The organism is Pacificimonas sp. ICDLI1SI03 (assembly GCF_054740865.1).
This window is the reverse complement of the sequence record NZ_JBSQAU010000002.1, coordinates 113,204-168,007: the sequence shown is the minus strand read 5'-3', so window position 1 is coordinate 168,007 and position 54,804 is coordinate 113,204. Positions and strand designations below refer to the sequence as shown.

At 61.7% G+C, this 54,804-nt stretch carries 61 protein-coding genes, 2 tRNA genes and 1 pseudogene (2 of these 64 only partly in view); 32 read left to right on the top strand and 32 right to left on the bottom strand.

Annotated elements, in window-relative coordinates; all coding sequences use genetic code 11:
• Together ACSMXM_RS12825 and ACSMXM_RS12820 are read left to right on the top strand one after the other, a co-directional pair.
• Positions 1-581: the 3' portion of a class I SAM-dependent methyltransferase gene (locus tag ACSMXM_RS12825; protein WP_460316697.1), read on the top strand. Its footprint begins 409 nt before the window's first position; only the last 581 of its 990 coding nucleotides appear in the window; its start codon lies off the left edge, out of view; it ends in the stop codon at positions 579-581.
• Positions 578-1,099, top strand: a complete 522-nt coding sequence (locus ACSMXM_RS12820) for a GNAT family N-acetyltransferase (protein ID WP_460316696.1) — start codon at positions 578-580, stop codon at positions 1,097-1,099. Before ACSMXM_RS12825 ends, ACSMXM_RS12820 begins: the two co-directional genes overlap by 4 nt.
• Here ACSMXM_RS12820 and dcd read toward each other — a convergent pair.
• From dcd to ACSMXM_RS12785, 7 genes are all read right to left on the bottom strand, one after another.
• Positions 1,085-1,639, bottom strand: a complete 555-nt coding sequence (gene dcd, locus ACSMXM_RS12815; protein ID WP_460316695.1) for a dCTP deaminase — start codon at positions 1,637-1,639, stop codon at positions 1,085-1,087. The genes ACSMXM_RS12820 and dcd overlap by 15 nt on opposite strands.
• Before the next feature lie 5 nt (positions 1,640-1,644).
• Complete coding sequence (locus tag ACSMXM_RS12810) at positions 1,645-2,127, bottom strand: UPF0262 family protein (RefSeq protein ID WP_460316694.1); 483 nt, start codon at positions 2,125-2,127, stop codon at positions 1,645-1,647.
• Positions 2,128-2,214: 87 nt separating this feature from the next.
• Positions 2,215-5,649, bottom strand: a complete 3,435-nt coding sequence (locus ACSMXM_RS12805; protein WP_460316693.1) for a M10 family metallopeptidase C-terminal domain-containing protein — start codon at positions 5,647-5,649, stop codon at positions 2,215-2,217.
• Between the two features lie 403 nt (positions 5,650-6,052).
• The gene (locus ACSMXM_RS12800; protein WP_460316691.1) at positions 6,053-7,348 is read right to left on the bottom strand and encodes a hypothetical protein; all 1,296 of its coding nucleotides are present in this window, start codon (positions 7,346-7,348) and stop codon (positions 6,053-6,055) included.
• Between the two features lie 12 nt (positions 7,349-7,360).
• Positions 7,361-8,083, bottom strand: a complete 723-nt coding sequence (locus ACSMXM_RS12795; protein ID WP_460316689.1) for a hypothetical protein — start codon at positions 8,081-8,083, stop codon at positions 7,361-7,363.
• Positions 8,084-8,201: 118 nt separating this feature from the next.
• Positions 8,202-9,353: a helix-turn-helix transcriptional regulator gene (locus tag ACSMXM_RS12790; RefSeq protein WP_460316687.1), complete on the bottom strand. Its 1,152-nt coding sequence runs from the start codon at positions 9,351-9,353 to the stop codon at positions 8,202-8,204.
• A gap of 186 nt (positions 9,354-9,539) precedes the next feature.
• A tRNA-Arg gene (locus ACSMXM_RS12785) sits at positions 9,540-9,616 on the bottom strand.
• A gap of 132 nt (positions 9,617-9,748) precedes the next feature.
• Between ACSMXM_RS12785 and ACSMXM_RS12780 the strand changes: the two genes are divergently transcribed.
• Complete coding sequence (locus tag ACSMXM_RS12780) at positions 9,749-10,405, top strand: hypothetical protein (protein WP_460316685.1); 657 nt, start codon at positions 9,749-9,751, stop codon at positions 10,403-10,405.
• Here ACSMXM_RS12780 and dapE read toward each other — a convergent pair.
• From dapE to ACSMXM_RS12765, 3 genes are read right to left on the bottom strand one after another with little or no spacing between them, the layout of a single operon-like run.
• Positions 10,402-11,547, bottom strand: coding sequence for a succinyl-diaminopimelate desuccinylase (gene dapE, locus ACSMXM_RS12775; RefSeq protein WP_460317601.1), 1,146 nt, complete (start codon positions 11,545-11,547; stop codon positions 10,402-10,404). The genes ACSMXM_RS12780 and dapE overlap by 4 nt on opposite strands.
• A gap of 5 nt (positions 11,548-11,552) precedes the next feature.
• Positions 11,553-12,371 (bottom strand): 2,3,4,5-tetrahydropyridine-2,6-dicarboxylate N-succinyltransferase, encoded by an 819-nt coding sequence (gene dapD / locus ACSMXM_RS12770; RefSeq protein ID WP_460316683.1) that lies wholly within the window; start codon positions 12,369-12,371, stop codon positions 11,553-11,555.
• Positions 12,372-13,034, bottom strand: a complete 663-nt coding sequence (locus ACSMXM_RS12765; RefSeq protein ID WP_460316681.1) for a pyrimidine 5'-nucleotidase — start codon at positions 13,032-13,034, stop codon at positions 12,372-12,374.
• A 114-nt stretch (positions 13,035-13,148) separates the two neighbouring features.
• Here ACSMXM_RS12765 and ACSMXM_RS12760 point away from each other — a divergent pair, with 114 nt between their 5' ends.
• Positions 13,149-15,440, top strand: a complete 2,292-nt coding sequence (locus ACSMXM_RS12760; protein WP_460316679.1) for a S8 family peptidase — start codon at positions 13,149-13,151, stop codon at positions 15,438-15,440.
• A gap of 23 nt (positions 15,441-15,463) precedes the next feature.
• Here the strand turns inward: ACSMXM_RS12760 and ACSMXM_RS12755 are convergent, their stop codons facing one another.
• The 5 genes from ACSMXM_RS12755 to hemE form a co-directional block, all read right to left on the bottom strand.
• Positions 15,464-16,186, bottom strand: a complete 723-nt coding sequence (locus ACSMXM_RS12755) for a YjbE family putative metal transport protein (protein ID WP_460316678.1) — start codon at positions 16,184-16,186, stop codon at positions 15,464-15,466.
• 12 nt (positions 16,187-16,198) lie between these two features.
• Entirely contained in the window at positions 16,199-17,455 is a 1,257-nt protein-coding gene (gene rho / locus ACSMXM_RS12750) for a transcription termination factor Rho (protein ID WP_460317600.1), read from the bottom strand.
• Between the two features lie 215 nt (positions 17,456-17,670).
• Positions 17,671-19,137 (bottom strand): sodium/proline symporter PutP, encoded by a 1,467-nt coding sequence (gene putP / locus ACSMXM_RS12745; protein ID WP_460317599.1) that lies wholly within the window; start codon positions 19,135-19,137, stop codon positions 17,671-17,673.
• A gap of 63 nt (positions 19,138-19,200) precedes the next feature.
• Positions 19,201-19,635 (bottom strand): CopD family protein, encoded by a 435-nt coding sequence (locus ACSMXM_RS12740; protein ID WP_460316677.1) that lies wholly within the window; start codon positions 19,633-19,635, stop codon positions 19,201-19,203.
• Positions 19,632-20,675 (bottom strand): uroporphyrinogen decarboxylase, encoded by a 1,044-nt coding sequence (gene hemE / locus ACSMXM_RS12735; protein ID WP_460316676.1) that lies wholly within the window; start codon positions 20,673-20,675, stop codon positions 19,632-19,634. The genes ACSMXM_RS12740 and hemE overlap by 4 nt, the downstream gene beginning before the upstream one ends.
• A 307-nt stretch (positions 20,676-20,982) precedes the next feature.
• Here hemE and ACSMXM_RS12730 point away from each other — a divergent pair, with 307 nt between their 5' ends.
• The 11 genes and pseudogenes from ACSMXM_RS12730 (at position 20,983) to ACSMXM_RS12680 (ending at position 27,697) form a co-directional block, all read left to right on the top strand.
• Positions 20,983-21,807 (top strand): pyruvate, water dikinase regulatory protein, encoded by an 825-nt coding sequence (locus tag ACSMXM_RS12730; RefSeq protein WP_460316675.1) that lies wholly within the window; start codon positions 20,983-20,985, stop codon positions 21,805-21,807.
• Positions 21,804-22,400 carry a Maf family protein gene (locus ACSMXM_RS12725; protein WP_460316674.1) on the top strand — a complete coding sequence of 199 codons (597 nt, stop codon included), beginning with the start codon at positions 21,804-21,806 and terminating at the stop codon, positions 22,398-22,400. The genes ACSMXM_RS12730 and ACSMXM_RS12725 overlap by 4 nt, the downstream gene beginning before the upstream one ends.
• Positions 22,397-23,218: a shikimate dehydrogenase gene (aroE, locus tag ACSMXM_RS12720; RefSeq protein ID WP_460316672.1), complete on the top strand. Its 822-nt coding sequence runs from the start codon at positions 22,397-22,399 to the stop codon at positions 23,216-23,218. The genes ACSMXM_RS12725 and aroE overlap by 4 nt, the downstream gene beginning before the upstream one ends.
• Positions 23,215-23,811, top strand: a pseudogene (coaE, locus tag ACSMXM_RS12715) (dephospho-CoA kinase); the annotation flags it as partial. The gene aroE and the pseudogene coaE, both read left to right, overlap by 4 nt.
• 11 nt (positions 23,812-23,822) lie before the next feature.
• The gene (dnaQ, locus tag ACSMXM_RS12710; RefSeq protein ID WP_460317598.1) at positions 23,823-24,521 is read left to right on the top strand and encodes a DNA polymerase III subunit epsilon; all 699 of its coding nucleotides are present in this window, start codon (positions 23,823-23,825) and stop codon (positions 24,519-24,521) included.
• A 10-nt stretch (positions 24,522-24,531) separates the two neighbouring features.
• Positions 24,532-25,101: a ribosome hibernation-promoting factor, HPF/YfiA family gene (hpf, locus tag ACSMXM_RS12705; protein ID WP_460316671.1), complete on the top strand. Its 570-nt coding sequence runs from the start codon at positions 24,532-24,534 to the stop codon at positions 25,099-25,101.
• Positions 25,098-25,574 (top strand): PTS sugar transporter subunit IIA, encoded by a 477-nt coding sequence (locus ACSMXM_RS12700; RefSeq protein WP_460316669.1) that lies wholly within the window; start codon positions 25,098-25,100, stop codon positions 25,572-25,574. The genes hpf and ACSMXM_RS12700 overlap by 4 nt, the downstream gene beginning before the upstream one ends.
• On the top strand, positions 25,571-26,017 hold the full coding sequence (locus ACSMXM_RS12695; RefSeq protein ID WP_460316667.1) for a PaaI family thioesterase: 447 nt from the start codon (positions 25,571-25,573) through the stop codon (positions 26,015-26,017). Before ACSMXM_RS12700 ends, ACSMXM_RS12695 begins: the two co-directional genes overlap by 4 nt.
• On the top strand, positions 25,999-26,352 hold the full coding sequence (locus ACSMXM_RS12690; protein ID WP_460316665.1) for a DUF1491 family protein: 354 nt from the start codon (positions 25,999-26,001) through the stop codon (positions 26,350-26,352). Before ACSMXM_RS12695 ends, ACSMXM_RS12690 begins: the two co-directional genes overlap by 19 nt.
• Before the next feature lie 151 nt (positions 26,353-26,503).
• Positions 26,504-27,133 (top strand): cell wall hydrolase, encoded by a 630-nt coding sequence (locus tag ACSMXM_RS12685; RefSeq protein WP_460316664.1) that lies wholly within the window; start codon positions 26,504-26,506, stop codon positions 27,131-27,133.
• An 87-nt stretch (positions 27,134-27,220) separates the two neighbouring features.
• On the top strand, positions 27,221-27,697 hold the full coding sequence (locus tag ACSMXM_RS12680; RefSeq protein WP_460316663.1) for an MmcB family DNA repair protein: 477 nt from the start codon (positions 27,221-27,223) through the stop codon (positions 27,695-27,697).
• Positions 27,698-27,733: 36 nt separating this feature from the next.
• Here ACSMXM_RS12680 and ACSMXM_RS12675 read toward each other — a convergent pair whose 3' ends face one another.
• Positions 27,734-28,768, bottom strand: a complete 1,035-nt coding sequence (locus tag ACSMXM_RS12675) for an I78 family peptidase inhibitor (protein WP_460316661.1) — start codon at positions 28,766-28,768, stop codon at positions 27,734-27,736.
• A gap of 1 nt (position 28,769) precedes the next feature.
• Here ACSMXM_RS12675 and ACSMXM_RS12670 point away from each other — a divergent pair, with 1 nt between their 5' ends.
• The 3 genes from ACSMXM_RS12670 (at position 28,770) to ACSMXM_RS12660 (ending at position 31,489) form a co-directional block, all read left to right on the top strand.
• Positions 28,770-29,978 (top strand): App1 family protein, encoded by a 1,209-nt coding sequence (locus ACSMXM_RS12670; RefSeq protein WP_460316659.1) that lies wholly within the window; start codon positions 28,770-28,772, stop codon positions 29,976-29,978.
• A 138-nt stretch (positions 29,979-30,116) separates the two neighbouring features.
• Positions 30,117-30,290 carry a DUF1328 domain-containing protein gene (locus ACSMXM_RS12665; protein WP_460316657.1) on the top strand — a complete coding sequence of 58 codons (174 nt, stop codon included), beginning with the start codon at positions 30,117-30,119 and terminating at the stop codon, positions 30,288-30,290.
• Positions 30,291-30,370: 80 nt separating this feature from the next.
• Positions 30,371-31,489: an AI-2E family transporter gene (locus ACSMXM_RS12660; protein ID WP_460316656.1), complete on the top strand. Its 1,119-nt coding sequence runs from the start codon at positions 30,371-30,373 to the stop codon at positions 31,487-31,489.
• 87 nt (positions 31,490-31,576) lie between these two features.
• Here ACSMXM_RS12660 and ACSMXM_RS12655 read toward each other — a convergent pair whose 3' ends face one another.
• From ACSMXM_RS12655 to ACSMXM_RS12625, 7 genes are all read right to left on the bottom strand, one after another.
• Positions 31,577-31,969, bottom strand: a complete 393-nt coding sequence (locus ACSMXM_RS12655; RefSeq protein WP_460316655.1) for a DUF4168 domain-containing protein — start codon at positions 31,967-31,969, stop codon at positions 31,577-31,579.
• Positions 31,970-32,169: 200 nt separating this feature from the next.
• Positions 32,170-32,245: transfer RNA gene (locus tag ACSMXM_RS12650), tRNA-Phe, on the bottom strand.
• 86 nt (positions 32,246-32,331) lie between these two features.
• The gene (locus ACSMXM_RS12645) at positions 32,332-32,520 is read right to left on the bottom strand and encodes a DNA gyrase inhibitor YacG (RefSeq protein WP_460316654.1); all 189 of its coding nucleotides are present in this window, start codon (positions 32,518-32,520) and stop codon (positions 32,332-32,334) included.
• Positions 32,504-33,469 carry a ribonuclease gene (locus ACSMXM_RS12640; RefSeq protein ID WP_460316653.1) on the bottom strand — a complete coding sequence of 322 codons (966 nt, stop codon included), beginning with the start codon at positions 33,467-33,469 and terminating at the stop codon, positions 32,504-32,506. The genes ACSMXM_RS12645 and ACSMXM_RS12640 overlap by 17 nt, the downstream gene beginning before the upstream one ends.
• The gene (locus ACSMXM_RS12635; RefSeq protein WP_460317597.1) at positions 33,462-34,028 is read right to left on the bottom strand and encodes a Maf family protein; all 567 of its coding nucleotides are present in this window, start codon (positions 34,026-34,028) and stop codon (positions 33,462-33,464) included. Before ACSMXM_RS12635 ends, ACSMXM_RS12640 begins: the two co-directional genes overlap by 8 nt.
• Before the next feature lie 31 nt (positions 34,029-34,059).
• Complete coding sequence (gene infA, locus ACSMXM_RS12630; protein WP_460316652.1) at positions 34,060-34,278, bottom strand: translation initiation factor IF-1; 219 nt, start codon at positions 34,276-34,278, stop codon at positions 34,060-34,062.
• A gap of 119 nt (positions 34,279-34,397) precedes the next feature.
• A complete protein-coding gene (locus ACSMXM_RS12625) occupies positions 34,398-34,709 on the bottom strand; it encodes a hypothetical protein (protein WP_460316651.1) in 312 nt (103 codons plus the stop codon).
• An 86-nt stretch (positions 34,710-34,795) separates the two neighbouring features.
• On the opposite strand from ACSMXM_RS12625, the gene hisG reads away from it, so the two are divergent.
• Positions 34,796-35,467, top strand: coding sequence for an ATP phosphoribosyltransferase (gene hisG / locus ACSMXM_RS12620; RefSeq protein WP_460316650.1), 672 nt, complete (start codon positions 34,796-34,798; stop codon positions 35,465-35,467).
• A complete protein-coding gene (hisD, locus tag ACSMXM_RS12615; RefSeq protein ID WP_460316648.1) occupies positions 35,460-36,746 on the top strand; it encodes a histidinol dehydrogenase in 1,287 nt (428 codons plus the stop codon). The genes hisG and hisD overlap by 8 nt, the downstream gene beginning before the upstream one ends.
• Positions 36,747-36,778: 32 nt before the next feature.
• On the opposite strand, the gene ACSMXM_RS12610 is transcribed toward hisD, so the two are convergent.
• Complete coding sequence (locus ACSMXM_RS12610) at positions 36,779-37,321, bottom strand: GNAT family N-acetyltransferase (RefSeq protein WP_460316646.1); 543 nt, start codon at positions 37,319-37,321, stop codon at positions 36,779-36,781.
• Positions 37,322-37,402: 81 nt separating this feature from the next.
• On the opposite strand from ACSMXM_RS12610, the gene ACSMXM_RS12605 reads away from it, so the two are divergent.
• Genes ACSMXM_RS12605 through ACSMXM_RS12580 form a run of 6 tightly spaced genes read left to right on the top strand, consistent with a single transcriptional unit; the run spans position 37,403 to position 43,136 of the window.
• A complete protein-coding gene (locus ACSMXM_RS12605) occupies positions 37,403-37,651 on the top strand; it encodes a DUF6489 family protein (RefSeq protein WP_460316644.1) in 249 nt (82 codons plus the stop codon).
• 9 nt (positions 37,652-37,660) lie between these two features.
• Entirely contained in the window at positions 37,661-38,953 is a 1,293-nt protein-coding gene (gene mnmE / locus ACSMXM_RS12600; protein ID WP_460316643.1) for a tRNA uridine-5-carboxymethylaminomethyl(34) synthesis GTPase MnmE, read from the top strand.
• 40 nt (positions 38,954-38,993) lie between these two features.
• On the top strand, positions 38,994-40,841 hold the full coding sequence (mnmG, locus tag ACSMXM_RS12595) for a tRNA uridine-5-carboxymethylaminomethyl(34) synthesis enzyme MnmG (RefSeq protein ID WP_460316642.1): 1,848 nt from the start codon (positions 38,994-38,996) through the stop codon (positions 40,839-40,841).
• Positions 40,838-41,449, top strand: coding sequence for a 16S rRNA (guanine(527)-N(7))-methyltransferase RsmG (rsmG, locus tag ACSMXM_RS12590; protein ID WP_460316640.1), 612 nt, complete (start codon positions 40,838-40,840; stop codon positions 41,447-41,449). Before mnmG ends, rsmG begins: the two co-directional genes overlap by 4 nt.
• On the top strand, positions 41,446-42,225 hold the full coding sequence (locus ACSMXM_RS12585; RefSeq protein ID WP_460316638.1) for a ParA family protein: 780 nt from the start codon (positions 41,446-41,448) through the stop codon (positions 42,223-42,225). The genes rsmG and ACSMXM_RS12585 overlap by 4 nt, the downstream gene beginning before the upstream one ends.
• Positions 42,222-43,136 carry a ParB/RepB/Spo0J family partition protein gene (locus tag ACSMXM_RS12580; RefSeq protein WP_460316636.1) on the top strand — a complete coding sequence of 305 codons (915 nt, stop codon included), beginning with the start codon at positions 42,222-42,224 and terminating at the stop codon, positions 43,134-43,136. The genes ACSMXM_RS12585 and ACSMXM_RS12580 overlap by 4 nt, the downstream gene beginning before the upstream one ends.
• Here the strand turns inward: ACSMXM_RS12580 and mscL are convergent.
• The 4 genes from mscL to ACSMXM_RS12560 are packed head-to-tail and all read right to left on the bottom strand — an operon-like array spanning position 43,133 to position 45,674.
• Positions 43,133-43,600 carry a large conductance mechanosensitive channel protein MscL gene (mscL, locus tag ACSMXM_RS12575; RefSeq protein WP_460316634.1) on the bottom strand — a complete coding sequence of 156 codons (468 nt, stop codon included), beginning with the start codon at positions 43,598-43,600 and terminating at the stop codon, positions 43,133-43,135. The genes ACSMXM_RS12580 and mscL overlap by 4 nt on opposite strands.
• A 30-nt stretch (positions 43,601-43,630) precedes the next feature.
• Positions 43,631-44,299 (bottom strand): TPM domain-containing protein, encoded by a 669-nt coding sequence (locus ACSMXM_RS12570; protein WP_460316632.1) that lies wholly within the window; start codon positions 44,297-44,299, stop codon positions 43,631-43,633.
• Positions 44,300-45,085, bottom strand: a complete 786-nt coding sequence (locus tag ACSMXM_RS12565) for a TPM domain-containing protein (RefSeq protein ID WP_460316630.1) — start codon at positions 45,083-45,085, stop codon at positions 44,300-44,302.
• Positions 45,086-45,095: 10 nt separating this feature from the next.
• Positions 45,096-45,674, bottom strand: coding sequence for a LemA family protein (locus tag ACSMXM_RS12560; protein WP_460316628.1), 579 nt, complete (start codon positions 45,672-45,674; stop codon positions 45,096-45,098).
• A gap of 179 nt (positions 45,675-45,853) precedes the next feature.
• Here ACSMXM_RS12560 and yghX point away from each other — a divergent pair, with 179 nt between their 5' ends.
• The 4 genes from yghX (at position 45,854) to ACSMXM_RS12540 (ending at position 50,623) form a co-directional block, all read left to right on the top strand.
• Complete coding sequence (yghX, locus tag ACSMXM_RS12555; protein ID WP_460316626.1) at positions 45,854-46,741, top strand: YghX family hydrolase; 888 nt, start codon at positions 45,854-45,856, stop codon at positions 46,739-46,741.
• A gap of 173 nt (positions 46,742-46,914) precedes the next feature.
• Positions 46,915-47,427, top strand: a complete 513-nt coding sequence (locus tag ACSMXM_RS12550) for a 2Fe-2S iron-sulfur cluster-binding protein (RefSeq protein WP_460316624.1) — start codon at positions 46,915-46,917, stop codon at positions 47,425-47,427.
• A complete protein-coding gene (locus ACSMXM_RS12545) occupies positions 47,424-48,413 on the top strand; it encodes an FAD binding domain-containing protein (RefSeq protein WP_460316622.1) in 990 nt (329 codons plus the stop codon). Before ACSMXM_RS12550 ends, ACSMXM_RS12545 begins: the two co-directional genes overlap by 4 nt.
• Complete coding sequence (locus tag ACSMXM_RS12540) at positions 48,410-50,623, top strand: xanthine dehydrogenase family protein molybdopterin-binding subunit (protein ID WP_460316620.1); 2,214 nt, start codon at positions 48,410-48,412, stop codon at positions 50,621-50,623. The genes ACSMXM_RS12545 and ACSMXM_RS12540 overlap by 4 nt, the downstream gene beginning before the upstream one ends.
• Positions 50,624-50,645: 22 nt before the next feature.
• On the opposite strand, the gene folE is transcribed toward ACSMXM_RS12540, so the two are convergent.
• Genes folE through ACSMXM_RS12525 form a run of 3 tightly spaced genes read right to left on the bottom strand, consistent with a single transcriptional unit; the run spans position 50,646 to position 52,222 of the window.
• Positions 50,646-51,269: a GTP cyclohydrolase I FolE gene (folE, locus tag ACSMXM_RS12535; RefSeq protein WP_460316619.1), complete on the bottom strand. Its 624-nt coding sequence runs from the start codon at positions 51,267-51,269 to the stop codon at positions 50,646-50,648.
• A 51-nt stretch (positions 51,270-51,320) separates the two neighbouring features.
• The gene (locus ACSMXM_RS12530) at positions 51,321-51,836 is read right to left on the bottom strand and encodes an NUDIX hydrolase (RefSeq protein WP_460316617.1); all 516 of its coding nucleotides are present in this window, start codon (positions 51,834-51,836) and stop codon (positions 51,321-51,323) included.
• A complete protein-coding gene (locus ACSMXM_RS12525) occupies positions 51,824-52,222 on the bottom strand; it encodes a DUF4870 family protein (protein ID WP_460316616.1) in 399 nt (132 codons plus the stop codon). Before ACSMXM_RS12525 ends, ACSMXM_RS12530 begins: the two co-directional genes overlap by 13 nt.
• Before the next feature lie 144 nt (positions 52,223-52,366).
• Here ACSMXM_RS12525 and ACSMXM_RS12520 point away from each other — a divergent pair, with 144 nt between their 5' ends.
• On the top strand, positions 52,367-53,638 hold the full coding sequence (locus ACSMXM_RS12520) for an MFS transporter (protein WP_460316615.1): 1,272 nt from the start codon (positions 52,367-52,369) through the stop codon (positions 53,636-53,638).
• A 45-nt stretch (positions 53,639-53,683) separates the two neighbouring features.
• On the opposite strand, the gene argB is transcribed toward ACSMXM_RS12520, so the two are convergent.
• Positions 53,684-54,586, bottom strand: coding sequence for an acetylglutamate kinase (argB, locus tag ACSMXM_RS12515; protein WP_460316613.1), 903 nt, complete (start codon positions 54,584-54,586; stop codon positions 53,684-53,686).
• 192 nt (positions 54,587-54,778) lie between these two features.
• On the opposite strand from argB, the gene ACSMXM_RS12510 reads away from it, so the two are divergent.
• Positions 54,779-54,804, top strand: the beginning of a protein-coding gene (locus ACSMXM_RS12510; RefSeq protein ID WP_460316612.1) for a cation diffusion facilitator family transporter. It continues 940 nt past the right edge of the window; only the first 26 of its 966 coding nucleotides appear in the window; the start codon lies at positions 54,779-54,781; the stop codon falls past the right edge of the window.

The following is a 54,804-nucleotide window of genomic DNA, read 5'->3' as shown; positions in this document are numbered from 1 at the left end:
CACCGCTGATCGTCATCGCCAATGAATTTTTCGATGCCCTTCCCGTGCGCCAGCAGGTGCACGTCTCCGGCGGCTGGAAAGAACGGCAAATCGTCGATGAGGACGGGCTTCGCTTCGCGCCCACCGGCACCAGCATCCGCGAAACATGTCCTGCAGCGACCGCCATCATGGCCCGGCTGGGGCAGCGCATCGGTGGGGACGGCGGCGGCGCCCTGATCATCGATTATGGCTATACGGGCGGGGAGCATGGCAACACGCTGCAGGCGGTCAGCCGCCACCGCCATGCCGACCCGCTCGCCGATCCTGGTGAAGCGGACCTGACGGCGCATGTGGATTTCGCCGCGCTTGCCGAGGCGGCAAATGGCGTGAAGGTGGGTGGTCCGGTTTCGCAGGCGGCGTTTCTGTCCGCATTGGGCATCGGCCTGCGCGCCGAATCTCTCGCGCGCCGTAACCCACAGGCGCAGGAGGCCCTGAGCGCCGCGGTCCATCGCCTGACCGCGCCGACGGAAATGGGCGCGCTGTTCAAGGCGATGGTGCTGACCCATCCGGCGTGGCCGCACCCCGCAGGCGTTCCGGCATGACGTCAGTTTCCTATCGTACGCCAAGCGCCGCCGACCTGACCGCGCTATGCCGATTGGGAAGGGCGACCTTCATCGAAACGTTCGGCGATCTTTACCCACCGGAAGATCTGGAGGACTTCCTGCACCACACATTCGGTCCGCCGGGAATGCCGAATGAATTTGCCAACCCTGCCTACCGATTCCGCATCGCAGAAAGCGAAGGGCAGATGATCGGCTATTGCAAGCTGGGCCCTGCATCATTGCCAGCGCCCGACGACGGGCGGCAAAAGATCGAGCTGCGGCAACTTTACGTGCTAAGGCCCTGGCAAGGCGCCGGCGTCGCAGCGAGCCTGATGAACTGGGCGATGGATGTCGCGAAAACCAGCGAGGCTGACGATTTCTATCTGAGCGTGTTCAGCGAGAACAAACGCGCCCAGCGCTTCTACAGCCGCTATGGCTTTCAGGAGGTCGGCCGGTTCCACTATATGGTGGGAAAGACGGCCGATGACGAACGCCTGTGGCGGCTACAGCTTCGGTAGCGTGACGCCGCGCTGCCCCTGATATTTGCCGGCGCGGTCGGCATAGCTGACCTCGCATGGCTCGTTCCCCTTCAGGAACAGGAACTGGCAGGCGCCCTCATGGGCGTAGACCTTGGCAGGCAGGGGCGTCGTATTTGAAAATTCGAGGGTGACGTGCCCCTCCCACCCCGGCTCAAGCGGGGTCACGTTGACGATGATCCCGCAGCGGGCATAGGTCGATTTGCCCAGACAAATCACCAGCACGTCGCGCGGAACGCGAAAATATTCGACCGTGCGCGCCAGTGCGAAGCTGTTTGGCGGGATGATGCAGCAATCCGTCTTTCTGTCCACGAAACTGTTCGAGGCGAAATTCTTAGGATCCACCACCGCATTGTCGACATTGGTGAAAATCTTGAATTCGTCCGAGACCCGCGCGTCATAGCCATAGGAGGAAAGCCCGTAGGAGATCGTGCCGTCCCGGCGCTGTCCATCCTCGAACGGTTCGATCATCGCATGGCCCTGTGCCTGCGTGCGAATCCACTTGTCGGACATGACGGACATTGTGCTTATCCTCTGATGTGCAGCACGCAGATGAGCGTGAAGAGCCGGCGGGCGGTGTCGAAATCCATTGCGATCTTGCCGTCCAGCCGCTCCTGCAGCAGCTCGGCGGCGTCGTTGTGGATACCCCGGCGCGCCATGTCGATGGTCTCGATCTCGTGCGGCGTCGATTGGCGGATCGCCTGATAATAGCTCTCGCAGATGGCAAAATAGTCGCGCACCGTGCGGCGGAACGGGCTGAGCGCGACGACGATAGTATCGAGCGCGCTGTCATCCTCCTGCTTTACATCGATGGCCAGGCGGCCATCCTCTACGCGAAGGAGGATGCGATACGGACCGCGATAGCCGTTGGCCGGCTCTGTCAGAACCTCGAAGCTGTTACCCTCCAGCAGGTCGAAAATGGCAACCCGGCGTTCCTGTTCGATGTCGGCACTGCGCCACAGGATCGTGCGCTCATCCAGCTGGACATCGATGATGCGGGCCTCGTTCATGAACGCCCGCTCCTAGTTTGAAGGCGGCCAAGAAGAAAGGGTCCGTCCCCGCCGGGACGAACCCTTCGCCTGTCCTTCATCATGCAATCAAAGAATGAATGCCTGGATATCGGCCAGACCCTCGAACGGCGCCGGCAGGTCGGCACCGGCAGCGAACGCAGCCGCCGCATTTGCCAGATCCCCGTCGCCGAACGATGCATCATCGTCCAGGAACAGATGATCCTGTGCATGGTCTGAATGGTCGTCATCTACATGATCGTCGCCGTGATCATGGTCGTGATTATGACCATTGGCGTGCTCAAGTGCCGCCTCGCCCTCTTCGTAGAGGGAGATGTTGCGGAACTCGCTATTGGCGTTGGCGCCCGCGTCATCATCGTTGATGAAGACGAGATAGTCGATCGACCCGCTGACGAACTCGCCCAGCGGGATCGTGAACGTCTGCCATTCGCCCGAACCATCATAGGCAAAGTCCGTGTTGGTGATCGAATTGCCGCCTTGCGTTCCATATAATTGGAACTGGTAATCCAGGGCGGACTGATTGTTGTCGTCAAAGCCGATACCGTGTGATTCCGCCTTTGAATCGCTGCGGAATTCGAACGTGATCATCGTTTCGTCGGTGACCGAATAATCCAGCTCCAGCTTTTTCCAGCTATTGCCCGTCATCGCGATGGTGGTGTCATCGTAGGAGAACGACTTGTTCACCCGATCCTGAGACGAGGAATAGGACGTCAGCGTCGAATCGGTAAAGTCGATGGACGTCTGGTACTGGTCGTCGGACCCGGGATCGGGTGCCACGCCGTCGCCCTCATAGATGCGAACATTGCGGAACTGGCTGTTCGCGTTCGACCGTGCATCGTCATCATTGATGAAGACGAGGTAGTCGACATTCCCGCTGAGATAGTCGCCAAGCGAAATCGTGAAGCTCTGCCAGTCACCCGACCCGTCATAGGCGAATTCAGTATTGGTGATCGAATTGCCGCCCTGCGTTCCGTACAACTGGAACTGGAAATCGAGAGCACTTTGATTACCATCATCAAAGCCGATACCGTGCGATTCGGCCTTTGAATCGCTGCGGAATTCAAACGTGATTATGGTTTCGTCAGTGACAGAATAATCGAGTTCCAGCTTTTTCCAGCTATTGCCGGTCATCGCGATGGTCGTTTCGTCGTAGGAGAAGGCCTTGTTCACGCGGTCCTGGGAGGAAGAGTATGAGCTGACTGCCGAATCGGTAAAGTCGATGACGTCCTGAGGGTCCGGTGTTGGATCCTGATCGGACGTGCCCTCTTCGCCTTCATAGAAACGAATGTTGCGGAACTGGCTATTGGCATTTGCCCTGGCATCGTCGTCATTGATGAAGACGAGGTTTTCGACCGAGTCACCCACGAAATCCCCAAGAGGAATGGTGAAGGTCTGCCAATTGCCCGATCCATTATACTTATAATCGGTGTTTGTTATGGCGTTGCCGCTTTGCGTTCCATAGAGCTGGAACTGGAAATCGAGCGCCCGCTGATCACTGTCATCGAAACCGATGCCATGCGATTCGCCCTTTGACGTGCTGCGGAATTCAAACGTGACCATCGTCTGATCGGTTATGGTGTGTTCCAGCGCCAGCTTCTTCCAGCTATTGCCGGTCATGGAGACGGTCGATTCGCTATAGGAAAAGGACTTGTTCACCCGATCCTGGGACGAGGAGTAAGAACTGAGCCCCGAGTCCGTGAAATCGATCGCCGTTTCTACGCCCGGTTCCGGTTTCGGATTGGGCTCTGGATCCGGATCGGGCGTCGGCGCAGTGCCATCGCCCTCGTATATGCGAACATTGCGGTACTGGCTGTTCGCCTTCGCCGAGGCATCGTCGTCATTGATGAAAACGAGATTATCTATCGAGCCATTTACATAGTCGCCGAGGGAGATTGTGAACGTCTGCCAATCACCCGAGCCCTTATACTGGTAATCGGTGTTGGTGATGGAATTGCCGTCCTGCGTTCCATACAGCTGGAACTGAAAATCGAGAGCGGACTGATCGCCATCGTCAAAGCCGATTCCATGCGATTCCGCCTTTGAAGTGCTGCGAAACTCAAAGGTGAGCATCGTATCCTTGGTAACGGAATAATCGATCGACAGCTTCTTCCAATTATTGCCGGTCATCGTCAGCGTCGTCTGATCAAAGCTGTACGCCTTGTTCACGACATCCTGAGACCGCGAATAGGAGTTGATGTCGGACGCCTTGAAATCGACCTTCAGATTATCGGTCGGTTCCGGCGTTGGCGGGGTGGGCTTGTCGGGCGCGGTGGTGCCGCCACCCGCCCGCTTCAGAACGTCGGCGTAAAGCAGCGTCGCATCCTTGAACGCAAAGCTTTCGACGTCGGCATAAACCGTGTCGACGCCCTCGCCGGTGATACGCACACCGCCGCTGACCGTTGCAAATGTTACGTCGCCGACCCTCACCCCGAAATGCAGAATGTCATAACCGTCGCCGCCGCGAACGATGTCATTGCCGGCACCGGACCAGAATTCATCGTTGCCGGCGCCGCCTTCCAGCGTGTCATTGCCGCCAAGGCCGTACAGCTTGTCATTGCCTGCACCGCCCTTCAGCACGTTGTTGAGCGCATTGCCCGACAGAACGTCATTGCCGCTGCCGCCGATGGCGTTCTCGATCTTCGCTCCGATGGCAATGGCGAGGTTCTTCGTCATGCCACTGCCGATGTCGGAATAGGCACCCTCTGCCAGGTCTAGGCGCTGGCCCCCAGAAAATCCGGACAGGTCGATCGTGTCCGTGCCAGCGCCGTCCCAGATCGTCATGACCGGTCGCGAGTTCACAGTGAAGTCGTAAATGTCGCTGCCGGCGTTGGAATTGAACCCGTAGGTCGTATTGCCGGAACGCGTGGAATAATCAGCGCCGTAAATCTGCTGGATCGCATACACGTCATACAGCATCGGCGTCTGCGCATCGACGGTGCCGCCGGAATACCAGTCCGCGCCCGTCGCAGAGGCGTTGAAATAGGACATGATGGTATATTGGCGGCTGTCCTCCGTGAAGGCCCAGCCGGTGGACGTGTTGCCGTAGGTGACCGCACTGCCGCTGCCATTATAATTGCCAGCGTGATCCAGGCCCAGCGTGTGCCCAATTTCGTGCATCACCGCCAGAAAGGCATATTCCTGGGGGTCGGGATCGGCGAGCGCGGAATTATTGGCATTGAACCAGGCCGACCCTGCCATGCGGTCACCGGCCGTGCCCTCCCGACCGACATAACCAGGCAGATAGGCATGTGCATAGCTGATGTTGGTCGAGGTCTGGCTAAGCTTGATGTCGGAGCTGTTGCCATTTGCCTCAACCAGGCTGGGAGCGATCAAATCGTCCCACAGGCCGATGGCTTCGCGCGCCGCCAGCTTCTGGTTGGAATTGAACGTCTGCCAGCCGCTTTGCTGGCCATAGCCGCTTGCGAAAGCAGAGCTGGTCGGGAACCCGAAAGTGATCTTCGTCGCCGTCGACCCATCGGCATTACGCCATTTGGCGCCCGACATTAATTGACTTATAAGCCCCGAATTTAGTGCCATTTTTCACCCACGCTCTTACAGAATTTTCAGATTGAGCAAGGCCGGAATCTGCTAGCCGGTCGCGCCCCCATAAATGGCGCCGGTTAAACAATGCTAAATTCCGAGCCCCCGCCCAGAACGGGTAACTAGGCAGGTTCCGGGGAAACGAAATCGGCTTTCGGTGAATGGAGCAGGGTCCACGGCGAGTGGAACCGAAAAGGCGGATTTTCACACAAAACGCGGCAATTACAGCCGCGAAACAATGATATATTTTATGACGTGGTGCCGAATCACCGCCGAAATGGCGCGATCCGGTCGTAGAATGGGCTGTGGCGGAACCCCGTGCGCATTTTGGTGGAAAATAGGGGTTCATCGGCCCCTCAGCCGACGATCACAGCCTCTGACAGGGCCTCAGCGCCGTGCGCAGGGCAATGTCGGCGCCCGTCAGCAGGGCCTCTCCCTCCAGCCGGTTATCGACGCGCAGATAGGCAGATCCTGAGTGTGCCAGCATTGTTCCTATCAGGGTGGAGCCATCAAGACTGCCCTGCCAGAAGGTGCCCTCTCTATTGGCGCGGACGAGGGGGACGTGAACCAGCCTGCCGGCGAAGTTCCATGTCATCTTCATCGACGGCTGCTGAAAAGGCTTGTTCAGCAGCATCGCCATCATGGGCCGGGGGCCTTCGCAAAACAGGCTGAGCGATTTGATGTTGGGCGATGCGGCAGCCTCTACATAGGCGATGGGCGGCCGGTTCTGAACCGGCACGATCTCCCACGGTGTCCCCGGTGCAGCCAGGGCGTCTTCGGGCGGACTGCTGGCCAAAAGCAGTCGAATCTCTGGCGGGGGCGGGATACGGTCGCTTTTGCTGGAATAGACCGTCAGCTTTCCGCGTTCCCACAGGCCAACCTGAACGGCGCGCCTGTCTGCGTCCAACAAGATATAGGCCTGCTCCATGCCGCCCTGATGCGGCGCATCGCCCGACAAATAATAGATCGATCCCTGCCTGCGCAGGGGGCTGACGGCAGAGATATTGCGGAGCAGTGCCTCCATCTTCGTGCCGAGCAGCGCGCTGATTTCGGACCCGACCTCTCCTGAGCCTATGTGCATGTCATATTCGCCGACATGATCCGGTAGAGACGCCCAGTTCACCGGCACGTTCCTGGTAGCCTGCGTTTCCGCGGCGGGCACAGGCGGGGCGGGCGTCACAGGTGCGGGGGCGCTTCCCTCGCACAGCATGAAGGGAGAGGCCTCGTTCAACGCGGCATAAAGGGGATCCAGTCTTTGCCCCGGCGCCAGATTCGAATCGACGCGTATCAACCCCGGCGTTTCCTCGTCATTGACGATCATCACCAGGGGCCCGAAATTGCTGTCGCTGGCGGGGAAGGGAAAGAATACCGCGCTGATGCCATCATAGCTGGGGCCCATGAATGTCAGCGCGCGTTCGAACGGCTTGCCGCTGACGGTGCTTTCGCCGACCCGGAAGGTAAAGCCGTCCTCATCGATCTTGATGCGCGGCTCTCGGGTGCAGTCGCCACCGGGAGCATAGGAGCCGTAGATCGATTCGAGCCCCTGGCCCTTCAGACTGGTCAGCGGCAGGGCCGACACAGGTCGCTCCAACAGCAGCGCTGCAAGCAGCACGATCATGGCCGAAAGTGCGCCCTGACCCTGCGCCGGTCGTAAGTAGAGCATGGTCCGGCGCCCTCAGGATTTCGTCGCGGCGAGGAAGCGCCTGGCGCCGCCTGCGGCCAGAACGAGTGCGGCCAGCAGCGACAGATAAAATCCAAAATTGATGCTGATCAGGTCCGACATGTCACCCATCATGCCACCCCCCATGGAATCGACGATGCTGAGAACGGCGAAGATTGCCCACAGTGTCGCCAGGAGAGGCAGCAGCAATGCCAGCCAGGCGCGGCGGTCCGGCCATAATAATGGCAGCGCGCACCCCAGATACGCCAGAATCAACATCATCTTGATGCTGCCACCCCCATCCCCGCCCAATTCAGACAGAAGCGAGGTAACGCCGAACAGCGACTTCCCCATGCCATTGCCCATGAAGGACACCGATACCGCATTGAACGCCAGCGAACCGATCACGAATAACGCGTAGGCGCCCAGAAGCACTTTTCCATAGCGGGCGACGATCGCCTCCCCTCCGCTGCCTTGCAGCGCGGAAAGATCGACATTCCCCAATGCGGAACCGAGGCGGCTGCCCAGCTCGGCGGTCTTTTCCTTTCGCAGGATGTCGTCGGAAACGAGGGAGACGCCGGTCACCGTTCCGTCATCGACGGCAATATCGACGGTATTTCCGGGTGTCGGAACGCATTCTGCCTGCCAGGAGCCGATAGTGAACGCGTATTGCTGGCCGCCGGCCATGATGATGCCCTGGCCGTCCGCGCCGCTATAATGAATGATCTTTCCCCGCATGGTCGCTCCTCCGCAATGGACAAGGCATTCCCGCACGGATCATGCGGAACGCCGCCGATGGAAACACGGTTAACTAAGCGAAACGGATCGACGCATGCCTCTCCCAAACAGGAGAGATTCAGGAAATTTGACTGGCGGCGACGCTGCGGCTGACGACCAGAACCGCTTCCGCCTGACGCGACGTGCCGGTTTTCAGCAGAATCTGCTTCAGATGGGTTCGCACCGTGCCAAGGCCGATGTGCAGGCTGCGCGCAATATCCACGGGTGCGCCACCCGCGACCAGATGCGCGGCGACCACCGCCTCCATCCGGGTGAAATTGAACAACATGCGCAGTGCGTCGATGCGATAGGGCGGAAATTCCGGATCGCGCATCAGGACCAGCGCCAATGGACGCTTCCAGAACAGAGCGGGCGTTCGCGGCCGCAAAGGCGTGGCGGACAGGGTCCATGAAGAACGATCCGGCCGGTCTATGCGGATCAGCCCCTCGGCCCCCTGCGGATCGCCTGCGGCGGTGGCGAGGGCAGCCTGCAGGACCGCGCTGAGCCGCGACTGTAGCGGCGCATCGCGCGCCGCCATCCGGCCATTGCGGCAAACCAATTCAGTGCTGCGGGCCAGCATAGCCTCGGCAACGCCGTTCGCGTGCACCACTTGTGCGCCTGCCGCGACGATCATCACGCCCATGTCGACGGCATCCAGGCTTTCAAGGGCGATGCTTTCCGCGTGCGACAGGTGTGTCATGTGGCGCCCCAATTGCAGGGCGCGTTGCAGGTGCGGCAGCAACAGGCCCACCCTGCGCCGATCCTCCCGATCGAAAGGCGAGGCGCCTTGCGGCCGGTGGATGCCGAGAACGCCGATGGCCGTCCCGCCCGCCGGGAAGGCCGCGCCGATCATGTGATGAATATCGAGATGACGCAGCCATTCCCCGTAGAATTCGGTCGTGCGGCGTTCCTCGTCCGAAACCAGCTCTGCATCCGTGACAATGCGCGAAAGACCATGCGAGATGGATCGCTGCACCCAAAGATCGCGACTATGCCAGTGCGTGGCCCAATCCTGCAGATCATCGGCAACGACCATGTTTTCGGTGATTTCCAGAAGCGCGACCGCGCCGCCGGGTTCGTGCACCTTCAAAACGGCGCTGGTCGCCCCGACCGCCTCTGCAATCCTGCCCGACAATCCCTGCCATAAACCGGCATCCAGAGCGGCGTCGTAAAACAGGCCGATAAGATCGGCGAAGTCATTCAGGCTGTCGAAGCGTGATAGGCCGCCCAACTTCCCCGCCCCTCATCAGAGACCGCTTGTGGTTAATACATGATGATGAATGATGACGAGAGTCAAGAACGGGGGCAGGGCCCCAAGAACATAGCCGACGGGTTCAGACGGGATTTCACAGGCAGCGCCAATGAGATGCGGTTGCCTCATGCCGAACCGGCGTCTCATATTCGTCTGTGGGATGTTTGGCGCGCCCGGAAGGATTCGAACCTCCGACCCCCTGATTCGTAGTCAGGTACTCTATCCAGCTGAGCTACGGGCGCGCATCTAGGTGAAGCCGCGTCCCTTACGGGCAGGTGCGAATGCGATCAAGCCCGCAGAAGCCATGCGGTGAAAGCCATGCACAATGCGGCCGGGCTTGCCCGCAGCATCGCGGAACGGCAAATGACGTCGGCATGGGCGTCGCACATTATCTCTGTCCTCTATTGGCCCTGCTGGGGTCGGCCTGCATGGCGCCCGGCAATGGCGGCGCATGGCCCAGCCTGGCGCATCGCCCGGGCGAACGAATCGCGCCCGGACCGTGCAATCTCCGCGCGGATGCGGCTGTGCCGGCCCCGGAGGTGACGGAACCGCTGTACACCCCCCCGGTAATGGCGGCCGACATGCCGATTTCGGATGCGGAACTGGCAGAGCTGGATAGTGAACTGGGCCGAATCATAGCCGATTGGGATCGGCAGGCCGCGTCGGCGGAAGCGGCAGTGGAGAGCGCGCAAAGCGCGTCCCCCTCCTCAACGCTATGGGGCGCTGCCCAAATCGAGCTGTCGCGCCTTGAGGCGGTCTATGGCCGCAGCGCGCCGCTCGACGTACGGCTGGCGCGGGCCGAGCAACCGCTGGTCACGGACGCGGGGCCGCTCGGCGAAGCTATCGAAAGATACGAGGCGTTCCGGCGCCGTCATTTGTCGACATATGACGGGCTGCGCCAACGGCTGACGGGTGCACCACCTGCCAGCGAAGAGGGGCGCGCAGAGGCCGCCAACCGGGCAGGCGCAAAAGGGCAGCACGAGGTGACGCGTGTCGCAGCGCGGCCCACCGACTGCAAAATCGCAGCTTAGCGGGCGGACGCTTCCGGCGAAAAATAGCCGGAGAGGATACGGCGATAGATCGCCGACAGACGGTCGATGTCCGCCACGGCGACATGTTCCCCAACCTTGTGCATGGACGCGCCGACCAGACCGAATTCGACCACGGGGCACAGGCGGCGAATGAACCGGGCGTCCGACGTGCCGCCGCTGGTGGAAAGCGTCGGTTGCACGCCGGTCTCGGCCTCGATGGAATCGGCGATCAGCGTGGAGAACTCGCCCGGCGGCGTCAAAAAGGATTCGCCTGAAATGATCGCCTCGACTTCGGCGCGCTCAGTCACGCCCCTGGCCGTCTCCTCGATCCAGAGCGCGAGATCGCGCCCCGAATGGCTATCGTTGAAACGGATGTTCAGGCGCGCCTCCGCATAGGCGGGGATGATATTGTGCGCCGGGTTCGGGGCCAGGATCTCGGTCACTTCCAAATTGGACGGCTGGAACCAGTCATTGCCCTCATCCAGCGTCGCCGTCTGCAGGCGGGAGAGTATCTCCACCAGATGCGTGATCGGATTTTCGGCCATGTGCGGATAGGCGACATGCCCCTGCGCACCATTTACACGAACCCATGCATTTACCGAGCCGCGGCGTCCGATCTTCACCATGTCGCCCAGAGCCGCGCGGCTCGTTGGCTCTCCGACCAGGCAATGATCGGGAACATGCCCCTCTGCCTCCATCCACTGCAGCAGCCGCTTCGTGCCATAGGTCGCCGGCCCCTCTTCATCGCCCGTGATGATCAGGCTGATGGAGCCGGTCTGCGGCTGCACATCGGCGGCGGCGGCGGCGAATGCGGCGATAGCGGATTTCATGTCGGACGCGCCGCGCCCAACCAGCATGCCGTCCTTCACCTCTGCCGCGAAGGGATCGCAATCCCATTGCGAGAGATCGCCTGTCGGCACGACGTCGGTATGGCCGGCAAAGGCAAAATGCGGACCGGAATCGCCGCGCCGGGCGAACAGATTGTGCACCGGCCCGTCCGGCGCCTCCCCCCAGACATGCCGCCAGACCGTGAAGCCTGCCGCCTGCAGCGCGCTGGCGAGCACGTCCTGCGCGCCCGCATCGACAGGTGTCACGCTGGCGCAGCGTATCAGGTCCTGCGCAAGAGAGAGTGGCGTGGAAATCGGCCCTAGTCCCGCAGCAGTTCGTTGACGCTGGTTTTCGAGCGGGTCTGCGCGTCGACGCGCTTCACGATGACCGCGCAGGCCAGGCTGGGGCCGCCCTTCGGATCGGGCAGGGTGCCGGGGACAACCACGCTGTAGGGCGGAACATGGCCGCGGAACGTCTCGCCCGTCGTGCGGTCGACGATCTTCGTCGAGCCGGTAATGAAAACGCCCATGGCGAGGACACTGCCCTCTCCGACGATGACGCCCTCGACGACCTCCGACCGCGCGCCGATGAAGCAATTATCCTCGATGATGGTGGGGTTCGCCTGCAGCGGCTCCAGTACGCCACCAATGCCGGTGCCGGCGCTGATGTGACAGTTCTTTCCCACCTGCGCGCAGCTGCCGACGGATCCCCAGGTATCCACCATGGTCCCTTCGCCGACATAGGCGCCGATATTGGTGAAGCTGGGCATCAGGACCACATTGCGGGCGATGTGCGCGCCCCGGCGCACGATGGCGCCCGGTACGGCACGGAAACCCGCCGCGCGAAACGCTGCCTCGTCCCAATTGGCGAATTTGGACGGCACCTTGTCAAAGGCATTGCCCAGACTGTCAGTGCCCGTCATCAGATGATTGTCATTCAGGCGGAACGACAGCAGAACGGCCTTTTTCAGCCATTGGTGAACCTGCCACTCGCCCTCGATCTTTTCCGCGACGCGTAACGTGCCAGCATCAAGGCCCGCCAGCGCCTGATCGACGGCATCGCGTACCTCGCCCTTCGTGTCGACGCCCAGCGTGTCGCGCGCATCCCATGCCGCATCGATGGTGGTTTCCAAGCTCATTCAAACATCCTTCGTCAGTGTCGACAGCCATTCGCCAAGATCGGTGATGACCAGGTCCACCGCATCCATATCGGCCTGATAGCCGCCCGATTCGCTGCCATTGTCTATCCAGACGGTGGTCATACCGAGCGCCTTCGCAGGCACAAGGTTACGCGCCATATCCTCGACGAATACGCTGCGTTCCGGGGCGATGGACAGGGCCTCGCACATGGCGGCATAGACCTGCGGTTCCGGCTTTGGCCGGTAATCCATCGCGTGAATATCGTGAATCGCCTCGAACAGGCCTGCAAGTCCCAGGCGCTGCAACACCCGCTCGGCATAGGCGACATCGCCATTGGTGAAGACGAATTTGCGGCCAGGGAGCGCCGCGATCCCTTCGGAAACGCGCGGATCCTCTGCCAGGGCGTCCATCTCGATATCGTGCACGAAGTCCAGGAAACGGCGCGGCTCCACGCCGTGTTCGTCCATCAGGCCGCGCAGCGTCGTGCCGTGGGCGTGAAAGAACTGCTTCTGCACGCGCCGGGCCTCGACACGGTCGACGCCAAGCTCCTCTGCGATGAAGGCGCCCATGCGCTCGTCGATGTGGCGGAACAGGTCGGCGCTCGCGGGATAGAGCGTATTGTCCATGTCGAAGAGCCAGGTGTCGATATGCGATAGATCCATGCGCCACCGCTTAGGTGTTCCCGATCCGCGCCCGCAACGGCCATTCAGCAATTCGACACCCTTTTTGCGGTAGCGGTCCGGAAACGTCTTTTTCGTCAGTGGGATGGTTTGTGTATGACCTTCAACCGCACAGGCGCGCTTTTGCTGGGCAGTGCAGCAGCGCTCGCGCTGGGTGCCTGTGGCGGCGGCTCCTCCGGCGCCGCGCCCCCGCCGCAGACGTCATTACCGCCGCCCCCGGCCTCTACGCCGACACCTGCGCCCACACCCACGCCCGCCCCTGCAGCGCCCAATCTGGACAGCGCCGAATATCGCCGCTCGAACGCCGCCACGTCGATGGACGCACTGACCGCATATCAGGCGGGCGCCTTTGGCGAGGGGGTGACGGTGGCGGTCATCGATACCGGCATCGACACGGATTCGGCGCAGTTCGCGGGCAGGATCAGCGGTGCAAGCGCCGTTATCGGTGAACCCGGCTCATTAAAGGATACCGATGGGCACGGCACGTCGGTGGCCGCCGTCATTGCCGCTGCCGCCGACAATGACCGCGATGGCATGCAGGGAATAGCGCCGCGAGCAACGATACAGGCACTTAAAGCGAGTGACGAGACAAGTTGCGGCGACGATGATGGCTGCGGCTTCCCCGACCGCCAGATCGCCGAAAGTGTCGATGCGGCGCGGATTGCAGGCGCGAAGGTGACCAACATCTCGCTGGGCGGCAGCGCCGCTCAGACCGTTCTGAGAAACGCCATCGACCGGGCAACGCGGGCAGGAATGGTGATCGTCATTTCGGCGGGAAATGATTCGAACGCCCGGCCTGACCCCATGGCGCTGGTGGCGCTCGATTCGGCGGCAAACGGCCGCGTCATCATCGCAGGCGCCATCGATCAGGATGACCAGCCCGCGGATTTCACCAATGCGGCCGGGGATGCGGGGAATGTCTATCTGTCCGCTCTCGGTGTGCGCGTGCGCAGCTTTAACGAAAACGGCGATCCGTTTCTTTACAGCGGCACCTCTTATGCGGCGCCTGGGGTGGCGGGGGCGCTGGCGCTGCTTTTCTCGGCCTTCCCAAATCTGACTGCCGACGACGCAATCGACATTCTGCGGGGCAGCGCACGCGACCTAGGCGATTCGGGCGTGGATGGCGTTTTCGGTGGCGGCGCGGTCGACATCGGCGCCGCCTTTGCGCCGCAAGGGCCAACCCGCCTTGCCGGTTCGCCCGTGATTCTGGCGGACACCGACCCCATCGCCACCGTCGGGGGCGCGGCGGGCGATGCCGGAAAATTGGTGGACAGCATCGGCGATGTCGTTGTTCTGGACCGTTATGGCCGTGCCTATACGACGGACATGGGCGGCCACGTCGCGGCCCGCAGTGCACCTGGCAAGCTGGTCGGCCCCTTATTGGCGGACCGTCGCTTTGGCAGCGCGGGAATCGGCCCGGCGGCGCTGTCGCTGGCGCTGTCAGGTGGCAACCGGAACGCCTACGCCTCAAGCCTGGAGGCTCGCGGACTCGATGCGCGCGGCGGGAATGGCGGCGTGCCCCTGTCCGGCTTCGTCGCCGGCAATCCGGCCCGGGACACGACCACCGTTCTCGGCTTCGGCTATTCCCCCGCCGCCTTGCTCGACATCGGCATTCCCGGCGAAGGCGCTGGCATGTCCTGGCTCAGCGGCGATCAGCGGCTGGGCGACGATGGCATCGTCAGCCGCGACGCCGCAGCGGTGGCGCAGCGGTTCGGGGCATGGACCCTCGGCTTTGCTGCGGGGCGCGCCTATTCGCTGGCGGCGGAAACGCCGGGCGAGGAGGACGCAGCGACGCGCCTTGCCGTGCAGGCGTCGCGCAGCATCGGGCCAGTGACCGTGTCCGCCGGATTCGAACAATTGCAGGAGGCGGGAACCTTCCTCGGGTCGCGCGGCTCCGATCTTCTGGGTATTGGCGGCGCGCACAGCGATTTCGTCACCGTCTCCGCTTATGCCCGGCTTGGCGATCAATGGTCGTTGGGCCTCGATCTGAAACGGGGTGGGACTGCGCTGAAACTGAATGGCGGACTGGCGACAGCCGCCGAGCGGGTCGCCAGTAGTGCGATGGCCTTCGACGTTGCGCGGGAAAATGCGTTCCGCCCGGGCGATCGCGTGGGCCTGCGCATCGGCCAGCCTCTGCGGATAGAGGGGGGTGCGCTCACGCTGACCCTGCCGACCGCATATGATTATACTGCGGCAAGGCCGATCATGTCGCAAAGGCAGGTCGAACTGATGCCGTCGGGCCGCGAAGTCACGGTGGAAAGCGCCTACCAGATGCCGTTGTCCGCAGGCTATTTGCAGGCCAACGCCTTTTACCGCAGCCAGCCCGGCCATCTGGCCAATGCGCCAGCGGATGTGGGCGTGGCGCTACGGCTGGGAACGCGGTTCTAGCGCATCCCCAGCCGCTGCCTCGATTAACCCAAGAAGGACAGTGTCATCAGGCCGACCTCTGGATCGACGATGCCGTCATAGATCATCTTGCCCGCGACATAGAGAATGACGACCAGGCCGACATAGGCGATCCAGCGATAGCGCTCGATATATTTGGCGATCACATTCGCGGCGATGCCCATCAAGGCGACCGACAGGATCAGTCCCACGATCAGGATGCCGGGGTGATCGCGGGCCGCGCCCGCAACGGCGAGCACATTGTCGAGGCTCATCGACACGTCGGCCAAAGCGACGGCCCAGGCGGCAGCCGCGAAGCTTTTCGCCGGTTTCAGGCCGGAATGTTCATCGCCCTCGATCTCTGGCGAGCCGGCATTGGCCTCTGCCCGCACTTCGCGCCACATGCGCCACGCCACCCACAGCAGCAATACGCCGCCGGCGAAGATCAGACCGACAATGCCCAACAGCCAGGTCACCATCAGCGCGAAGATGATGCGCAGGACCAGCGCCGCCAGGACACCGATGGCGATCACCTTCTTGCGCTCCGCTGCAGGAAGGCCGGCTGCCAGGGCACCGACAACGATGGCATTGTCGCCCGCCAGGACGATGTCGATCATCAACACCTGACCGAAGGCCGCCAGCGCGCTAGGGCTGCCGATATTGGAAAAATCCTTCAGGATCGCCGCCCAGATCTGGGCGGGGCCGCCGAGTTCCTGCACGCTGAGAAATAAGAGAATCGACAGGTCCATGACCGGGCCTCTTTACTGGTTCATCGAAGAGAAGAAATCCGCGTTGGACTTCGAATCCTTCATTTTGTCGAGAAGGAATTCCATCGCGTCGACCGTGCCCATCTGCATGAGGATACGACGCAGGACGTACATTTTCGCCAGCACGTCCTTTTCGACCAGAATCTCCTCCTTGCGGGTGCCCGACTTGCCGACGTCCATTGCCGGGAAGATGCGCTTGTCGGAAACCTTGCGATCAAGAACGATCTCGGAGTTGCCGGTGCCCTTGAACTCTTCGAAGATGACCTCGTCCATGCGCGATCCCGTGTCGATCAGGGCCGTCGCGATGATGGAAAGCGAACCGCCCTCCTCAATGTTACGCGCCGCGCCGAAGAAGCGCTTCGGACGCTGCAGCGCATTGGCGTCGACGCCGCCGGTCAGCACCTTGCCCGACGACGGAACGACGGTGTTGTAGGCGCGGCCGAGGCGGGTGATGGAATCGAGCAGGATGACCACATCCTTCTTGTGCTCGACCAGACGCTTCGCCTTTTCGATCACCATGTCGGCGACCTGTACGTGGCGGGACGGCGGCTCATCGAAGGTGGAGGCGACGACTTCGCCGCGCACGCTGCGCTGCATGTCGGTGACTTCCTCTGGCCGCTCGTCGATCAGCAGCACGATCAGGAAAACCTCGGGGTGGTTTTCTGTAATGGCGCGGGCGATGTTCTGCAGCAGGACGGTCTTACCCGTGCGCGGCGGCGCGACGATCAGCGAACGCTGGCCTTTGCCCTGCGGCGCGATGACGTCGATGACGCGGCTGGACTTGTCCTTCACGGTGGGGTCGGAAATGTCGAGGTTCAGCTTCTGATCCGGATAAAGCGGCGTCAGATTGTCGAAATTGACGCGCGTGCGAACCATGTCCGGCTCATCGAAATTGATCTTCGACACCTTGGTCAGCGCGAAATAGCGTTCGCCATCCTGCGGCGCGCGGATTTCGCCGTCCACCGTGTCGCCGGTGCGCAGCGAGAATTTGCGGACCAGCGCAGGCGCAACATAAATATCGTCCGGCCCGGCGAGATAGTTCGCCTCTGGCGAGCGCATGAAGCCGAACCCGTCGGGCAGCACCTCGATCGTGCCGGCGCCGAGGACTTCATTGCCGTCCTCTGCCTCAGCCTTCAAAATCCCAAAATAGAGGTCCTGCTTACGCAGCGTGGACGCGTTTTCGACGCCATATTCCTCTGCCATCGCCACGAGGTCGGCGGGGGCTTTGTCTTTCAGGTCCTGCAGATGCAATACGGCCATGGCTCGGTCTTTCGGGGGAAGGGGTCAGTTGGGTGCGGACGCACGGCCACAGGAAAGGGCACTGACCGGAAGAGGAAACGCTCGCAGAACAGCGAGGACTCGGCGGAAAATAGGCGCGAAGAAGGGAACCGTCAAGCGGGCTCCCCCCATGTTCGCAGCCAGTGTGCACATCCGGCGCAGGCAGGCGGCGCAGGCTGGCGTGCCGCCTATTCTGACAGGCCGCGCTGCATCTCTTCAAAGGTCGCGACGATTTCCCGCCGGGGCGCGGCTGTCGCGAGGCTGACCGCGACGGTCACAATCAGGGAGGCGATGAAGCCGGGAACGATTTCGTACATCACATCGCTCAAGGGTTCGCCGCCCATCGTCGCGCCGCCATAGACCCAGAACAGGACAACTGCGGCACCGACCACCATGCCGGCAAGCGCGCCCGCCCGCGTCATGCGTTTCCACCACAGGCTGAGTAGCACCAACGGCCCGAAGGCGGCACCGAATCCGGCCCAGGCATTCGATACCAGCGTCAGGACGTTAGAGGTGCGATCATAGGCAAGGCCAATGGCGACAAGCGCCACGAGGATCACCGCCGCGCGACCGATCAGGACCAGTTCCAGGTCGGAGGCATTACGCCGGAATAGCAGCGCATAAATATCCTCGGTCAGCGAACTGGAGGCGACCAGCAATTGCGACGAGATCGTCGACATGATCGCGGCCAAGATCGCCGCCAGCAGGAAACCGCCGATGACCGGATGAAACAATATTTGCGACAGGACGATGAAGATCGTTTCCGGATCCTCGATCTCGATCCCATGGCTGCTGGCATAAGCGAGGCCGATCAGGCCGGTGGCGCAGGCACCGATGATGGTGACCAGCATCCAGCTCATGCCGATATTGCGCGCGGCGGGAATGTCACGGACAGAGCGGATTGCCATGAAACGAACGATGATGTGCGGCTGACCGAAATAACCGAGTCCCCAGCTGGCCGCGGAAATAATTGCCACCAGGCCGATGCCGCCGCCGAACCAGTCCAGCAGCCCCGGATCGATGGCATTCAGTTCCGTCGTCAGACCGCTGCTGCCGAGAGAGGTGAACGCGATGATCGGCACCATGATCAGCGCGACGAACATGATGCAGCCCTGTACGAAATCGGTGATCGACACCGCCATGAAGCCGCCGAACAGCGTATAGGCGACCACCACCCCGGCGGTGATCCACAGGCCGAAGCTGTAATCGGCGCCAAAGGCGCTTTCGAACAATTTTCCGCCCGCCGTGACGCCCGACGCGGTGTAGAGCGTGAAAAAGACGATGATGACCACTGCGGAAACAAGACGCAGAATGCGCGAATTATCCTCGAAGCGCTTCTCGAAATAATCCGGGATCGTGATCGCATCCCGCGCCTTTTCCGTATAGACGCGCAGGCGCGGCGCCACGAGCAGATAATTGAGCAGCGCGCCCGTCAGAAGCCCGATGGCGATCCAGCCGGAACTGAGCCCCGATACATACATCGCGCCCGGCAGGCCCAGAAGCATCCAGCCCGACATGTCGGACGCGCCCGCAGAAAGGGCTGTGACGGCCGGCCCCAATTGCCGGCCCCCCAACATATATCCCGAAACATCGTTGTCGGTTTTCAACCAGCTATAGACGCCAATGCCCAGCATCAGCGCGAAATAGAGGCCCAGCGAGACAATGGTTCCGGTTTCGATGGGGCAGCACTCCTACTTCGTTAATACGGTTTCAGGACTTCAGAACGGTTTTACCACGGCCAGTATGACCACGAGGATGACAACAAGGCTGGGGATCTCGTTCAAAAGACGCAACCCCCTCTCCGAAACCGGGCGCTTACCAGACAGCATCTTACGCGACAAACCGACCAGCCAGCCGTGAAAGCCGGTGAACAGAAAAACGATCAGCAGCTTTGCATGCAGCCAGCCCTGCCCTGCAAGACCGATGTGAAGCGCCAGCGCGATTCCCAGCACCCACACCATCAGCATGGCCGGCGTCATGATGATCTTTCGCAAGGTGGCGATTCTGGGCGCCCATTTGGCCGCGGACTGCGGATCGCCGTGCAAGTAAACGAGATAGCGGGGCAGCATGAACATGGAGGCAAGCCAGAAGATCACGAAGATCAGATGCGCGGCCTTCACCCATAAATAGGCGCCACCCAGAAATCCCGTCATTGTGCCGCCCCCTTCGCCCGGATTGCCCGTAGCGCCTGATCGACATGAGCTAGCGGCGTTTCCTTTGAGATGCCATGGCCAAGATTGAAGATATGGGGGCGTCCGGCAAGGGCGGTGCGAATGCGGGCGACCGCCCCATCCAGCCTTGAGCCGCCGGTCAGCAGGACCATGGGATCCAGATTTCCCTGCACCGGCAGATTTCCGGGCAGAACCTGATCGGCCCAAAAGGGATCGACGCTTTCGTCGAGGCCGATCGCATCGACCTGCGTTTCGCGCGCATAATGCGCCAGTTTTCCGCCCGCACCCTTGGGAAAGCCGATGATGGGAATGCCGGGGCAACGAGCGCGCACCTGATCGACGATTTCGCGGGTGGGCCGCACACACCAGTGGTCGAATTCATCGGGCGCAAGACTGCCAGACCAGCTGTCGAAAAGCTGCAGCACCTCTGCCCCGGCAGCGACCTGCCCACACAGATAATCTACGGTCATCGCAGAAATCGCGTCGATCAGAGCCTGAAACCGCTGCGGCTCCGCATAGGCCATGGTGCGCGCCGCCGCCTGTTCCTTCGACCCTGAGCCGTTCACCATATAGGTCGCGACCGTCCACGGGCTGCCCGCAAAGCCGATCAGCGTCGCCCCGGTGGGCAGATCCGCCTTCACCTTTGCAACGGTGCGGTAAATGCCATCGAGCCGATGCGGCACCGGGCTGAGTGTTTCCAGCGCGACCTCGGCAAGGCGTGGCGACAAATCCGGCCCTTCACCAGCAAGGAATTGCAGGTGCTGGCCCATGGCGTGGGGCACGATCAGGATGTCTGAAAACAGGATCGCCGCGTCAAAGCCATAGCGGCGCAACGGCTGCAGCGTCACTTCGGCAGCGGCATCAGCATCATAAACCAGATCGAGAAAGCCGCCTCGATCCGCGCGCAGTTCGCGATATTCCGGCAGATAGCGGCCTGCCTGACGCATGAACCAGACGGGCGGCGGATCGCGCCTTTCCCCCGCCAGGACGGCAAGGATCGGCTTTTCCGAGCGGGTTTCCATTCGGCCCCTTCTCTTCCTTTATCTTTTAAAGAATTAGTGATGATAGTGATGGCTGTGGTGAATGGGGCTTAACCGCCTATCCACAGTTTTGCCAACAGAAGCGAATGACGCGCGACTCGCCGGTTTGCGACGAGTCCCATTGTCGTTTCCCCAACCTGTAGGGGGCGTATCTGTACCGGGGTACGATCTGTGGACGAATCCTTGGTGAAATTCGAATTGAATCGAGCGGGCCGATCATCCCCGCTTTCACCCGCGATTCGCAGGTGGACTTTTCCACAGCTTCATCCCCGCCTATGGATGAGGCATTATGGCAACCCGCATCCACATACATCTGGTGTCAGATTCCACCGGCGAAACGCTGGAAAGCGTCGCCCGCGCCAGCCTGGCACGGTTCGAGGGCGTCGATGCCGTCAAGCATTTCTGGCCGCTGGTGAGGTCGAAGGGCCATCTGGACCGCGTCATAGACGATATCGCCGAAAATCCCGGCCTCGTGCTGTTCACCTTGGCGACGGGCGAGGTGCGTGATCATCTGGAGGCCCGCTGCGGCGCGCTCGGCCTGCCCGCGGTCAGCGCCATAGACAGCGTCGTTACCGGGCTGGGCCTGATGCTGGGGAAATCGGCGACCGCCAAGCCGGGCCGCCAGCATCGCCTGGACGACGCCTATTTCGCCCGTGTCGAGGCGATCAATTATACCATGGCGCACGATGATGGGCAGGCGTCGGAAAACTGGAACGAGGCCGATATCCTGCTGGTGGGGGTCTCGCGCACGTCGAAAACGCCGACATCCATCTATCTCGCCAATAAGGGGTATAAGACCGCGAACCTGCCGCTGGTGCCGACACGGGAACCGCCGCCCAGACTGTTCGAACTGACCCGTCCCTTCATCGTCGGACTGACGACGACGCCGCAACGCCTGGTCGAGGTCAGGCGCAACAGGCTGCTCAGCCTCGCGCAGACGCCCGATACCACCTATGTCGATAATGAACGGGTGAAGGCGGAAGTCTTGAAGGCGCGCCGCATGTTCGCCGATCAGGGCTGGCCCGTCATCGACGTTACGCGAAAGGCCATCGAGGAAACGGCGGCGGCGGTCATCAATCTGATGCACGAGGCAGAGGGCGAGAGTCATTCGTGACCCTGATCCTGGCATCCACCAGCGCATCGCGCCGCACGCTGCTCGATGCGGCCGGCATATCGTGTGACGCCGTCGCGCCCGGTGTGGATGAGGACGAGCTGAAGGCGGCGTTGAAGGGGGAAGGGGCAACCGGGCGCGCCATCGCCGATGCGCTGGCGGAGGCAAAGGCGGTCAAGATCAGCCGTCGTCATCCAGAGGCGCTTGTTCTGGGCGGCGATCAGATGCTTGCACTGGACGATGGCACGACCTTCGACAAGGCGGCGGACATGGCGGAATTGCGTCGCCAGCTGATGCGGTTGCGCGGAGGGTCGCACCGCCTGATTTCCGCCCTCGTCATCGCAGAAGGGGGCAGGGCGATCTGGCGGCATGTCGATACCGCCAGGCTGCACGTGCGCATGTTCAGCGAGGAATGGCTGGACAGCTATCTGGCCGCAGAGGGAGAGACGCTGCTGTGGGGCGTCGGCGGATACCGGATCGAGGAGAGGGGCGTTCAGTTGTTCAGTCGCATTGAGGGCGACCAGTTTACAATCCGTGGTCTGCCGCTGCTGCCCCTTCTGGATTATCTGCGGACGCGCGGCGAAATACCGGCATGAACCGTCCCTATGCCGAAGTGATCGGCGATCCGATCGCCCATTCCAAATCGCCGCTGATGCATCAATTCTGGCTGCGGCAATTGGGAATCGATGCGGACTATCGTGCCACCCACGTGCCGACGGCGGACCTGCCTGACTATTTTGCGGACCGGCGTCGAGATCCGGCCTGGCGCGGCTGCAATGTCACCGTTCCGCACAAGAGCGCGGTGCTGGAATATATTGACGGTTCAACCGGTGATGTGGGTGCGATCGGTGCCGCCAATACGCTCGCAAAGAGTCAAAGCGACACCGATGGGGGAATCACAGGTCACAATACCGATGCAGAGGGGTTCATGCGGCCGTTGCAGCATGTCGACCTGACCGGAAAGAATGTGGGAGTAATTGGCGCTGGCGGCGCGGCGCGAGCGGTTCTTTACGCGCTGGGAAAATGCCGGCCCGCGGGCATCACGGTCTATAATCGCACACCGGAACGGGCGAAAAGGATCATCGACGATCTGGGGATCGACGCACGCACGGCCACGCTGGAGGCGCTGTGTCCGGATGTCGATCTGCTGGTCAATACGTCGACATTGGGCATGGCCGGTGCGCCGCCGCTTGGCATCGATCTGTCGTCCATGCCCCGCGACGGCATTGTCTATGATATCGTTTATGCACCGCTTGAGACGGCCCTGCTGGCGCAGGCGAGGGAGCGGGGATTGCGCACGATCGATGGGCTGGGGATGCTGATCGGACAGGCAATGGCGGCATTTCGCATCTTCTTTCATTCGGAGCCGCCGTCCGGGAAAGAGGATGAGCTGCGGGCGCTACTGACATCATGAAGATCATCGGTCTGACCGGTTCGATCGGCATGGGAAAATCGACCGTCGCCTCCATGTTTGCCGATCTGGGCATCGCCGTCTTTGATGCGGACGCGGAAGTGCACAAGTTGCAGGGGCCGGGGGGACGAGCGCTCGCGGCCATTGAGGAGGCATTTCCCGGTGTCACGCATGTCGCCGGCCTGGACCGCGCCGCGCTGGGGGAAGCCGTGTTCGGCAAGCCAGAGGCGCTGAAGACGCTGGAGCGCATCGTGCACCCGCTGGTTGCAGAGGAACAGGCTGCCTTCCTGCGCCGCGCGCGGTATCGTCGGGACACCTTCGTCATATTGGATATTCCGCTGTTATTCGAAGGGCAAAGCTGGAAGAAGGTGGATGGCAGCATCACAGTATCCGCGCCGGAACATGTTCAGAGGGCGCGGGTGTTGAAGCGGGCCGGAATGACGGAGGCGAAGTTTCGCGCAATCCGCGCAGCGCAATTGCCGGACCGGGAAAAGCGGGCGCGGGCCGACTTTATCATAGAAACAGGCCTAGGCAAACGCAGGTCGCGCACGGCCGTCGCACGCATCGCCTCTTGCCTGTCACGCCGCAGCGTCCGATATTGCCGCCAATGCGTGAAATCGTCTTCGACACAGAAACGACCGGTCTCAGCCCCGATGAGGGGCACCGGATTGTTGAAATCGGCGCGATCGAGCTCGACGGGCTGATCCCGACGGGGCGCACCTTTCATCAACTGATCCATCCTGAGCGCGACATGCCGGCGGAGGCTGCGCGCATTCATGGGATTACGATGGAGCGGCTGCAGGGGATGCCGCGTTTTGCCGATATTGTCGAAGATTTTCTGGCCTTTATCGGCGACGAAGGAAATCTGGTCGCGCACAATGCCTCCTTCGACGTGCGGTTCATAAATCACGAACTCGTGCGCGTTGGCCGACCGAAACTGGCACCGCGCCGCATCGTCGATACGCTGGAAATGGCGAAGATGAAGATGCCGGGCGCGAAATTGACGCTGGACGCGCTGTGCAATCGCTTCGGCGTCGACCTTTCGCGCCGAATAAAGCACGGTGCGCTTCTCGATTCCGAACTCTTGGCCGACGTCTATGTCGAACTGTGCGGTGGGCGGCAGCGCGGCATGGAGCTGGTTGCAGAGGCGCCCCGTACGCAGGTTTTCGTGGCCGCCCCGCCGCAGCGGAAATGGCCGCAACGCACTTTTTCTCTGCCGCCAGAGGAGGCGGAACGGCACCGGGTCTTCGTTGGGACGTTGACGAACCCCGTCTGGCAACGATTTGCCGACACCATCAACCCGTAGGGAGACCAATATGGATATTCGCGTTTCAGGACATCAGGTCGATGTCGGAGCCTCCCTGACCACTCATGCGGAGGATCGCATGAGCGGCCTGGCACAGAAGTTCGACGTTGGCATGACCGGTGCCACGGCGACATTGTCCCCCGGCCCGCACGAACATGAGTTCGACGCGTCGATCATCGTGCAGCTGACGCAGGGCATCGTCATGAAGAGCCATGCCCATGCGCATCGCAGTGCGCAGGCCGCGTTCGACGCGGCGGCCGAGAAGATCGAGAAGCAGTTGCGGCGCTACAAGCGCAAGTTGACCGACCGCGAAAGGCGCGGCGCGCCCACACCGCAGATCGGTGCCGATTATCGCGTGCTGCAGCGGGACGAGCGTGAAGAGGTGGACGAATCCGACGACGCACCGCTGATCGTTGCAGAGCAGCTGTCGGACATTCCTGAAACCAGCGTGTCCACTGCCGTCATGATGATGGACCTGCGCGATTCCGCAGCGCTGCTGTTCACAAATTCGCAGAGCGGCAAAATGGCGATGGTCTATCGCCGTTCCGACGGGCATGTGGGCTGGGTCGAGCCGAGGTGAGCGACCCCTTTGATCCGGCGGGGCTGCTGTGCCGAGAGGGGGTGCAGACGGGCCTTGCCGCGCGCGGCATGCCGGATCTGATGCAGGCGATGGCGGCGCCGCTGGCGCGTGACAGCGGCGTCGCGCAATCCCTGATCGCCGAGGCCTTTGTGCAGCGGGAGCGGGTGGGGTCGACGGCCTTTGGCGGCGGATCGGTTCTGCCGCACGCCCGTATCGCGGGCCTCAGGAGGCCAACGGCTGCCTTCGCGACGCTTGCCGCACCGATCGATCTGGATGCGCTGGATCGGCGTCCGGTCGATATCGTCTATGCCCTGATTTCGCCCGAGGGGGCGGGGGCCGATCATCTGAAGGCGCTGGCGGCGATCAGCCGGTTCTTGCGCGACAAGGGACTTCTGGAAAAGCTGCGCGGCGCCGACAGCGCGGATGCCGTCCTGGCGATGATGGCAGCGAAAAGCAGGAATTACGCGGCATGAACGAGGCGCATCGCACGGGCCTGGAAAGACTTTATGCTGCCGCGCCGATCAACGAGATGTTCCAGTCCCGGCTGACCTTGCCTGAGGATGGCTGCTCCCGCTTGGAATTCGAAGTGAACGAACAGCATTTTCACGCCGCCGGCGCCGCCCATGGCACCATCTATTTCAAGATGCTTGACGATGCGGCCTTCTACGCGGTGAACACCCTCGTCCCGGATGTGTTCATCCTGACGACGGCGTTCAACCTGCACATGGAGCGGCCGGTTCCCGCCGGCCCGCTGGTCGCGGAAGGGCGCTTCGTCAGTGGCCGCCGGCGGCTCTTTGTCGGGGAAAGCACCCTTTTGACGCCCGACGGTGAGGAGGTGGCGCGCGGAACCGGGACGTTCATGCGTTCGAAGATCCCCCTGGCCGATCTGCCCGGCTATTGGCGAGACGAGAGCTGAACCGCCTCTCAACGAAATTATGGCTGGACGCCCTGCGACGGCAATTAGAGGCGAACGGCGACTTTGCGACCGTTTTGACCCGAGGCGATCCGACCGCCGGAGCGGCTATTCTGGTGATTCGCGGTCGCAGCGGCACCGTATCCGCCTATGCCCGCAGCAATATGGGGGATGGAACGACATCCTGGCGTGCGCTGGTTTCGGACGAGGAGGAACCGAGCGAAAACTTGGCCAAGACCCTGGAAAAACAGCGGCGCTACGACCCCGATTTATGGATAATCGAACTGGACGTCGCCGATCCTGCACGGTTCATCGCCGAATTGCCCGGGATCAGTTGACCCCGGCGGAACCTTTCATCAGGTATCGTATCCAACAAATCGCCGCGCCCGAAACAGGGGGCGTCTGAATTCACCGAGACCGGCCCAGCGCACAGATAAGAACATCGCTGGTGAGAGTAAGTTCCTTCCGGTCCTGAACGGACAAGATCATATGTTAAAATCGAAACGGGCCATTGCGGTGGCCCTTGCCAGCCTTGGGCTGCTTGCGGCGGCTGATCTGCCGACCGATTTCCAGACCGCTGGCGTTCAGTTGAAGGACGCCGCCCCGGTTACCTTCACGCTTCAGGCGGAAGATCTGGATTACTCGATGCCGGTCGACACCATCACGCCGACCGTTACCGTGACCGATATCAACGATATCAGCCTGGGCACGCTCGTTTCCAACGTAAAGGAATATGGGCTGCCCGAAATGGACGAGGAAATGCGTTGCCTCGCCAGTGCCGTTTACAATGAAGCGCGTGGCGAGCCCCTGGAAGGGCAATTGGCCGTGGCCCAGGTGGTTCTGAACCGGGTTGCCGACCCGCGCTGGCCCAGCAGCATCTGCAACGTGGTGTTCCAGCGTTCGCAGTTCAGCTTCACATTCGATGGAAAGCCCGACTATCCGGCGCGTCCGAATGCGAATTGGCTGCGTGCGGAAGCCGTCGCGGTCGTTGCAGCCACCGATAATTGGGAAGACGTGACCGACGAAGCGGTGTTTTTCCACGCAACCTATGTCGCCCCCAAATGGCGCCGCAGTTTCCAGAAGACGGCGGATATCGGCCAGCACGTCTTTTACAGATAGGCGAAGCCTCCGATAGGTAAGTTTGGTCGTCGGCCGGTCGCCTATCCCCTTCACATCGCGCCATGTTCTGCTAATGTTCGCACCAGCATGGCCACTGCCCCCCTCCTTGATTCGCCGCTGAACGCGCAAGACGTCGCCCGTGGCATCGGGCGCCTGTTCTGGCAGCAGAAGCGCTCGATGCTGACGGAGGTGATGCTGCCCGGCGGCCGCCGTGTCGACATCATGGCGCTGGGTGAGGATGGGCGCTTTGCCATTGTTGAAATCAAAGTCAGCGTCGCTGATCTGCGCGGCGATACCAAATGGCCGGATTATCTGCCCTGGTGCGACGAATTCTACTGGGGCATTCCGGCAGGCTTTGATGCGTCCCTGCTGGACGAAGAATGTTTTGCGCCGGGTGCCTGTGGCCTGATCGTTGCCGACCGGTTCGATGCGGCGATTCTGCGTCCCGCATCACGCGATCCACTGGCTGCTGCGCGCCGCAAGAAGGCGACATTGATCTTCGCCCGCACCGGCGCGACGCGGCAGATGCACGCAAATGACGTATTCCTTGCAGAGGGGCGATGACATTTTCGTTGGTCGCCTCCACCTGCCGCAGCCGGACTAGCCGCAACTGACCCTGACAACGGCGCCGCTGTCGGGATCGAGCACCAGGTTCAAGCGGTCCGCGCGAAAATCCATGGTGACGGGCTGATCGACGTCATGCAGGCGCAACGTCCGGGCGCCACTGGTGGCAAGGGCGCCTTGGCGCAGCTCCTCGTCCGGCACTTTGCCGATAAGGTCCTCGACCTTGGATGCGTCACAGCTTCCTTCGCCATTTTCAGCCACCTGTTGTTCCGGCATGTCGACCTCCGTGGGGGCATTGGGATCGCCGGCCTTTGCGAAGCGCAGGGCGAAGCGGTCGGTCTTGCCACGTAAACCTTCTGCAAACACCGTCTGGTCGTAATCATCGTCCGGATTATCGAACCACGTCTCCTCTGCGACCAAGGTGAAGCCTGCCCGCCGGAAGTCATTCTTGACGACCTCCGGCCGGATTCTGTGTGTGGCCGATACGTCCGCGCGCGGTTCGTCGCCTGCGCCGACATGGTCGATCACGGTAACGGTGCCGCCAGGACGCAGGCCCCGGTGCAGTTCCGCCAAAACCTCCTGTGGCTCGCTGGTGGGCAGGCCGAATTCCGCGCTGGTGAAGTAAAGGTCGTGATAGGTCAGGTGAAACAGCGCCGCATCGATGCTGGAGGGCGCCAGCCGCATATTCATGAAATCGATATTCATGCTGCCGACATTTGCCAGCCGCCCGCCGAAATCTCGCGCCGCGATCATTTCCTGGAACTCTTCGCCGGCTGCAGGGCCTGGCGGGTTCTGCGCGATCACCCGGCCTTCCTGCCCCACGGCGCGCGACAATAGTTCGGCATAATATCCGCCGCCGCTGAACATATCGAGCACGCGATCGCCCGCTTCGACCTGCATGAAAAGAAGCGCGCGCGCTGGCTGACGGCTTTCGTCCAGGGTGCGGTCTTCGTCGGTGCGGTCGCTGGCGGCGACGATGCGTTCTACCTGCGTCTGGTCGAGCGGCGCAGCAAGGGCGGGCACTGCCATGATCACGGACAAGAGGGCGGTGGTAGCGGTCAGGAATTTCATGATGCGGTGTCTCCGAAGGCGAGAGGTGACCTTGCCGCAGCCGCCGCCGCGCGACAAGAAGCGCGCCCTGATGATGAAAGCTATCGCAACCCTTCTGGCGCGGATCGCCCATCGGATCATCGTACTGGCCGAGCGCACGCTCGACCGGATTCGTTATCGTGACGGGCGGCTGGACCACAAAACACTGCGCATGCTTTCCTATGCCGGGTACCGTAGCGAACGCGAAGTGCGGGTCGGTGGCCGCATCGTGCAATATAAGCCGTCGTTGAAGCCCGGGACGTCGACCTGGTCACGATTGCGCGCCATGCTGGCCATTTATGAGAGTGACGAGGTCCCCGGCGTCCGGGTCGCGCTGGAAGGCTATGGCGGGCGCTACGAGGCTGTTTCGGACCGGGAGGGCTATTTTCACTTTGTCCTGCCTCTGGACCAGAAGCCCTTGCCGGATGTGACGGCGTGGGAAGTTGCCAGCATCAGCCTGCCGGAACGCCGCAGTCATCATGCGAAGGTCGACGTTCCCATTCTGGCGCCCGGCCAGAGTGAGAAGCTGGGCATTATTTCGGATATTGACGATACGGTGGTGGAAACCGGCGCCACCAATTTTCTGAAGAACTGGCGCCGCGTTCTCGTGCACCGGCCCAAGGACCGTCTTGCCGTGCCTGGTGCATCGAAACTCTATAAATTTCTTGTTGTCGATCATCAGGCGCCACGCCACCCGGTCTTCTATGTTTCCTCAAGTCCCTGGAACCTATATGGTTTCATAACCGAATTCATGGAGCTGAATGCCATTCCCCATGGTCCCATGTTCCTGAAGGATTATGGCATCGACAAAGACAAGTTCATCGCCAGTGGCCATCGCAGTCACAAGGTCGAGGCGATCGAACGTATATTGGCCTTTTATCCCGATTTCCGTTTCCTGTTGATCGGTGACAATGGCCAGCGCGATGTGGAGGTCTATGCCCGCGTCGTTCGCGATTTTCCGGACAATGTCGCAGGGGTTTTCATCCGTGATGTAAGCGGCACCTGCCGACAAGGGCCCAACGGTACGCTGCTGCAGGAAATAGAAGAAGCGGGGACGCCGGTCTATTGCGGTGCCGGATTCGAAGACGCGCTGGCCATGGTCGCGGCCCTTGGCTTTGGCGAGGATGCCGAGGCTGCCGCCGCAACGGTCGCCGAGCCGCCCGAGGCCGCCGGCCAGATGAAATCCGCCTGATGCGATAAGCCGGCCCTGCGGGCGGCTGAAATTACACGCTTAAACGCGCTGCGGCGTGGAACGGTCAAAGCGCCCATGATCCCGGAACCAACTGGCGCAAATTTACGTTCGTCACGCTGAAACAAGGGAACAATCGTCATGATCAGAGGTGCAATTATCTTCGCCGTCGCTGCCCTGATCCTCGGCATTCTGGGCTTCGGTGGGCTTGCGGGCGTTGCGTGGGATCTGGCGCAGATTCTGTTCTGGATAGCCGTCGTCATCGCCGTGCTGCTGTTCGTGCTGGGCATGACCATTTACAAAAAGGTCACGTAAGCGAGTCCGGAGTGGTAAGAGTTATGCGGCGCCTTTTGCGCCCGCGCGGCAGTTGCCGTTTCCACCGGCGAGGGATGTGAATGAGCAACGATGAAGTGGCGGGACCCGCTACGCGATCTGATCCGCAACGGTCTCATCGTCCGGAACGTGATCTTGGGCGTGTTGCTGCTGCAGCGTTCGTCATCCTTTGCGTCCTTGGGACTGCATGGGTGTTTCTGGAGCTGGGAAGCCTCTTTCTGCTGGTTTTTGCGGCCGTGGTCTTTGCAACGATCTTTGACGCGATGGCGCGGGGCTTTTGCCGCCTGACGGGTCTGCGTTCGCGCTCTCTGGCTCTGACTGTGTCCGTATTTGGGTTGCTGGCCGTATTCGCGGCGGCATTTGCTTTGTTCGGGGCCCAGTTCAGCAGCGAGCTGGACACGATCAGGGAAAGTATCCCGGCGGCCCTGGAACGCGTCGAAACCCTTTTGGAAAGGGCCGGGCTTAGCGGTTCGCCGGCCGAATTGCTGGAGGAAGGAACCGAGGATCTATCTAACCTGGCATCGCGACTTGGCGGTTACGCCATGGCGGTGACCAGCGGCGTAACCGATCTGGTGCTGGTATTCGTAGGCGCCATATTCATAGCGGCCAACCCGTCCATGTATCGTCGCGGCCTGCTGCTGCTGATGCCGCGCCGGGCCGAAGGGCCTGCGGCAACTTTCCTGAAGGATGCGTCAAGGGGCCTGCGCGGTTGGATGCTGGGCCAGGCCGTCTCGTCCCTGCTGGTCGGCATATTCACCTGGGGCGGCCTGACCCTGCTGGGCGTTCCGGCGTCAGGCGGGCTGGCAGTCATTGCCGGCCTCTTGGACATCATCCCGCTCGTGGGGCCGATCATTGCCGGTATTCCCGCCGTGCTGCTGGCCCTGACGGTATCGCCAGCGACCGCCCTCTGGACCATCGGCCTCTATTTGCTGATCCAGCAGCTGCAGGGCAATTTCCTGCAGCCCATGATTCAGAAGCATGCGGTCGATGTTCCGCCCGCAGTTTTGCTGTTTGCTGTGTTCGGCGCTGGCGCATTGTTCGGCGCGCTGGGCGTTCTGTTGGCGGCGCCGCTGACGATCGTGATCTATGTCTTTGTGCAGCGCATCTATGTCAGCCAGATCCTGGGAAAGCCGATACGCGTGGCTGGTCATGATGACGATGCGACCGGCGGAACCGAATAGGCGACGCTTCGTAGGCTGCGTCCGTAGGAAGCGCGCATAAAAAAGGCGGATCTGCCATGCAGATCCGCCTTTTCAGCTTGGTCGGGATTAATTGCCCACTGCCTTTTCCTGGGCAGCTGCCTGGATACGCTGGCCAAGCTCAGGATCCGCCTGCGCGGCCTGTGCGATGGCGTTGAAGCGTTGCGGCTCAAGACCGTTAGCCTGCAGCGTGGAAACCATCTTCTGCTGCTTGTCGGCGGGTTCCATCGTCGTGTCTGCCTGCACCTTGTCGATCTCTACGAGAGCGGTCGCAAAGGAATCCACCTCGGCGTCGCTTACGTCGGTGGCCATCGGCGCCTGCGCTGGTGCCGTCTGAGCCTGCGGTGCGGGGGCTGTCTGCCCCTCGGGCGCCGGAGTGGCGGGAGCAGCCTGAGCGCTCGCCATGGTGGCTCCCAGCGTGCATCCTGCAACGAACATCGCGGATTTCAGAACTGTTCTCATAATGTCTCTCCATTTTGTGGACGCGACAACAGTTGAGGAGGACAGATCCTCTTTCAATGAAAACGGTGATGAAACGTGGCCGAGTTCGGTTGAGCGGTTATAAATCGACCTCAGGACCTGCTGTGAGCCCTAGTCGAGCGTTTTCGCGGGCAAAGGGAAGAAGTAACGCCGCAGGGGCCGGATTCGGGACCGGCTGCGGATGGTGCCCGGGGACAGATTCGAACTGCCGACACTGCGATTTTCAGTCGCATGCTCTACCAACTGAGCTACCCGGGCACGGGGGAGGGGGGCGACATACGGCGCGGCGATGGCCTTGTCTAGTCGTCGCCGTCTAGTCGTCGTCGTCTCGTCGCCGTCCTCGGCTAATCTTCGTCCGAACCCATTGGCGGCGCTTCCTCCGGCGCCACGGGCAGGCGATAGTCCTCGCCCAGCCATTTCAGCAGGTCGCGGTCGCGGCACGTGCGTGAGCAGAAAGGTTTTTCCGCGGCAATGGCAGGGGCGCGGCAAATGGGGCAAGCGGCCCTGCCGGTGGATCTATTGGCTGTGGACATCGCCCCACCATAAGGGGTCTTTACCGTGTGGTTTCAAGGTAGGCGCGACGCCGGTGCGCTCTTTTAGCTGCTGCAGCAGCTCTGGCCGCTCGGTCAGCCAGCCCGCGACCGACGCACCTGCGCGCAGATCCAGAGTCCTTGTCGCCCCCGCATGCTCTGCGCGGCGCAGGAGGTTGAGCGCGGCGCTTTCGACCGGTCGATTCTGCAATTGTTCCAGAAGCGACGCGCGCACGCGCGGCCGGATCACCTGCAAGAGGCCAAATCCGTTTATGCCCGTCCGTTCAAAGGGCTTGGGCAGGTGCGCGTCGAATGTGTCTGCGACGGCCTGCCGCTGCGCCTTTCCGTCCAGGCTGGGAAGATCGATCAGAATCGAGCCTGCCAGCCCCAGTCGCCGGATGGCCAGCGCGGCGGCGATGGCACCACGGCGGGCGAGTTCGCCGATCGGCAGGGCGCCGTCCACGTCGATGGTGATGCCGGCGGGGGTGGGCACGATGGCAAGGAGACCGCCGTCGAACGCCACGATGCCGGTGCCGGCCTCCTCGATCAATTCGGTCCATCCGACGATATCGAGCTCGCTGGTTCCGGGCATCCGCGGCACGAGCGGTAGGGCGTCCGTCGCTTCTTTCGGGGAGTCGGTGCACCCAGGCGTAACCGGGCGGGCCTTTGCGCTTCGGTCGCGGCCGCGCTCGGGAATAGCTTCCCTGATAATCTGCAGCGGCGTTGTCGCGCCCTCGGTCAGCCCCGCTGGCCATGGATCGATGAGGATTGTTTGGCCGTCAATGTCCCCTTCACCGCGACTGCCCAGCTTTCGCGTCAGCCGACCCTGATAGACATGGCCGTGCAGCAGTGTGCCCGCGCGTTCGACCCATGCCTCTACAATGGCGTCCCCCTTCGTGTGCGCGAACCGGTCTTCGCCGATGCCGCGCTCCACGATCAGCCGTTCAGACATGGAAGCCCGCGGCGAGGAGAAGCCCGCGCGTTTCGTAAAGCGGCAGTCCCACGACCCCGCTATAACTGCCGGAGAGGAAGGATACGAACGCGCCTGCGCGCCCCTGAATGGCATATCCAGCGGCTTTGCCGATGCCTTCGCCGCAATCGGCATAGGCGCGGATTTCTTCGGGAGAAAGGCGCTTGAACCTGACGATGCTCTCACTTGTCCGCTGGCGCAGCGCTCCGTCCGCGCCCAGCAGCGAGACGGCACCAAAGACACGGTGACGCCGTCCGGAAAGAAGCGTCAGGAAGCGCACCACGTCATCCGGCGTTTCGGCAGGCGGCATGATACGCCGACCGCGCGCGACCGTCGTATCGCCAGCCAGAACCATCTCTCCCTGCCCACGGGTGACCGCCGCGGCCTTCTCGGCCGCCATGCGCTCCGCATAGGGGCGGGGAAGTTCGCCAGGGCGGGGTGTTTCGTCGATGTCAGGAGACTGGATGCGATCCGGCACGACGCCGATCTGTTCCAGCAATTGTCGTCGTCGCGGACTGGACGAGGCGAGTATGAGCCGCAGTGCGGGGCCGGTCACGCCCGGACAGCCAGCACTATTTGAAGCGGTAGGTGATGCGACCCTTGGTCAGGTCATAGGGGGTCAGTTCGCACAGCACCTCGTCACCGACGAGAACGCGAATGCGATTCTTGCGCATCTTGCCTGCGGTATGCGCAAGCACTTCATGGTCGTTTTCAAGCATGACACGAAACATCGCGTTCGGAAGCAGTTCCGTAACGCGGCCGTTCATCTCGATCAGTTCTTCTTTTGCCAAATTTCATCCTCTTTGATACTTCGCCCGCCCCAGCCAAAGGACGCCGCTTCCCTTGCTGAAATGGGGGCGAGATGCAAGATTTTCAATATTTCGCTACCCTGGGGCAGCTAAGGGGTCTGCTAGCTGCGGCGCAGGCGCCTCGCATTGGCGGTTACTGCGGCGTGGACCGGCTTTAACAGGCGTTCGGCCGCGTCAAGCGCGGTTTCAGCGCGGCCCATATCGGCAAGTCCCCTGCCGAAGGCATCCATCTTTTCCGGGATCATGCGACCGATCTCCGCCATGTCCGCCTTGAGCGGGTTCTCCGCAGCGCCATAAAGGATATTGGCGCGCCGGCTGAGCACATAGGCGGAGGCAGTGAGTGTTTCGCTCCATAGCAGGGAAACGTCCATTGCCTGGATCAGACAGTCGAATGGCGTGGTCGTCAGCTTCATCGCGTTCCCCCTTGCCGCCGGCGCCTTGTCGACGCGCGCGGGTTTGATGCTGGATATAGAGTGCGCCGCACAATAAGCGAGCCTGCATGAACGAATCGCTTACCTTCGCCGTACCGAAAGGCCGGATATTGGAAGAGGCGCTGCCCCTGCTGGCCCGCGCGGGGATAGAGCCGGAGGCCGCCTTTCACGATCCGAAATCGCGTGCCCTGCAATTCGATACGAATGTTCCAGGCCTGTCGATCATCCGCGTGCGGGCATTCGACGCTGCGACGTTCGTGGCGCATGGCGCCGCGGATTTCGGCATCGTCGGATCGGACGTCATCGACGAATTCGGCTATGAGGCGCTGTACGCGCCTGTCGACCTGGGCATTGGCGGCTGCCGCCTGTCGGTGGCCGAGCCACAGGAAATGGCCGCGGCGGACGATCCGCGCATGTGGAGCCATGTTCGTGTCGCCACAAAATATCCAAATATCACCAGCCGTCATTTCGCCGCGCGCGGTGTACAGGCGGAGTGCGTCAAGCTGAACGGTGCGATGGAACTGGCGCCGCGCCTGGGCCTGACCAGCCGGATTGTCGATCTGGTATCGTCCGGGCAGACGCTGAAGGAGAATGGCCTGGTCGAGGTGGAGGTGATCGCGCAGGTGTCGAGCCGCCTGATCATCAGCCGCCCCGCGTTCAAGCGCAAGGCAGAGGCGCTGTCCCTGTGGCTGCAACGGTTTCGCGAGGCCGTCGGGGAGCCGGAGCGCGCCGATGCTTAGGATGGCAATGTCGGATGCCGATTTCGAGGAGCGCTTTCGGGCGTTCGTCGAGGCTGGGCGCGACAGCGATGCCGATGTATCGCAGGCGGTATCTGCGATACTGGCCCGCGTGCGTGCCGAGGGCGATGCGGCATTGATCGAACTGACCGAGCGTTTCGACCGGTTGCGAATTGACGCTGATCGGCTGCGTATCGGGGAGGCAGAGATTGACGACGCCTGCCGGGACGTGCCGCGTGATCTGATGGCCGCGCTGGAACTGGCAGCGGAGCGCATCCGCGACTTTCATGGTGCACAGCGCCCGGCGGATCATGAGCAGGTCGACGCCCACGGCAATCGCACGGGCTGGCGCTATACCAGCGTCGATGCCGCCGGCCTTTATATTCCGGGCGGACGGGCAACCTATCCATCGTCGGTGCTGATGAACGCCATTCCGGCAAAGGTGGCGGGGGTTGAGCGTCTCGTCATGGTGACGCCCACGCCGGAGGGGCGGATGAACCCCCTCGTTCTGGCGGCTGCACAGCTGGCGGGGGTCGACGAGATCTATCGCGTCGGCGGGGCGCAGGCGGTGGCGGCGCTGGCGTTCGGGACCGAAAGCATACGGCCGGTCGACGTGGTGACGGGCCCCGGCAATGCCTTTGTCGCGGAGGCGAAGCGGCAATTATATGGGCGTGTCGGCATCGACATGGTGGCCGGTCCATCGGAAATACTGGTGGTCGCGGATGACAGTGCGGATGCCGCCATGCTTGCGTTCGACCTGCTCAGCCAGGCCGAGCACGATCCCTCCGCCCAGTCGATTCTGATCACCGACAGCCTTGACCTTGCGGACGCGGTGGTCGCCGCCATGCCGGGCGCGCTCGATACGCTTGCGACTAAGGCGGCGGCGCGTGAGAGCTGGGAGGCGCATGGCGCCATTATCACCGTCGATCGGCTATCAGACTCGGTGCGTCTGATCGATGCGCTTGCGCCGGAACACCTGGCGCTCGCTGTCGCCGATCCGCAGCCGTTGTTCGACCAGGTGCGGCATGCTGGCAGTATTTTCATCGGCCACCTGACGCCAGAGGCGATTGGTGACTATGTCGCCGGCCCGAATCACACCCTGCCAACGGGTCGTCGCGCCCGCTTCTCCAGCGGGCTTGGCGTCGCCGATTTCATGAAGCGGACCACCTATCTGGAATGTTCCCGTGCTGGCTTTGACGCAATCGGACCAGCGGCGGCGCGGCTTGCCGAGGCGGAGGGCCTGCCTGCCCACGCCAAGTCCGTCACGCAGCGATTAGGTTAAAGTTATCACCTATATGGCACAAAAAAGGCCAATTATTTTGCCGATTCGGTAACTGGCGCGTGGTTTAGGTCCTGACTAATCGGGTCCTCTATGATCCTGTGCATGAACACGAGCGTCAGCCAGCGGCCGAATTTGTGCCCTACCTGGGGCAGACGGCCCACTTCCGTGAAGCCAAGTCGTCTGTGAAAGGACAGACTGCCGACATTCTCGCTGTCCACGCCCCCGATCAGGACATGCAGACCGCGCTGCCGCGCGATCGCAACAATCTCCTCCAACAGCTTCCTGCCGGTGCCGTGCCCCCGCGACTTACCCCTGACATACACGCTATGTTCTGCCGTATGGCGATATGAGGGTCGCGCGCGAAAAACGTCGAACGTGGCAAAGCCAAGGATCTCGCCGTCCTCCTCTGCGACGATTACCGGCCAATTGCCGCGGTGCTTGTTGGCCAGCCATTCCTGCTGGTCGTGCAGGGTTCGCGGCCGATCATCATACCAGGCCGTCGTGTGTAGGATGGCGTCATTGACGATATCGAGAATCGCCGGCAGGTCGTCCGAACGGGCGGGCCGTATAGTCATGATTATCATCCATCCCGTCGCCTTTTGCAGTCGTTGGTGATAAAGCGTCTGACCGACCGACCTGCAAGAGGGAGACATGACGTGAAGGTGAATGTTGAGATCGACTGCACGCCTCAAGAGGCGCGCGCCTTCTTCGGTCTTCCTGATCTGGCCCCCGTACACGATGCCTATGTCGCCCGCATGACCCGCTTTGCAGAGGAGGGTGTGACGCAGAAGGATATAGAGACGGCCATGCAGAACTGGATGGGCAGTATGACCGCAATGGGCGGCTCTGGCATGGCCGATCTGCAAAAAATGATGATGGCGGCGATGGGCGGCAAGAACGGCTGACCTTTAAGGATGAGCGAGGATACCATCTTCGCGCTGGCAACCGGAACGCTGCCCTGTGCGGTGGCGATTGTTCGGATAAGCGGCCCTGATGCAGCAGCGGCGGTCAGCGGGTTGCTGTCCGGGCAGGGCTTGCCCCCCGCGCGCCGCGCCTCCCTGCGTACCCTGCGCACTGACGGGGGGGAGATTCTGGATGAGGCTCTGATCCTGGTATTCCCCGCGCCGAATAGCTTTACCGGCGAGGACGTGATCGAACTTCAGGTGACCGGCAGTGTGGCGCTGGTCGCGAAACTGCTGAAGGAACTGGCCCGCGTGCCTGACTGCCGCATGGCCGCGCCCGGGGAATTCGCGCGCCGAGCTTTCCTGAACGGACGCATCGACCTGACAGAGGCCGAAGGGCTGGCCGCGCTGATCGACGCAGAAACTGAAGCGCAGCGAACGCAGGCGATGATGGCTGCGAACGGTACATTGCGGGCAAGAGCCGAGCAGTGGCGGGACAAATTGCTCTCCCTTCGCGCAGATTTAGAGGCGGTGCTCGATTTCGGTGAAGCGGAAGATGACGTTGGGGAAGCGGTCGTCGGTGAAGTCACACAACGAATTGACGCGCTGCGAGAGGATATAGGGAAGGTGGTGGCGCGCAGCGAAAGCGCCCGGCGGATCAGGCGAGGCGTCGACATTGCCATAATCGGTTCTCCGAACGCTGGAAAATCCAGCCTGGTAAACATGCTATCCCAAAGTGACGCGGCGATCGTGTCTGAAATTGCGGGGACCACGCGCGATGTCATCGAGGTGCCACTGGATATCGGCGGCTATCGCGCGACGTTGATCGACACTGCGGGACTGCGCGAAACATCGGACGAGATCGAGGCGGAGGGCGTTCGGCGAGCGCGGGAGCGGGCAGCCAACGCCGATATTCGCGTTCATCTATTGCTTCCCGAAGAGCACGCGCCTGGCGGGAGCGATATAATCGTACGTTCCAAAGCGGATGTAGAGGATGGCTTGCCAAGGGACAGCATCCATGTGTCTGCCGTTACCGGACAGGGGCTCGACGCACTTCTTGATCGCATCACTGCCCGGATTTCAGGAGGCGTCAACAAGGGTGACTTGATGACTGTTTCCGCCCGTCAAGCGAGCGAACTGGCGAGCACGGAGGCCGAGCTTGTCCTTGCACAATCCACCGCCGACCCTGTATTGAGCGCGGAGCATCTGCGAAAAGCCGCAGAGGCCCTCGGCGTGCTGACAGGCCACGTCACGTCGGAAGATGTTTTGGGCCAGATTTTTTCGCGCTTCTGCATCGGAAAATAGTGTTCCACGTGAAACACTGCCACATTCGACAAGGCATATAATGACCGGCGATTTCGACATTCTTATAGTGGGCGCGGGGCATGCTGGGGTCGAAGCGGCGGCTGCAGCGGCGCGGACGGGCGCGCGTGTAGGACTTGTCACCATGGAACGGGGCGATTTGGGGACCTTGTCTTGCAACCCGGCGATTGGCGGGCTGGGAAAAGGCCATATCGTTTGCGAGCTCGACGCTCTTGGTGGGGTCATGCCGCGCCTCGCCGATTACGCGTCCGTTGGATATCGTCTTCTCAACAGGCGCAAAGGCCCGGCGGTGCGGGGTCCCAGAGCTCAGATCGACCGCGGGCTCTATCACGCGGCGGCGGCCGAGTGGTTGCAGACCAGTTCCGTCGAGCTGATCATCGGCGAGGCGCGGGCCCTACACTTGAAGGGCGATCGGGTTGCCGGCCTCTTCGTCGACGACGATTTGGTCCGCTGTTCCGCTGTGGTGCTTGCAACGGGCACGTTTCTCGGCGGCATTATGTATGAGGGCGAACGCCGCCTCGTAGGGGGCCGCGCCGGGGGCAGGTCGGCGTCGCGCCTCTCTGAACAGCTTCGGGAACTTTCACCGGGAAGTGTCAGGCGGCTGAAGACGGGCACCCCACCACGGTTGCGCGCACGCTCCATCGACTGGAGCGCGGTGACGTGGCAGCGCCCTGACGAGGATCCAACGTTCTTTTCGCGCCTAACCCGATCAACACAGGCGCCGCAGATCTCCTGCGGCATCACGCGCACATCTGCCGCGTCGCACGCCGTGATTCGCAATAACCTTCAGCGAAGTGCGACTTTCAGCGGCGACATTGAGGGGCGGGGTCCACGATACTGCCCCTCCATTGAGGACAAGGTTGTACGTTTCGGCGACCGGGACGGGCATCAGATTTTTCTTGAGCCGGAAGGTCTCAATAGCGACCTCGTCTACCCAAACGGCATCTCCACTGCTTTGCCGCAAGAGGTGCAATTGAAGTTCGTTCATACGATCCTGGGGCTGCAGCAGGCAGAGATCGCGCAGCCCGGCTATGCGGTGGAATATGATTATCTGGACCCCCGGGCGCTTGACGAGAATCTAGGTTCTCGTGCGGTGCAAGGCCTTTTCCTCGCAGGGCAGATTAACGGGACAACCGGATATGAAGAGGCAGCCGGGCAGGGACTGGTTGCGGGTGCCGCAGCGGCCTCTCTCGTCGGTGACCGCCCAACCTTACCCCTTGACCGCGCCAACAGCTATATAGGGGTCATGATAGATGATCTGGTGACGCAGGGCGTTAGTGAACCATATCGCATGTTCACATCGCGCGCCGAATTCCGCCTGTCGCTAAGAACCGATAATGCACACCGACGCCTGACCCCTCTGGCGCAGGCCAGCGGGCTTTCGACGCCGGAACTTGATACATGGTATGGCGACCATGTCGCGCGTTACGGTCAGGGCCGAGAGATGCTGGAAAGCGCCAACGTTACCCCAAAGGCTGTGGGGGATTTGGGGATCGACGTCAGGCAGGACGGAGTTCGCCGCTCCTTATTCGAATGGCTGCGCTTTCCCGAAGTGGACTGGGCGACAGCCGTGCGCATACATCCCGATCTGGCCAGCGTGCCGGAGGATCTGGTCGAGACGCTTTGCGTTGACGCGGAATATGACCAATATTTACGTCGGCAGGACAGCGCACGAAATGCCATGCGCGCAGAGGAAGCCCGATTGCTTCCACGCGGTCTCAATTTTTCTTCATTGCCCGGGCTGTCTGCGGAAATGGCCGAACGGCTGGAGACTGCGCAGCCGCAAAGTCTTGGGGCGGCATCGCGCATTCCCGGCATCACGCCGGCGGCCCTCACTGTTCTGCTTGCTTACGCAAAGCGAGCCGCATGATCGATGTTTCACGTGAAACAGAGGCGCAGTTCGATCGTTACCTGCAGCTTCTGAATGAGTGGCAAGAACGGATGAATCTGGTAGCGCCGTCGACCCTTCCACAGGCGCGGCAACGGCACATCGAAGACAGTGCACAATTGATCCGATTGATTCCCACCGACCTGCGCGTGCGGACATGGGTCGATCTCGGTTCTGGCGCCGGTTTTCCCGGAATTGTCGCGGCCATCCTGCTGCCCGCGAAAGTTCACCTTATAGAAGCCCGAGAGAAAAAATGTCTTTTCCTGCGTACGGTTGCGGCTGAGCTCGGTCTTTCCGACCGGGTCGTTGTTCATAATGAGCGGGTCGAAAAATTGCGCTCGCCTAAGGCGGATATAATTTCCGCGCGGGCGTTTACGGCCCTGCCAAAGCTGTTTGACTGGGGTAGAGGGTTTGCGGCACAACACACATTGTGGCTGTTGCCGAAGGGGCGAAGCGCGGTCGCAGAAGTGGAGGCTGCGCGGCAGTCATTCTCGTTCGACGCGCAGTTGCATCCAAGCAGCACCGATCCCGACGCACGGATCGTCGCTGCCCGACATGTGCGGCGGATCGGAGCGGATAGAGGCCAATGAACATACTTGCAGTAGCCAATCAAAAGGGCGGCGTGGGCAAAACCACGACGACAATCAATGTAGCGACCGGACTGGCAGCCAGCGGTCGCCGGGTTCTGATCATTGATCTCGACCCTCAGGGAAACAGCTCCACCGGCTTGGGCATCGGTCAGACGGGCCGCACATGCACAAGCTATGATCTCCTTTTGGGCGAAGCGACTTTGTCGCAAGCGGTCCAAAATACCCAGATCGAAAATCTACATATTATTCCCGCTACCGTGGACCTGTCCGGGGCGGAGATCGAACTGGTTGAGATGGATGCGCGCACACATCGGCTGAGCCGCGCCCTTGAGGATCAGGCCGGCGCGTATGACTATATTTTGATAGACTGCCCGCCATCCTTGGGACTGTTAACTGTCAATGCCCTCGTGGCGGCACATGCTCTTATCGTCCCGTTGCAATGCGAGTTTTACGCGCTCGAGGGGCTCAGTCAGCTTCTAAAAACCGTGGAGCGGGTACGGGCCGGCTTCAATCAGCGGCTGCGCATATTGGGCGTCGTCCTGACGATGTACGACAAACGTAATCGGCTGTCGGAGCAAGTTGCCGAAGATGCACGGGCATGTCTGGGCGATGCCGTTTTCACGACAAATATTCCGCGTAATGTACGTCTGTCAGAGGCACCGTCGCATGGTCTGCCGGCGCTGATTTATGATCACCGCTGCGCCGGGTCGGAGGCGTATATGGCTCTCTCTCGTGAAATTCTCGGTCGTACGGAACCTTCGGCGATCGCGGCATGAGCGAGGGGGGATCACAGGGCAGTTCCGGTCGGCGCAGGCCGGGCCTGGGCCGGGGACTCTCCGCTCTTTTGGATGAGATCGGCCCGTCTCACGGCAATGATGGAGAGTCGACCTACGGCGCAGGGCAGGCAAGCAGCGCTCTTGGGCAAATGGTATCCATCGGGCGCGTTAAACCGAATGCCAAGCAGCCACGTAAGCGTTTCGACGATGGTGCTCAGTCCGAATTGATCGATTCCGTCCGGCGGCAGGGGTTGCTGCAGCCGATCCTCGTTCGGCCCATGGACGGCGGGAATTTCGAAATCGTCGCCGGCGAGCGTCGGTGGCGTGCCGCACAGGCCGCGCAATTGCACGAGATACCGGTCGTCGTCCGTGACTTGAGCGACAGCGAAGCCTTTGAAATTTCGCTGGTCGAAAACATCCAACGGCAGGACCTCTCACCGATTGAGGAGGCGGAAGGCTATCGGCGACTTACCGAGGAGTTTTCGCATACGCAGGATGCGGTAGCGCGCCTTGTCGGCAAGTCGCGCAGCCATGTAGCCAATTTGATGCGTTTGCTGGAGCTGCCGCAGTCCGTGCGCGCCATGGTGGACGAAGGGCAGATCGCAATGGGTCATGCCCGCGCTTTGATCGGCACGGAAGACCCCGAACGCCTTGCACGAGAGATTATCGACCGCGGTCTTAATGCGCGTCAGGCGGAAGCCTTGGCGAAAACATCTGGCGGAAAGCCGGGCGCGGCCAGCGTGCGAAAGCCTGCCGAACGGGACGCGGACCTCGTGGCGCTGGAGGATCGCATCAAAGAGGCGACGGGAATGGTCGCGCGTCTGAGCTTTGACGGGGAGGGCGGCCAGCTGACCGTCAAATATCGCGACCTGGACCAGCTCGATATGCTGGTGGAACGCCTCTCGGCTTAATTCCCATCGGCCAGATCAGCCGGCGAATTTCCCCTACGCAGTTCGTCGCGGATTTGCTTCAGCAGGATAATGTCTTCTGGCGGCGAGGATGGTTTTGTCGCTTCCGTCTCTGGATCTTTCGCATTGATGCGGTTGACTGTCCGTACGAGCAGAAAAATGATGAAGGCAAGGATGACGAAATTGACGACGACAGTGATAAACTGACCGTATCCGAACAGTGAGACGCCCGCTTCTTTCAGCTCGGCGTAATTGGTCAGCGATCCTTCGTAGCCTTCAGGAACAGGGCCAAGACGTACGAAATAACTGGAAAAATCGAACCCGCCGAACAAATAGCTGACCAGCGGCATGATGAGGTCGTCCGTCAGCGACTTTGTGATCAGAGCAAAGGCGCCGCCGATGATCACGCCGACCGCCAGATCCATGACATTGCCGCGCGCGATGAACTTCTTGAATTCGCCGATCATGACGTCCTCTCCTTATCTTTGCGCTGACTTCTAAACCTCGATCAGTCTGTCTGGCAACTCGTTCGGTTTCTCAGCGCCTGGCGGGAAATGTTCTGCCATCACGTTGCCTGCATTCTCCACCGCGGCGACGAAGCCGCCTGCGATATCGCCACTGCGCGCGTGGCTTAGGATGGCGCTGACTGTGTCGCCCCAGATCGTCTCGTCGACTTTAGTATAGATGCCTTCGTCGGCGATGATTTCAGCATGGCGGTCCAACCGTGAGAGAAATATCAACACGCCGGTACGCCCCTCGGTCAGGTGGATGCCGTGCGACAGAAAGGCTTCCATCGCCGCACGATGAACGGCAAATTCGCGGAGTGAAGCAGGGGCCAGCCGATACCGTATCTTCCCCAAGGAAACGATCAGCCAAGTCAGCGCGAACAGGATCGCCGACGCGGCCACCATCAGGGTAACGGTTTCGCGAACACCCGCAGCGCCGCCGGCCGACCACCCCAGGTCCACCCACGCCGGATCGAGAACACCGAACCAGAGGAGAAGGGGCGGCAGGAGCAATGCCGACAATGCCGCAAGCCCGAGCGGGACTACGACATGATCGTCGGCACCCTCCGTAAACACGCAGAAGATCTCGCCGGAAGTCATCTGTTCCGCGGCCCCGATTGCCTGGCTAACGCGGACATGATCTTCGTGCGAAAGCGCCATCTACCAGCCCCCGCTCGCGCCGCCGCCGCCGAAGCTGCCCCCGCCGCCGGAAAAGCCGCCACCGGAAAATCCGCCGCTGGAAAATCCACCCGAACCCCCGCCATGATGTGTCGGCATGCCAAAGAAGACGAGGCCACCCCTGCGCCGACGGCCCTTTCCGCGACGCGACATTGCCCAAATGTTGAACCCGACGATCAGCAACAGCCAGATCAGTCCCCAGGACTGGCCGCCCTCCTGCCCGGCGCTGCTTTGCCTGGCGTCCTCGGCAGCACGCAAATTGGCGGCGGCCTCCTCGGGGGAAACGGACAATTGCGTTGCCAGCGTATCCACGCCCGCCAGAATACCGCCCTCCAAATCGCCGGCCTTGAAGCGGGGAAGGATCTGCCGATTGATGACCAGGAAGCTGAGACCGTCGGACATGATGCCTTCCAGGCCATATCCCACCTCTATCCGGACCTTCCGCTCGTTCGGCGCGACGAGCAGGATTATGCCATCATTATCCTCGCCACTGCCGATGGCCCATTCCCTGCCCAGACGATATCCGTACTCCTCGATAGGATAGTCCTGCAGATCGGGAACCGTCGCAACGACCAATTGCCGCCGGGTGGTATCCTCAAGTTGTTGCAGCTTGGCGGTCAATTCAGCTTCCGTCTGAGGCTGTAGAATGTCCGCGGCGTCGACCACCCTGCCTGTCAGAGGCGGAAAGTCCTGGGCCCAAGCGGCGCCGGTCCAGCCGCCGAGGAGGGTCAGCAACAAAAGCCATGGCAGGAAGCGCGTGAAGTTCACCTCCGCGCGCCTAGAATTCCACCCTCGGTGCTTCTTCGGCGCCTGCCGTGGTCGCCTCATACGGCTGCATGGGTTCGGCATCGTAAATATAGCGCGCCGCGATCAGGCTGGGGAAGGTGCGCACCTCCGTATTATAGGCCTGCACCGCGGCATTATAATCACGGCGGGCGACGGCGATGCGATTTTCGGTCCCCTCAAGTTGCTGCTGCAACATCAGAAAGTTCTCGTTCGAGCGCAGCTCCGGATATCTTTCGACGGTGACAAGCAGACGCGACAAGGCGCCGGACAACTGATCCTGCGCCGCAGCATATTGCTGCATTTGGGCGGGATCGGTCAGGTCGCCCGGATCGAGATTTACCTGCGTGGCGGATGCGCGCGCCTGTGTGACGGCTTCAAGCACCTCACGCTCCTGCGCGGCAAAGCCCTTTGCCGTGGCGACCAGATTGGGGACCAGATCTGCACGGCGCTGGTAATTATTCTCAACGTCCGCCCACCGACCTTTGGCTTCTTCTTCTGCAGTGGGAACGGAATTGATGCCGCAGGCGGACAGGGTAGTGGCGGCAAAGGCGATCATAAGGAACTTGCGCATGGGTCTCGTCCCGAAAAGTTGAACGTCTCTTATCGCGGAATCGCGACGGCCATGCAAATAGGTCAAATAGTGCCAAACGCCATGGCAGCGCCAACCTTGGACGCAGCCTGTGACGTCATGAAGCGGGAACCCCATACATGCTGCGCTGTTAACCATTAAGCCACGAAGGGGAGAAGCCAGTGTCCGACCGAATGAAGGCCAGCGATTTCCATCCGCGCATACTCGAAATCTTCGACGGCTATGTGCACGGCAAACTAACGAAGCGCGACTTCATCTCTCGTGCCACACGCTATGCGGCCGCTGGCGTCACCGGCGCCATGCTGCTCGACCAGTTGAAACCGGATTACGCATGGGCGGAGCAGGTGCCTGCAGACGATCCCGAAATCGGCACGGAACGCGTCACCTTTGCCAGTCCCGACGGGCACGGGTCGATGAGTGGTCTGCTGGCCTGGCCGACGAAACGTGAGGGGCCGCTACCGGGGGTTCTTGTGATTCACGAAAATCGAGGCCTCAACCCCTATATCGAGGATGTGGTGCGGCGGACCGCAAAGGCGGGGTTCGTCGCTCTTGGTCCCGATGCGCTCAGTAGCCTGGGTGGCTATCCCGGCAATGACGACGAGGGCCGCAAGATGCAGGCGGACCTGGACCCGGAAAAACTGATGGAGGACTTTTTCGCGGCGTTCCGCTGGCTGCGTGATGACGATCGCACGACGGGCAAGATTGGCGCTGTCGGCTATTGCTATGGCGGCGGTGTCGCCAATGCGCTCGCTGTGTCGCAGCCGGACCTTGCCGCGGCGGTGCCCTATTACGGTCGTCAACCGCAGGCGGAAGAGGTGCCCTCTATCCAGGCGCCGCTAATGCTTCATTATGCCGGCCTCGACGAGCGCATCAATGAAGGCTGGCCCGCCTATGAAGCTGCGTTGGCGGAACATCAGAAGCGCTACAGTGTGCATTTCTATCCCGACGTCCATCACGGTTTTCACAATGACACCACCCCCCGCTTCGACGCGGCAGCGGCGTCACTATCATGGGCACGAACGCTGGATTTCTTCCGGCGCAATCTTTGATCGCTATCCGATGACCGGCATATTTACATAGATCAATCAAGGCGATGCGTGTCGCCCGGAACTGCCGCATCGCCCTGACGTTGGAACAGTGAACGGCGTCGGCGGGCAATTCTGCACGCGCGAAGGCCGGGGCGATATGGATGCGCCTGCCGCACTGACCAAGAGGGACCGACATGCAGACACAGCTCTCCATCAACGGGGAAAGCCATGAGCTGGAGGCGGACAGCCGCACCACTCTGCTGGACGCGCTGCGCAACCATCTGGGTCTGACCGGATCGAAAAAAGGGTGCGACCACGGACAATGCGGAGCGTGCACTGTCCTCATCAACGGTCGCCGCATCAACTCCTGCCTGACACTCGCGTGCATGCATGATGGCGACGACATTACCACCATTGAGGGAATCGGATCGCCCGGCGCCCTGTCGCCGCTGCAGGACGCCTTTGTCCGCCATGACGGCTATCAATGCGGATATTGCACGCCGGGCCAGATCTGCTCCGCCACTGCGATGCTGCAGGAGGTGCAGGCGGGCTGGCCATCGCATGTGTCCACGTCGCTGGAGGATGACGTATCCCTCAGCAATGAGGAGATTGGCGAACGCATGGCCGGGAACCTGTGCCGCTGTGCAGCCTATCCCAATATCGTCGCGGCGATACGCGAAGTCGCTGGCACGGGAGAAGACGCATGAGGCCGTTCGAATATACGCGTGCCACTACGACCCGCGATGCGACACGAGCCGGGACAGGCGGCGCAACGATTATCGCGGGCGGGACCAATTTGCTGGACCTGATGAAGCTGGAGGTCATGGCGCCAGAGCGTCTGATCGACATCAATCGCCTCGGTCTGAATGCGATTGAAGAAAGCGGCGACGGCGGCCTGCGCATCGGCGCATTGGTGCCCAACAGCGACCTGGCGGCGGATCGGCGAGTTCGCAAGGATTGGCCCATCCTGTCGCGAGCGCTTCTTGCCGGGGCATCCGGGCAGTTGCGCAACAAGGCGACCACGGGCGGCAATTTGTGCCAACGGACCCGGTGCTATTATTTCTACGACACCGATATGCCGTGCAACAAGCGCGAACCCGGCTCCGGCTGTCAGGCAATGGGCGGCTTTAATCGGATTCACGCCATTCTGGGCACCAGCGAGCAATGCATTGCAACCCACCCCAGCGACATGGCGGTGGCACTGCGCGCGCTGGACGCCGTGGTGGAAATCGAGAACGCGGAGGGGAAGCGGCGCAGCATTCCCATCGCGGAATTTTATCGATTGCCGCACGGTACGCCGCATCTGGACAATGAATTACATCCAGGCGACCTGATCACGGCGGTGACGCTGCCCGCTCCTGTTGGCGGGGCGCAGATATACCGTAAGGTCCGGGACCGGGCGTCATACGCATTCGCGCTGGTTTCCGTGGCCGCGATCGTGACGATGGAGGGGGACCGCATTGCCTCGGCCAGCCTGGCCTTTGGCGGCCTGGCGCATATGCCTTGGCGAGATGACGAGATGGAGGCGGTACTGGTCGGCGCGACACCCTCCGACGAGTTGTTCGATCGTGCCGCTGATGTCCTGCTGAATGATGCACAGGGCTATGGTCATAATGATTTCAAAATCCCCCTGACACGCCGCACGCTGAAAGCCGTACTTCGCGATGCGTGTAATGTAGGAGAGCCGGCATGACGCGCACGATGACCATGGACCGGCCCGATGAACGTCGCCGGCTGGATGATATGTCGCAGGGGCTTGTCGGACGCCCGCTGGACCGGCCGGACGGCCCGTTGAAGGTTTCCGGAACGGCAACCTACGCGCATGAATGGAATGTGCCGAACGCCGCCTATGGCGTGCTCGTACGCGCACCTTTTTCAAACGGTCGCCTGAGACGGATCGACAGTGCCGCAACGGAGGCGCTCGACGGCGTTGTCGGGGTTTTTACCGGCGAAAAATTCCTTCGCAATCCGGCACAGGGTGGCGCTGATGAGGCCCCGGTGCAGGGAACGGAGAAGGTGCAATATCTGGGACAGCCCGTCGCGCTGGTAGTGGCTGACACGTTCGAGCAGGCCCGCCATGGCGCCCAGAACCTTGCCCTGGAATGGACCGCCGAAAACGGGGTTTTCGACCCCGAAGCACAGGCCGCGGACGCCGAGGAGCAGGAAGACGAGACGGTCGATCAGGGTGATCTCGACGGGGCGATGCGCGCTGCCGCCTTTACCGTGGACGAGGTGTATCGAACCCCCTGTCACAACAGCGCCGCGATGGAGCCGCATTGCTCGATCGCGGAATGGGACGGCGAGGATCTGCTGCTGCGCGGCAGCTATCAGATGTTGAATTACAATGTGAACGAACTGGCGGATTCGCTCGGCATCGATGTCGCCCGGGTTCGCATGCTGTCTCCCTATGTCGGTGGTGGCTTTGGATCAAAGCTGGGCATCGCGCCAGAGGCGGTCGCCGCCGCGCTGGCCGCGAAGCAGTTGCAGCGACCGGTCGTCGTGGCGTTGTCACGGCAGCAGGTGTTCGACATGACGATGCGCCGCTCCGAAACCCGGCAGCATATTCGCCTCGCCTGCGATGCCGACGGAATATTGACCGGGCTCGGTCATGAAGGTCTCGTTTCCAACCTGCCGGAGGAGGAATTCGCAGAGCCGATCACGCAGTCGACCCATTTTCTGTACGGCGGTGCAAATCGCAAACTGGGTATCGATCTTGTTCGCCTTAATCGTACCTGCGCCGGGTCCGTGCGCGCGCCGGGCGAGGCTGTGGGCATGCCAGCGCTGGAAAATGCGATGGACGAACTGGCGGAAAAGCTTGGCATGGACCCGGTGGAGCTACGCAAGCGCAACCTGCCAGACAAACACCCCGAAGAGGATATCCCCTTTTCCAGCCGCAAATATGCAGAGGCCATGGACGAGGGCGCGCGGCGTTTCGGCTGGAGCGAGCGCAATATGAAGCCCGGGCAGCTGCGCGAAGGCGACTGGCTGATCGGTCACGGGATGGCGGGCGCCAGCCGGGTAAATATTCTCAGCAAGGCGGAAGCGCGCGTCACCATGGGCAGTGATGACGACGGCGTCTTTGCCACCGTCGAAACGGACATGACCGATATCGGCACGGGCACCTACGCCATTCTGTCGCAGATTGCCGGCGAAATGCTGGGCTTGCCGATGGAGCGGGTCAGGACACAGCTGGGGGATAGCGAGTTTCCGAAGGGTCCGGGGTCGGGCGGCTCCTGGGGTGCCTCCTCATCCGGGTCGGCGGTTTATCTCGCATGCGAGGAAATGCGGGCGGAAATCTGCCAGCGCCTTGGTTGCGAGGAGGCCGACCTAACCTTGAAGGATGGCGACGCGATTGCCGGAAATCGCAAGACGTCCCTTGGCGAATTGATCGGCGGCGGCGGCCAGATATCCGCAGTCGGAAGGATCGAGCCGGGCAAAACGATGAATGAAAGCGCCCAGTCGAGCTATGGCGCGTACTTCTGCGAAGTGGCCGTCGACCGGGTTACCGGCGAGACGCGTGTGCGCCGCATGACAGGCGTCTTTGGTGCAGGGCGTATCCTGAATGTAAAGACCGCAACCTCGCAATGCTATGGCGGCATGAGCTGGGGCATCGGCATGGCGCTGACCGAGGAACTGGTCCATGATTTGCGCGACGGGCACATCGTTAATCGGGATCTGGCCGAATATCATATCCCGGTAAATCTCGACGTGCCGCAACTTGATGTCGTGCTGCTGGACGAGCGAGACGACTGGGCATGCCCGCTGCAGTCAAAGGGCATTGGAGAGCTGGGCCTGTGCGGCGCCGCCGCGTCGGTGATCAATGCAATCTACAATGCGACGGGCGTCCGTGTACGAGATTATCCTGCAACGCTCGACAAGCTGTTGGAAGGCCTGCCGGACTAAGCCCGTTCAGAGAAGCTGCGCGCTAGCGCTGGGCCACACCCATCAGCGACAACACCTCTTCGCGGCTTTTATCATCGTCGCGAAAGACGCCCATCATGCGGCTGGTGGTCATGGTGACGCCTGGCGTGCGAACGCCCCGGGCCGTCATGCAGGCATGGGTTGCCTCGATAACGACGGCGACGCCCTGCGGCTTCAACCCGCCCCAGATGCAATCCGCCACCTCCGCAGTCAGGCGTTCCTGAACCTGCAGGCGACGGGCAAATCCGTGCAAAACGCGCGCAAGTTTGGAAATGCCGACCACATGATGCCGCGGCAGATAGGCGATGTGCGCCTTGCCGATGATGGGCGCCATATGATGTTCGCAATGCGACTGAAACGGTATATCGCGCAGCAGCACGAGCTCGTCATAGCCGCCGACATCCTCAAACACGCGCGACAGATGTTTGCCGGGGTCCTCTTCATACCCCTGACAATATTCCTTCCAGGCACGCGCGACGCGGCCGGGCGTATCCAGCAGTCCCTCACGCTCCGGATTATCGCCCGCCCATTCGATCAGCGTACGGATCGCCGACAGCACTTCATTGGGTATGGCTGCGTCGCGGTCGGGGGCGGCGATCAGGTCGCCATCGTCGGGAGTCTGGGTCATAAGGCATTCCTAAAGGCCGTGCGCCCCGGTGCAATAGCAGCGGCCCCCTGGTCAAAAAAGCGGCAGGGCGGCCATCAGCTTTACATCGATGGCAAGGCCCCGTCCGCGTGCTTTCCCGACGAAATCGGCGACATCCTGTCGCGGCACGAGCCTGACGGTAATGTCCTCGTCCGCCAAGCCGCCGCCATCGCCGACCTTCTGCAGACCGCTCGCGCGGAACAGTGTAAAACATTCCGATGTCAGCCCGGGGGAGGATGCAAATTCCCCCAGCGGCTTCATGCTTTCCGCGCGGTAGCCGGTTTCCTCCTCCAACTCGCGGCGGGCGCTGTCGATGGGGTCTTCACCCGTGACATCGTCGCCTACGATGCCTGCCGGAAAGCCCAGACATGGGCGGCCTAGCGGCACCCTATATTCCTCGATCAGAATCAGTTCGTCGCGATCGGTGAAGGCGACGATGACGGCGGCGCTCAGACCTTGGGCGCGATCGACATATTCCCACGTATCCTTAACGCGGACGCTTAGATATTTGCCCGACCAGACGGATTTTTCCTGCGTCAAAACAGCCACGTCGTTGGATTGGGCATCGGCCGGTTCTCCTTCGCTTTCAAAAGGGCGATGACAGAACGGACAATCAACCACATCGCAAGTATCGGAAACAGGAAAAATCCGATCAGAAGCAGCAGCAGAACCGTCGCAACGGCCACGCCGATCACCGACCCCCAGAAGGTGCGGATATGATAGCGGTAGTGCGTCTCTTCCCAGCTTCCCGGGACAGCATCCGCCTTCAGCAAATAGGCCAGAATGCCGCCTGCCAGCGTCGTCAGCCCGCCAGTGAAGATGCCACACAGCATGACGATGGCGGTAATCAGCGGCTTGTTCTGTGTCAGATCACCCGTGGAGGGGCCCGAAGGCTCGGACGCGCCCTGCGGTCTGTCTGAGAGGGGATCTGTCATTGCATGCCTTTCCCGGTTAGTCGCGCGTCGATGCGTCTGTCGAACGGGTCAGCCCCTGTGCCGTTCCCGTCGCAGCCTGATGACGGGTGTACGCCACCCCTTGAACGGCTTGCCGACTGTCTTGCCACCGCCTAGCAGGCAGGGGTGTTGAAACTGCTCGCCACCCGCCGGTTCGGCCCGTTTTTCGGCGTTCAGTATCTGGGCGCGTTCAACGACAATCTGTACCGCTTTGGTCTGCTGTTCCTGATTACCTATCGCCTGATGGCGGATCGCCCGGCAGAGGCGGCACAGTTGGTGACCATGGCGTCCGGGCTTTTTATCCTGCCCTTCGTGCTTTTTTCGGGCCTGGCGGGTCAGGTAGCCGATGCCATTGACAAGGCGCGCGCGGTACGCGCCATAAAGCTGGCGGAAATCTTCATCATGCTGGCGGGCGCCGCCGCCATGTATCTCGAATCCATTCCGGCGATGTTCACCGTGCTGTTCCTGATGGGGCTGCAGTCCACATTTTTCGGCCCCATTAAATATTCGATCCTGCCGCAGCACCTGTCGCATCGGGAAATTACCGGCGGCACCTCCCTGATAGAGGCGGGGACCTTCGTCTCCGTCCTGACGGGACAGATCGTTGCGGGGTTGATCAGCACACAAGTGGCGATGGCCGCCATCATCATGGTGGCGATCCTCGGTTATTTTGCCGCCCGTGCGGTGCCGCCTGCGCCCGCAGTGCCTGGGCGCCATCCGATCAGCGCCAATATTTTCGGTAGCACGCTGGCTGTCCTGCGGCATCTGTTCGCTTACCGGCATCTGTGGCTAAGCGTGCTTATCGGATCGTGGTTCTGGGCGGTGGGCGTCGTGTTCACGACATTGTTCCTGCCGCTGGTGCAGAACACGCTGGGCGGCACGGAGAGGGTGGCGACGCTGTTCCTGATCGCGTTCAGCATCGGCGTTGCAAGCGGTTCTCTCGTGATTGGCCGGGTGCTGAGGGGGCAGGTTTCCGCCCGAACGCTCGGCGTATCCCTGCTGCTGATGGCGGTGGTGAACGTCGACCTGTACTTCGCGCTGCGGGGATTTCCGGCTCCGGGCGAGCCGCTGCGCGATGTGGGCGCCTTCCTCGCCATCGCGGACAGCTGGCGCATCCTTGTCGACCTCACCCTGTTCGCGGTGGGCGGCGGCAGCTTCATCGTGCCGGTTTATACCATCATGATGACAGGCAGCGATCCTGCGTTGCGGTCACGTACGATTGCCGCCAACAATATCCTTAATGCCCTTGCCATGGTCATTGCCGCCGGCAGCGCCGGTGCGTTACTGGCACTGGGGCTGCGGGTACCGGAAATTCTGCTGATCGGCGCCGGGGTCAGCGCCGCGATGATATGGCCGGCGACGCTTCTGAAGAAGACCGTGCAGGGCATGGACCTGTAAACCCGGCCGCTATGCCCGAAAGTCGTCTAAGACGACTTCTACCCCTCAGCGTTTCACCAATGTACCGGCGCCTTGACGCGTAAAGATCTCCAACAGCAGTCCATGCGGGATGCGTCCGTCCAGGATAACCGCCGCTTCGACACCATTTTCGATGGCATTCAGGCATGTTTCCAGCTTTGGGATCATGCCCCCGGAGATGGTGCCATCCTCGATCAGTGCGGCAACATCATCCGGCACCAGATCGGTCTTCAGCGAACCATCCTTGCCCAGCACGCCTGGCACATCGGTCAGCAGCATCAAACGCGCCGCGTCCAGTGCCGACGCGATCGCGCCCGCCATCGTGTCGGCGTTGACGTTATAGGTATTGCCGTCCTCGCCCACCGCGACGGGCGCGATCACGGGAACGATGCCCGCGTCGATCAGTGTGTCGAGAACACGGCGGTCGACCGCCACCGGCTCGCCGACGAAGCCCAGGTCGATTTCGTGTTCGATCATGCTGTCCGGGTCGCGGCGCGTGCGGGTCAGTTTACGCGCTGTGACCAGCCGCGCATCCTTGCCGCTCAAACCGACGGCGCGGCCGCCGGCAGTGCCGATCCAACGAACGATTTCCTTGTTGATGCTGCCGCCCAACACCATCTCGGCAATCTTGGCGGTTTCCGCATCGGTCACGCGCAGGCCGTCGACGAATTCGCTTTTCACACCGACGCGTGACAGCATTTCACCGATCTGCGGCCCGCCGCCGTGGACGACGACCGGATGGATGCCGACGGTTTTCAGCAAGACCACGTCTTGGGCAAAGTCCAGCGCCTTTGCAGCGTCGCCCATAGCATGTCCGCCATATTTCACGACAAAGATGCGCCCCTCATATTTTTGAATATAGGGCAGCGCCTCTGTCAGCGTCTCGGCCTTGGCAAGCATGTCGGGATGGGGGGCGTGGCTTACATTCATGAACGGCGCTATAGGCGCTCGGGCGGGGGGGAGAAAGTGCCCATGACCGGCCTGGGTGCGGTACGGCGCGGGCGCGGGAAGCGGTATCCGCCGCCGCTGCGATACCAAGGCGACGTTATGACGTCAGTCGATGTCATATCATAACATGTTGAGTTGATTGACAATTTATTCTACAGCGGGCAGGCGGGACCGATGGGCAGCGGACATCATCACGATCA

Coding starts and splice junctions, on each gene's coding strand:
- ACSMXM_RS12675 (WP_460316661.1), bottom strand. CDS start 28,768: ATGAAATTCCTGACCGCTACCACCGCCCTCTTGTCCGTGATCATGGCA.
- ACSMXM_RS12670 (WP_460316659.1), top strand. CDS start 28,770: ATGCGGTGTCTCCGAAGGCGAGAGGTGACCTTGCCGCAGCCGCCGCCG.
- ACSMXM_RS12585 (WP_460316638.1), top strand. CDS start 41,446: ATGAACATACTTGCAGTAGCCAATCAAAAGGGCGGCGTGGGCAAAACC.
- ACSMXM_RS12755 (WP_460316678.1), bottom strand. CDS start 16,186: ATGGACCTGTCGATTCTCTTATTTCTCAGCGTGCAGGAACTCGGCGGC.
- ACSMXM_RS12810 (WP_460316694.1), bottom strand. CDS start 2,127: ATGAACGAGGCCCGCATCATCGATGTCCAGCTGGATGAGCGCACGATC.
- ACSMXM_RS12610 (WP_460316646.1), bottom strand. CDS start 37,321: ATGACTATACGGCCCGCCCGTTCGGACGACCTGCCGGCGATTCTCGAT.
- aroE (WP_460316672.1), top strand. CDS start 22,397: ATGAACCGTCCCTATGCCGAAGTGATCGGCGATCCGATCGCCCATTCC.
- ACSMXM_RS12570 (WP_460316632.1), bottom strand. CDS start 44,299: ATGGCGCTTTCGCACGAAGATCATGTCCGCGTTAGCCAGGCAATCGGG.
- hemE (WP_460316676.1), bottom strand. CDS start 20,675: ATGGAAACCCGCTCGGAAAAGCCGATCCTTGCCGTCCTGGCGGGGGAA.
- ACSMXM_RS12655 (WP_460316655.1), bottom strand. CDS start 31,969: ATGAGAACAGTTCTGAAATCCGCGATGTTCGTTGCAGGATGCACGCTG.
- ACSMXM_RS12795 (WP_460316689.1), bottom strand. CDS start 8,083: ATGCGGGGAAAGATCATTCATTATAGCGGCGCGGACGGCCAGGGCATC.
- ACSMXM_RS12540 (WP_460316620.1), top strand. CDS start 48,410: ATGACGCGCACGATGACCATGGACCGGCCCGATGAACGTCGCCGGCTG.
- ACSMXM_RS12800 (WP_460316691.1), bottom strand. CDS start 7,348: ATGCTCTACTTACGACCGGCGCAGGGTCAGGGCGCACTTTCGGCCATG.
- ACSMXM_RS12765 (WP_460316681.1), bottom strand. CDS start 13,034: ATGGATCTATCGCATATCGACACCTGGCTCTTCGACATGGACAATACG.
- ACSMXM_RS12645 (WP_460316654.1), bottom strand. CDS start 32,520: ATGTCCACAGCCAATAGATCCACCGGCAGGGCCGCTTGCCCCATTTGC.
- ACSMXM_RS12685 (WP_460316664.1), top strand. CDS start 26,504: ATGTTAAAATCGAAACGGGCCATTGCGGTGGCCCTTGCCAGCCTTGGG.
- mscL (WP_460316634.1), bottom strand. CDS start 43,600: ATGATCGGCGAATTCAAGAAGTTCATCGCGCGCGGCAATGTCATGGAT.
- ACSMXM_RS12695 (WP_460316667.1), top strand. CDS start 25,571: ATGAACGAGGCGCATCGCACGGGCCTGGAAAGACTTTATGCTGCCGCG.
- ACSMXM_RS12625 (WP_460316651.1), bottom strand. CDS start 34,709: ATGAAGCTGACGACCACGCCATTCGACTGTCTGATCCAGGCAATGGAC.
- ACSMXM_RS12550 (WP_460316624.1), top strand. CDS start 46,915: ATGCAGACACAGCTCTCCATCAACGGGGAAAGCCATGAGCTGGAGGCG.
- ACSMXM_RS12665 (WP_460316657.1), top strand. CDS start 30,117: ATGATCAGAGGTGCAATTATCTTCGCCGTCGCTGCCCTGATCCTCGGC.
- dcd (WP_460316695.1), bottom strand. CDS start 1,639: ATGTCCGTCATGTCCGACAAGTGGATTCGCACGCAGGCACAGGGCCAT.
- mnmE (WP_460316643.1), top strand. CDS start 37,661: ATGAGCGAGGATACCATCTTCGCGCTGGCAACCGGAACGCTGCCCTGT.
- hisD (WP_460316648.1), top strand. CDS start 35,460: ATGCTTAGGATGGCAATGTCGGATGCCGATTTCGAGGAGCGCTTTCGG.
- folE (WP_460316619.1), bottom strand. CDS start 51,269: ATGACCCAGACTCCCGACGATGGCGACCTGATCGCCGCCCCCGACCGC.
- ACSMXM_RS12780 (WP_460316685.1), top strand. CDS start 9,749: ATGGGCGTCGCACATTATCTCTGTCCTCTATTGGCCCTGCTGGGGTCG.
- argB (WP_460316613.1), bottom strand. CDS start 54,586: ATGAATGTAAGCCACGCCCCCCATCCCGACATGCTTGCCAAGGCCGAG.
- ACSMXM_RS12820 (WP_460316696.1), top strand. CDS start 578: ATGACGTCAGTTTCCTATCGTACGCCAAGCGCCGCCGACCTGACCGCG.
- hisG (WP_460316650.1), top strand. CDS start 34,796: ATGAACGAATCGCTTACCTTCGCCGTACCGAAAGGCCGGATATTGGAA.
- ACSMXM_RS12580 (WP_460316636.1), top strand. CDS start 42,222: ATGAGCGAGGGGGGATCACAGGGCAGTTCCGGTCGGCGCAGGCCGGGC.
- ACSMXM_RS12525 (WP_460316616.1), bottom strand. CDS start 52,222: ATGACAGATCCCCTCTCAGACAGACCGCAGGGCGCGTCCGAGCCTTCG.
- ACSMXM_RS12740 (WP_460316677.1), bottom strand. CDS start 19,635: ATGACGGGATTTCTGGGTGGCGCCTATTTATGGGTGAAGGCCGCGCAT.
- ACSMXM_RS12640 (WP_460316653.1), bottom strand. CDS start 33,469: ATGTCTGAACGGCTGATCGTGGAGCGCGGCATCGGCGAAGACCGGTTC.
- rsmG (WP_460316640.1), top strand. CDS start 40,838: ATGATCGATGTTTCACGTGAAACAGAGGCGCAGTTCGATCGTTACCTG.
- ACSMXM_RS12805 (WP_460316693.1), bottom strand. CDS start 5,649: ATGTCGGGCGCCAAATGGCGTAATGCCGATGGGTCGACGGCGACGAAG.
- mnmG (WP_460316642.1), top strand. CDS start 38,994: ATGACCGGCGATTTCGACATTCTTATAGTGGGCGCGGGGCATGCTGGG.
- ACSMXM_RS12680 (WP_460316663.1), top strand. CDS start 27,221: ATGGCCACTGCCCCCCTCCTTGATTCGCCGCTGAACGCGCAAGACGTC.
- ACSMXM_RS12660 (WP_460316656.1), top strand. CDS start 30,371: ATGAGCAACGATGAAGTGGCGGGACCCGCTACGCGATCTGATCCGCAA.
- ACSMXM_RS12760 (WP_460316679.1), top strand. CDS start 13,149: ATGACCTTCAACCGCACAGGCGCGCTTTTGCTGGGCAGTGCAGCAGCG.
- dnaQ (WP_460317598.1), top strand. CDS start 23,823: ATGCGTGAAATCGTCTTCGACACAGAAACGACCGGTCTCAGCCCCGAT.
- ACSMXM_RS12545 (WP_460316622.1), top strand. CDS start 47,424: ATGAGGCCGTTCGAATATACGCGTGCCACTACGACCCGCGATGCGACA.
- dapD (WP_460316683.1), bottom strand. CDS start 12,371: ATGAGCTTGGAAACCACCATCGATGCGGCATGGGATGCGCGCGACACG.
- ACSMXM_RS12730 (WP_460316675.1), top strand. CDS start 20,983: ATGGCAACCCGCATCCACATACATCTGGTGTCAGATTCCACCGGCGAA.
- ACSMXM_RS12560 (WP_460316628.1), bottom strand. CDS start 45,674: ATGCGCAAGTTCCTTATGATCGCCTTTGCCGCCACTACCCTGTCCGCC.
- hpf (WP_460316671.1), top strand. CDS start 24,532: ATGGATATTCGCGTTTCAGGACATCAGGTCGATGTCGGAGCCTCCCTG.